General features: G+C 70.9%; 51 protein-coding genes and 1 pseudogene (1 of these 52 cut by a window edge). 27 read left to right on the plus strand and 25 right to left on the minus strand.

The features are described 5' to 3' along the window. Positions 1 to 101: 101 nt before the first annotated feature. Positions 102 to 1679 carry a caspase family protein gene (locus tag ACGF12_RS23245; protein WP_393033204.1) on the minus strand — a complete coding sequence of 526 codons (1578 nt, stop codon included), beginning with the start codon at positions 1677 to 1679 and terminating at the stop codon, positions 102 to 104. Continuing rightward, positions 1676 to 2053 carry a hypothetical protein gene (locus ACGF12_RS23250; RefSeq protein ID WP_393033207.1) on the minus strand — a complete coding sequence of 126 codons (378 nt, stop codon included), beginning with the start codon at positions 2051 to 2053 and terminating at the stop codon, positions 1676 to 1678. Before ACGF12_RS23250 ends, ACGF12_RS23245 begins: the two co-directional genes overlap by 4 nt. Positions 2054 to 2246: 193 nt before the next feature. On the opposite strand from ACGF12_RS23250, the gene ACGF12_RS23255 reads away from it, so the two are divergent. Together ACGF12_RS23255 and ACGF12_RS23260 are read left to right on the plus strand one after the other, a co-directional pair. Beyond that, positions 2247 to 3059, plus strand: a complete 813-nt coding sequence (locus tag ACGF12_RS23255) for a tyrosine-type recombinase/integrase (RefSeq protein ID WP_393033209.1) — start codon at positions 2247 to 2249, stop codon at positions 3057 to 3059. A gap of 2804 nt (positions 3060 to 5863) precedes the next feature. Beyond that, on the plus strand, positions 5864 to 7030 hold the full coding sequence (locus ACGF12_RS23260; protein WP_393033212.1) for a phage major capsid protein: 1167 nt from the start codon (positions 5864 to 5866) through the stop codon (positions 7028 to 7030). A gap of 974 nt (positions 7031 to 8004) precedes the next feature. Here the strand turns inward: ACGF12_RS23260 and ACGF12_RS23265 are convergent. The 4 genes from ACGF12_RS23265 to ACGF12_RS23280 all read right to left on the minus strand — a co-directional run bounded on the left by ACGF12_RS23265 (position 8005) and on the right by ACGF12_RS23280 (position 9131). Beyond that, positions 8005 to 8214 carry a DUF397 domain-containing protein gene (locus tag ACGF12_RS23265; RefSeq protein ID WP_393033215.1) on the minus strand — a complete coding sequence of 70 codons (210 nt, stop codon included), beginning with the start codon at positions 8212 to 8214 and terminating at the stop codon, positions 8005 to 8007. 121 nt (positions 8215 to 8335) lie between these two features. Next, positions 8336 to 8458, minus strand: a complete 123-nt coding sequence (locus ACGF12_RS23270) for a hypothetical protein (protein ID WP_393033218.1) — start codon at positions 8456 to 8458, stop codon at positions 8336 to 8338. Next, positions 8455 to 8817, minus strand: a complete 363-nt coding sequence (locus ACGF12_RS23275; RefSeq protein WP_393033221.1) for a hypothetical protein — start codon at positions 8815 to 8817, stop codon at positions 8455 to 8457. Before ACGF12_RS23275 ends, ACGF12_RS23270 begins: the two co-directional genes overlap by 4 nt. A gap of 140 nt (positions 8818 to 8957) precedes the next feature. Next, positions 8958 to 9131 (minus strand): hypothetical protein, encoded by a 174-nt coding sequence (locus ACGF12_RS23280; RefSeq protein WP_393033224.1) that lies wholly within the window; start codon positions 9129 to 9131, stop codon positions 8958 to 8960. A gap of 102 nt (positions 9132 to 9233) precedes the next feature. Here ACGF12_RS23280 and ACGF12_RS23285 point away from each other — a divergent pair, with 102 nt between their 5' ends. Beyond that, positions 9234 to 10061 carry a helix-turn-helix domain-containing protein gene (locus ACGF12_RS23285; RefSeq protein ID WP_393033227.1) on the plus strand — a complete coding sequence of 276 codons (828 nt, stop codon included), beginning with the start codon at positions 9234 to 9236 and terminating at the stop codon, positions 10059 to 10061. Beyond that, positions 10058 to 10252 (plus strand): DUF397 domain-containing protein, encoded by a 195-nt coding sequence (locus ACGF12_RS23290; protein ID WP_393033230.1) that lies wholly within the window; start codon positions 10058 to 10060, stop codon positions 10250 to 10252. Before ACGF12_RS23285 ends, ACGF12_RS23290 begins: the two co-directional genes overlap by 4 nt. A gap of 291 nt (positions 10253 to 10543) precedes the next feature. Here the strand turns inward: ACGF12_RS23290 and ychF are convergent, their stop codons facing one another. Both ychF and ACGF12_RS23300 read right to left on the minus strand, forming a co-directional pair. Beyond that, complete coding sequence (gene ychF, locus ACGF12_RS23295) at positions 10544 to 11617, minus strand: redox-regulated ATPase YchF (protein ID WP_380612195.1); 1074 nt, start codon at positions 11615 to 11617, stop codon at positions 10544 to 10546. Between the two features lie 84 nt (positions 11618 to 11701). After that, positions 11702 to 12094, minus strand: a complete 393-nt coding sequence (locus tag ACGF12_RS23300; RefSeq protein WP_393033234.1) for a VOC family protein — start codon at positions 12092 to 12094, stop codon at positions 11702 to 11704. A gap of 138 nt (positions 12095 to 12232) precedes the next feature. On the opposite strand from ACGF12_RS23300, the gene ACGF12_RS23305 reads away from it, so the two are divergent. After that, positions 12233 to 12859, plus strand: coding sequence for a DUF6542 domain-containing protein (locus tag ACGF12_RS23305; protein WP_393033237.1), 627 nt, complete (start codon positions 12233 to 12235; stop codon positions 12857 to 12859). 37 nt (positions 12860 to 12896) lie between these two features. Here ACGF12_RS23305 and ppgK read toward each other — a convergent pair whose 3' ends face one another. Continuing rightward, positions 12897 to 13643, minus strand: a complete 747-nt coding sequence (ppgK, locus tag ACGF12_RS23310) for a polyphosphate--glucose phosphotransferase (RefSeq protein ID WP_393033240.1) — start codon at positions 13641 to 13643, stop codon at positions 12897 to 12899. Positions 13644 to 13774: 131 nt separating this feature from the next. Continuing rightward, positions 13775 to 14749: a 4-hydroxy-3-methylbut-2-enyl diphosphate reductase gene (locus tag ACGF12_RS23315; protein ID WP_393033243.1), complete on the minus strand. Its 975-nt coding sequence runs from the start codon at positions 14747 to 14749 to the stop codon at positions 13775 to 13777. Between the two features lie 109 nt (positions 14750 to 14858). Between ACGF12_RS23315 and ACGF12_RS23320 the strand changes: the two are divergent. From ACGF12_RS23320 to ACGF12_RS23335, 4 genes and pseudogenes are all read left to right on the plus strand, one after another. Further along, a pseudogene (locus ACGF12_RS23320) lies at positions 14859 to 16114 on the plus strand (amino acid permease). 38 nt (positions 16115 to 16152) lie between these two features. Next, positions 16153 to 17382 carry an exodeoxyribonuclease VII large subunit gene (xseA, locus tag ACGF12_RS23325; protein WP_393033246.1) on the plus strand — a complete coding sequence of 410 codons (1230 nt, stop codon included), beginning with the start codon at positions 16153 to 16155 and terminating at the stop codon, positions 17380 to 17382. Positions 17383 to 17557: 175 nt separating this feature from the next. Beyond that, on the plus strand, positions 17558 to 17815 hold the full coding sequence (locus ACGF12_RS23330) for an exodeoxyribonuclease VII small subunit (RefSeq protein WP_393033249.1): 258 nt from the start codon (positions 17558 to 17560) through the stop codon (positions 17813 to 17815). A 109-nt stretch (positions 17816 to 17924) separates the two neighbouring features. After that, positions 17925 to 18527: a malonic semialdehyde reductase gene (locus ACGF12_RS23335; RefSeq protein ID WP_393033252.1), complete on the plus strand. Its 603-nt coding sequence runs from the start codon at positions 17925 to 17927 to the stop codon at positions 18525 to 18527. Between the two features lie 76 nt (positions 18528 to 18603). Here the strand turns inward: ACGF12_RS23335 and ACGF12_RS23340 are convergent, their stop codons facing one another. Then, positions 18604 to 19140 (minus strand): DUF4245 domain-containing protein, encoded by a 537-nt coding sequence (locus ACGF12_RS23340; protein ID WP_393033255.1) that lies wholly within the window; start codon positions 19138 to 19140, stop codon positions 18604 to 18606. 215 nt (positions 19141 to 19355) lie between these two features. Here ACGF12_RS23340 and glpX point away from each other — a divergent pair, with 215 nt between their 5' ends. Then, positions 19356 to 20396 carry a class II fructose-bisphosphatase gene (glpX, locus tag ACGF12_RS23345; RefSeq protein ID WP_393033258.1) on the plus strand — a complete coding sequence of 347 codons (1041 nt, stop codon included), beginning with the start codon at positions 19356 to 19358 and terminating at the stop codon, positions 20394 to 20396. Between the two features lie 132 nt (positions 20397 to 20528). Here the strand turns inward: glpX and ACGF12_RS23350 are convergent, their stop codons facing one another. Further along, on the minus strand, positions 20529 to 20918 hold the full coding sequence (locus ACGF12_RS23350) for a WhiB family transcriptional regulator (RefSeq protein WP_393033371.1): 390 nt from the start codon (positions 20916 to 20918) through the stop codon (positions 20529 to 20531). 316 nt (positions 20919 to 21234) lie between these two features. After that, entirely contained in the window at positions 21235 to 21942 is a 708-nt protein-coding gene (locus ACGF12_RS23355) for a DUF1707 domain-containing protein (protein ID WP_393033374.1), read from the minus strand. 206 nt (positions 21943 to 22148) lie between these two features. On the opposite strand from ACGF12_RS23355, the gene ACGF12_RS23360 reads away from it, so the two are divergent. Both ACGF12_RS23360 and ACGF12_RS23365 read left to right on the plus strand, forming a co-directional pair. After that, a complete protein-coding gene (locus ACGF12_RS23360) occupies positions 22149 to 23816 on the plus strand; it encodes a fumarate hydratase (protein ID WP_393033261.1) in 1668 nt (555 codons plus the stop codon). Positions 23817 to 23958: 142 nt separating this feature from the next. Continuing rightward, on the plus strand, positions 23959 to 24144 hold the full coding sequence (locus tag ACGF12_RS23365; RefSeq protein ID WP_393033264.1) for a hypothetical protein: 186 nt from the start codon (positions 23959 to 23961) through the stop codon (positions 24142 to 24144). 19 nt (positions 24145 to 24163) lie between these two features. Here ACGF12_RS23365 and ACGF12_RS23370 read toward each other — a convergent pair whose 3' ends face one another. Then, positions 24164 to 24922 carry a GntR family transcriptional regulator gene (locus ACGF12_RS23370; RefSeq protein ID WP_393033267.1) on the minus strand — a complete coding sequence of 253 codons (759 nt, stop codon included), beginning with the start codon at positions 24920 to 24922 and terminating at the stop codon, positions 24164 to 24166. A gap of 137 nt (positions 24923 to 25059) precedes the next feature. Between ACGF12_RS23370 and ACGF12_RS23375 the strand changes: the two genes are divergently transcribed. Further along, the gene (locus ACGF12_RS23375; protein ID WP_393033269.1) at positions 25060 to 25263 is read left to right on the plus strand and encodes a hypothetical protein; all 204 of its coding nucleotides are present in this window, start codon (positions 25060 to 25062) and stop codon (positions 25261 to 25263) included. 256 nt (positions 25264 to 25519) lie between these two features. On the opposite strand, the gene ACGF12_RS23380 is transcribed toward ACGF12_RS23375, so the two are convergent. After that, positions 25520 to 25801 (minus strand): hypothetical protein, encoded by a 282-nt coding sequence (locus ACGF12_RS23380; protein WP_393033272.1) that lies wholly within the window; start codon positions 25799 to 25801, stop codon positions 25520 to 25522. Between the two features lie 214 nt (positions 25802 to 26015). Here ACGF12_RS23380 and ACGF12_RS23385 point away from each other — a divergent pair, with 214 nt between their 5' ends. The 3 genes from ACGF12_RS23385 (at position 26016) to ACGF12_RS23395 (ending at position 32186) form a co-directional block, all read left to right on the plus strand. Beyond that, positions 26016 to 28979 (plus strand): BTAD domain-containing putative transcriptional regulator, encoded by a 2964-nt coding sequence (locus tag ACGF12_RS23385; protein ID WP_393033275.1) that lies wholly within the window; start codon positions 26016 to 26018, stop codon positions 28977 to 28979. A gap of 483 nt (positions 28980 to 29462) precedes the next feature. Further along, entirely contained in the window at positions 29463 to 30227 is a 765-nt protein-coding gene (locus tag ACGF12_RS23390) for a class I SAM-dependent methyltransferase (RefSeq protein WP_393033278.1), read from the plus strand. Positions 30228 to 30332: 105 nt separating this feature from the next. Continuing rightward, a complete protein-coding gene (locus ACGF12_RS23395; protein WP_393033281.1) occupies positions 30333 to 32186 on the plus strand; it encodes a SpoIIE family protein phosphatase in 1854 nt (617 codons plus the stop codon). Positions 32187 to 32276: 90 nt separating this feature from the next. On the opposite strand, the gene ACGF12_RS23400 is transcribed toward ACGF12_RS23395, so the two are convergent. After that, entirely contained in the window at positions 32277 to 34460 is a 2184-nt protein-coding gene (locus ACGF12_RS23400; protein ID WP_393033284.1) for an MMPL family transporter, read from the minus strand. A 139-nt stretch (positions 34461 to 34599) separates the two neighbouring features. On the opposite strand from ACGF12_RS23400, the gene ACGF12_RS23405 reads away from it, so the two are divergent. Beyond that, positions 34600 to 35235, plus strand: a complete 636-nt coding sequence (locus ACGF12_RS23405; RefSeq protein ID WP_393033287.1) for a TetR/AcrR family transcriptional regulator — start codon at positions 34600 to 34602, stop codon at positions 35233 to 35235. A 57-nt stretch (positions 35236 to 35292) separates the two neighbouring features. Here ACGF12_RS23405 and ACGF12_RS23410 read toward each other — a convergent pair whose 3' ends face one another. Next, positions 35293 to 36243, minus strand: coding sequence for a LysR substrate-binding domain-containing protein (locus ACGF12_RS23410; protein ID WP_393033290.1), 951 nt, complete (start codon positions 36241 to 36243; stop codon positions 35293 to 35295). Positions 36244 to 36435: 192 nt separating this feature from the next. Between ACGF12_RS23410 and ACGF12_RS23415 the strand changes: the two genes are divergently transcribed. From ACGF12_RS23415 to ACGF12_RS23430, 4 genes are all read left to right on the plus strand, one after another. After that, positions 36436 to 36987: a peroxiredoxin gene (locus ACGF12_RS23415; RefSeq protein WP_393033293.1), complete on the plus strand. Its 552-nt coding sequence runs from the start codon at positions 36436 to 36438 to the stop codon at positions 36985 to 36987. Between the two features lie 3 nt (positions 36988 to 36990). Then, positions 36991 to 37533 carry an alkyl hydroperoxide reductase gene (locus ACGF12_RS23420; RefSeq protein WP_393033296.1) on the plus strand — a complete coding sequence of 181 codons (543 nt, stop codon included), beginning with the start codon at positions 36991 to 36993 and terminating at the stop codon, positions 37531 to 37533. A gap of 133 nt (positions 37534 to 37666) precedes the next feature. After that, the gene (locus tag ACGF12_RS23425) at positions 37667 to 38020 is read left to right on the plus strand and encodes a hypothetical protein (protein WP_393033299.1); all 354 of its coding nucleotides are present in this window, start codon (positions 37667 to 37669) and stop codon (positions 38018 to 38020) included. Positions 38021 to 38032: 12 nt separating this feature from the next. After that, positions 38033 to 39640 carry an alpha/beta hydrolase gene (locus ACGF12_RS23430; RefSeq protein ID WP_393033302.1) on the plus strand — a complete coding sequence of 536 codons (1608 nt, stop codon included), beginning with the start codon at positions 38033 to 38035 and terminating at the stop codon, positions 39638 to 39640. A 78-nt stretch (positions 39641 to 39718) separates the two neighbouring features. On the opposite strand, the gene ACGF12_RS23435 is transcribed toward ACGF12_RS23430, so the two are convergent. The 4 genes from ACGF12_RS23435 to ACGF12_RS23450 form a co-directional block, all read right to left on the minus strand. Next, positions 39719 to 41218 carry an AI-2E family transporter gene (locus ACGF12_RS23435; protein ID WP_393033305.1) on the minus strand — a complete coding sequence of 500 codons (1500 nt, stop codon included), beginning with the start codon at positions 41216 to 41218 and terminating at the stop codon, positions 39719 to 39721. Between the two features lie 526 nt (positions 41219 to 41744). Continuing rightward, entirely contained in the window at positions 41745 to 42488 is a 744-nt protein-coding gene (locus tag ACGF12_RS23440) for a transglycosylase SLT domain-containing protein (protein WP_393033308.1), read from the minus strand. A 451-nt stretch (positions 42489 to 42939) separates the two neighbouring features. Further along, positions 42940 to 44274, minus strand: coding sequence for a PhoH family protein (locus ACGF12_RS23445; RefSeq protein ID WP_393033311.1), 1335 nt, complete (start codon positions 44272 to 44274; stop codon positions 42940 to 42942). A 262-nt stretch (positions 44275 to 44536) separates the two neighbouring features. Further along, positions 44537 to 45331, minus strand: coding sequence for an isoprenyl transferase (locus tag ACGF12_RS23450; protein WP_380612162.1), 795 nt, complete (start codon positions 45329 to 45331; stop codon positions 44537 to 44539). A 374-nt stretch (positions 45332 to 45705) separates the two neighbouring features. On the opposite strand from ACGF12_RS23450, the gene ACGF12_RS23455 reads away from it, so the two are divergent. Next, positions 45706 to 47307, plus strand: a complete 1602-nt coding sequence (locus ACGF12_RS23455; protein WP_393033315.1) for a chitinase — start codon at positions 45706 to 45708, stop codon at positions 47305 to 47307. Positions 47308 to 47421: 114 nt separating this feature from the next. Here the strand turns inward: ACGF12_RS23455 and ACGF12_RS23460 are convergent, their stop codons facing one another. Next, entirely contained in the window at positions 47422 to 48141 is a 720-nt protein-coding gene (locus tag ACGF12_RS23460; protein ID WP_393033318.1) for a prepilin peptidase, read from the minus strand. Between the two features lie 243 nt (positions 48142 to 48384). On the opposite strand from ACGF12_RS23460, the gene ACGF12_RS23465 reads away from it, so the two are divergent. Then, positions 48385 to 49599: a pyridoxal phosphate-dependent aminotransferase gene (locus ACGF12_RS23465; protein ID WP_393033321.1), complete on the plus strand. Its 1215-nt coding sequence runs from the start codon at positions 48385 to 48387 to the stop codon at positions 49597 to 49599. A 198-nt stretch (positions 49600 to 49797) separates the two neighbouring features. Next, on the plus strand, positions 49798 to 50364 hold the full coding sequence (locus ACGF12_RS23470) for an RICIN domain-containing protein (protein WP_393033324.1): 567 nt from the start codon (positions 49798 to 49800) through the stop codon (positions 50362 to 50364). Positions 50365 to 50576: 212 nt separating this feature from the next. Here the strand turns inward: ACGF12_RS23470 and ACGF12_RS23475 are convergent, their stop codons facing one another. Beyond that, positions 50577 to 52418, minus strand: a complete 1842-nt coding sequence (locus ACGF12_RS23475) for a phosphoenolpyruvate carboxykinase (GTP) (protein ID WP_393033327.1) — start codon at positions 52416 to 52418, stop codon at positions 50577 to 50579. Positions 52419 to 52703: 285 nt separating this feature from the next. Here ACGF12_RS23475 and ACGF12_RS23480 point away from each other — a divergent pair, with 285 nt between their 5' ends. After that, positions 52704 to 53396 (plus strand): hemolysin III family protein, encoded by a 693-nt coding sequence (locus ACGF12_RS23480; protein ID WP_393033330.1) that lies wholly within the window; start codon positions 52704 to 52706, stop codon positions 53394 to 53396. On the opposite strand, the gene ACGF12_RS23485 is transcribed toward ACGF12_RS23480, so the two are convergent. After that, positions 53367 to 53927 (minus strand): hypothetical protein, encoded by a 561-nt coding sequence (locus ACGF12_RS23485; RefSeq protein WP_393033333.1) that lies wholly within the window; start codon positions 53925 to 53927, stop codon positions 53367 to 53369. The two genes, ACGF12_RS23480 and ACGF12_RS23485, sit on opposite strands and share 30 nt — an antisense overlap. Before the next feature lie 303 nt (positions 53928 to 54230). Here ACGF12_RS23485 and ACGF12_RS23490 point away from each other — a divergent pair, with 303 nt between their 5' ends. Next, positions 54231 to 55838: an MFS transporter gene (locus ACGF12_RS23490; RefSeq protein WP_393033336.1), complete on the plus strand. Its 1608-nt coding sequence runs from the start codon at positions 54231 to 54233 to the stop codon at positions 55836 to 55838. An 8-nt stretch (positions 55839 to 55846) separates the two neighbouring features. Further along, entirely contained in the window at positions 55847 to 56503 is a 657-nt protein-coding gene (locus ACGF12_RS23495) for a TetR family transcriptional regulator (protein ID WP_393033339.1), read from the plus strand. 76 nt (positions 56504 to 56579) lie between these two features. Here the strand turns inward: ACGF12_RS23495 and ACGF12_RS23500 are convergent, their stop codons facing one another. Then, a protein-coding gene (locus ACGF12_RS23500) for a hypothetical protein (protein ID WP_393033342.1) crosses the window boundary here: on the minus strand, positions 56580 to 57073 show its 3' portion. The gene runs 355 nt beyond the window's last position; only the last 494 of its 849 coding nucleotides appear in the window; the start codon falls outside the window, past its right edge; its stop codon occupies positions 56580 to 56582.

Here is a 57073-nt window from a genome sequence, read left to right on the forward strand (position 1 = left end):
GATCTTGGCCGACACGGTTCTAGCAGGAGCTCCGTCCCATTTCAGGCGACTTGACGCAACCGCCCAAGGCTCTATCTACACGGCGTTGGGGCTAGCCGGGCTCAGCCGCGCTGGATGCCGGTGGAGTCGAACAGCAGCCATCGGGCGCCGTCCGGGAGTTGGACCGTCAGGACGTCCGCCTGCTGCCCCACCGCCAGGTACCACTCACCCGGCACCAGCTCTCCCGCCGACACCGGCGAACCGTCCGCATCGAAGAGCCGGCGCACCGCCGGCACCGCGAACCAGAACGGCGCGAAGTCGTCCCGGCCCTCCGGAGGCAGGTACGGCCGATCCGCGACGCCCTTCTGGATCCCGCTGACGTCCAGCAGCAACCCCCTGGCACCGTCCGGGAGTTGGACCAGCAGGGTGTTCTCGGCGGCTGCCAGCGCCAGGTACCAGGCGCCCGGCACCAGCTCCCCCACCGGCTCCAGCGAACCGTCCGCGTCGAAGACCTCGCGCACGGCCGGCACCGCGAACCAGTACAGCTCGAACTCGTCGTCCTCCGAACCGTTCTGGATCCCGACGCAGTCGAGCAGGATCCCCCGCGCCCCGTCCGCGTGTTGGACCAGCAGGGCCTCCCCGCGGGCCGCCAGCGCCAGGTACCAGGTGCCCGGCACCAACTCCCCCACCGGCTCCAGCGAACCGTCCGTACCGAAGACCTCGCGCACGGCCGGGACGGCGAGCCAGAACAGGCGGAAGTCCGGGTCCGGTTCGGCCGCCAGCGCCACCGCCAGGCGGGTGGCCCGGTGCAGCAGCTCCCGCGCGCCCTCCTCGGCGGCGGCCCGCAGCCGCTCGACCTCCCGCTCCCGCCTCGCGAGCAGCTCCTCGGCGGCGGCCCGGGCCTCGGCGGCGTCCCGAACTGCGGCGCCCCGGACCGCGGTGTCCTCCTCCGCATCCGTCCCCGCCGCCCGATTGCGGGCTATCGCGATCAGCCCGCCGGTGTTGCGGTTGCGCTGCTGCGGCAGTGGGCGGGACTTCGCGGCGAGCCGTGCGTACAGCCGCCGGTAGAGGGTGTCCATGTCCAGCAGTTCGGGACCGCCCGGGATGCCCCGCTCCAGCAGGTCGATGAGCTCCCCGGTGAAGGCGGTGTACGGCTCCCCGGGCGGTGAGAGGGCGGGCCGGGTGGCGGCCGAGGCGGTGAGCACCACCGTCCCGTTCACCGCCGTCCGGTCGGCGAGGGACTTGCCCGCGCCCATCGAGCCGACCAGCGCCCGGCCGCTGTAGCAGCAGTCCAGCACCACCACCGTGCGCTGCGCCCGGGACTGCGAGTCGAGCAGCGCACGGCGCAGCGACTCGAACCGCAGCGCGGTGTACTCACGCTCGCGGTCGGTGTCCGGCAGCGCGAGGTACAGCTCCTCCGAGTAGTCGTCGGTCACGCCGTGCCCGGCGTAGTAGACCAGCAGGGTGTCGGTGGCCTGGCGCGCCTTCTCCCGTACGGTGTCCAGCACTTCCCGCACGCTCGCGGGCTGGGCGATCACCGCGCAGGCCTCGGCGGGCAGCCCCCAGACGTCGGGGTCGGTGAGCACCCGGCGCAGCCCCTCCAGGTTCTGCTCGACGGCCGGCAGTCCGTCCAGGTGGACGTAGTCGTGCACCCCGACGAGCACGGCCGCCGACCGGCCCGGGTCCGCCAGCACGGTCACGACTGCTCGGCGGCTCCGGTCGGCGGCTCCAGCTGCGCCACGATCCGGCGCACCTCGTCCGCCGACCCGTCCTCGATCACCACCGACGTGCCGCCGCGCTCGATCCGCACCCGCATCCCGCCGCGCCGCGAGTCCCGCCAGGTGGCGACGGCGGTCACCAGGCTCCCCAGCGCGATCCCGTTCGCCAGGACCACGTTGAGGATCTCCAGCACCTCCCCCATCCGCCCGGCCGCCGGATCCGCCGCTCCGGGCCGCACCTCGATGCCCCGCAGCTCCGGCTCGGCCAGCAGCCACCGGGTCAACGACCGCGCCGCCTCGACCTCCGCCCCCTCCGAGGCATCCTCCGCCACCTCGAACCCGAGCTCGACCTCCACACCCAACCCCTCTCCCACGACCCCCAGTTGGCCGACCCCACCCTAGAGGAACCACCACCCCCACAAGGCCGGAGGGGCCGAACTCCGTTCACGGGAGTCGGCCCCTCCGGGGGTGTCAGCTGTCGCCGGGTCAGACGTTGAAGCGGAACTCCACGACGTCGCCGTCGTGCATGACTGACGGTCTGGGGTTGCAGTGGAACTGCGGAACAACGACACGACCGGCCACGCTGAGGCGCAGCCGGAGCACGCCAAGACGTGCTTGGAAGTCGCTACGGAGCGACTGGCCCAGAGGGCCATCAAGGAGACGACCCACAGGGAGTACCTGGGGACTCTTAGGAACCTTGAGCTGGAAGACGTGCCCTTTGAGAAGGTCACGTTGCCCTTCCTGATGAGTCGCCTCAACGGCGTGTTGTCGCCTGGCACGCGCCGGAAGCACGCGATCAACCTTCGGGCCTGCCTCGGGCTGAAGGTGCCGTGCCCTCGTCCACAACAAAAGCAGTACGACCTTCCCTCGGTGGAGGAGATACACAACGCTTTCGAGGGCAACACGTACCGCATGTGGGCCCTGGCGATGCTCTACGCGGGCCTACGCCTGGGCGAGAGCTGCACGACTCAGCCCAGCAAGGGCAACGTGATCACGGTGGACCGTCAGCGGCTCCCTGACGGAACTTTGGCCGTCCCGAAGACGGCCGGGCCTGTCATCGTGCCGGACTGGTTCGCTGAGGAGTACCGAGCGCACGACTTCAACCGGTCTCACAACACGGTCTACGTCGGCATTCGCCGGGCGGGCAAGAAGGCCGGACTGAGCCTGAACCCCCACCAACTCCGTCACGCTTTTGGAACCAACCTCGTTCAGGCCGGGGCACATCCGGAAGTCCTCCGACGGCAGATGCGCCACCACGACGTATCGATCAGCCTCCGCTTCTACGTGCAGACCACGACGCAGGACATAGAGGCAGTCATGGGCCGTTTCGGCGGCACGGCGGGGACGGGGGACCAGTCGTGATGTTCCTGGCCCCCGAGACGCTGACGGACGGCCAGCGAGACGGCTTTGACTGCGTGCACTGTGGGGCGGTCATGCCGCCCGTGATGCGCCCGGTTGCGGTCCTGCCGGGCGTGGGACAGGTTTTCGCCTGTTGCGAGGACGGGACGGCCCCGGACGGGCCGTAATAGCGCGGCTCCACAACGTAGAAGAGGCCCCGGTTTTCCGGGGCCTCTTTTTATGTTCATGTGGCCCTATATCCATAATGACTCATGTAAATGGGGGCGGTAACGCATCCATTAGGCGTAAGCACTGAGAGTTTAGGCATTCCGGGTGAACCGGACATCGCGAGCTGTCGCCGGAAATCTGTTGACCCTCCTACACGTCATGTGTACGGTCCTTCTCGTTGCAGCCGACCGGCCGTGACACCACCGGCCGATGACCGTACGCGGCCCTCCTGACGGGCCGTGGAATGCCCGCACACGGGCGCAGAGAGCCTGCGTGTAGTGTGTTGCACCGCTCCCCTTTCAGGGGCGCAGAATGCCCGTGCTGGCCATCCATGGGCGATGATCCACTTAAGGTCCCCATACTCTTCGGAGTAGTGTCGGGACCTTTTTTGTTCCCGAAAACAGGAGAGACTAGATACTTGACCCGAGGGCTTCACTTCCCTGCCGGTACCTCGTGGCTTGCCCTTTCACAGGTCGAGCTGCACCGTATGGCCAACGAGAACATCTCTGCTCCGTTTTGGCTCCGCGTCTGGCTTCTCGCGCTTGCTGATGCTAACCGTATTGGCCACGCCGAATTTGGACCCGGGGAACTAAGGGCACGTCTCGGAGCGAAGGTAAATGAGGAGACGGGAGCAGTTGAGCCGGTCAAACCTTCGGCCGTGAGCAACGCCATAACGACATGTAAGGAACTTGGGCTAATAACGCCAGAGTCAAAGGCGAGGTGCCTTGTCCTATCGCATCACTTGGCCCAGAAGGCCGGGCTAGGTACAAGCTCGTGCCGTATTCACCGAATCAATGTGAAGCGCTCCCATGAGCTGAGCGAGGAGGGAAATTTCACCGCGCCGTGAAGTTACTTCACTTCCTCGTGAACCTCCGTGGCTCTATCACTGGGCCGTACGGCACGGCCCTCTCTATCTTTATAGGTCCCGCTGGGCAAAGGAAGCGGGGTCAGGACAAGATAGGGCAGGCTTCCGGGCCTGCCCTCATTAGGGGCGCGCTGATGCGCCCGACGGGTTACTTAATGGCGACCCCGGCTCTCAAGGCCGGGGCACATAATGCGCTGGCCGATCAGAGGCCAGCCACGTAAATCATTAACGCGCTTCCCTGCGCGCATATGGTTAATTATCGCTGGCCAACTAGGCCAGCGAAACTAGAAAGGATTTCTTATCCCCAAGAATATATGCCGGTCCCGCAACCGGCCTACTGACTCGCTGCGGGCATACCGGTGCCCGCCATGAAACCGGGCCTACGAGGCCCGTAGAACCGCCCGTAGTGGCGGGCGAGAGGGGAAAAGCAGGCCAGCGCCGCCATGCTGGCTTACAGCAGCGCCTGCGGGCGCGCTCGGCTTGGCCGTTCCGGCGACCCAGCCTCGGCACTCAGAGTGTCGCCCTGTTGGCGACATCACGCGACACCAATCCGATCGACCCGACGCCGATCGTCAATGCATAAATCCGCATACTCATGCGGCATATCCTGGCGCATAAATATGCGTCCCTGATGTCCATTTTGGGGTAATAGGGGGTCGAAAAGTCCAACCGTTCCTTAGGAACCCCCCCGTTCCTTCCCCCCGCGTGATGCGTGCGGAAAAAAGAAAAATGGGCCTCGGGGGCCCTTCCGGATTTTTATTCATCTCGCGATGCATGCTCCGCATATTCATTCGTCGGTTATGCAGGCTGGCTTTGCATCGTTATGCGGCTGCCGCCGGGGGATTAACTTATCCAGCGCAGTCTAGCGCCTCCGGGGCGCCTGTCAATGATTGGAGAGCATTTGGCTAAGGGAATTATGGGTGAGGTTTTCGAGTGCCGAGTATGCGGGGCACAGTGGTGCCACCTGCTGACCCGTGGTCGCCCGTCGGCCTACTGCGGAGAGGCTTGCCGCCGGGCAGGCCGGACCGGCCAAAGGCGTGTGCAGCGCTCTCGCAGCCCGCAGGAACGTGCTGCGTGCTCTCAGCATCGAATTCCCTACGGGCCTCTTCCTCGGCGCCCTACGCGGGCTTCTGTGGCCTCTGTGGCCGGGCTTATTGAGACGCTTGAGAGCGGCTTTCAGGTGGAGGCAGAGCCGCCCGCCTACCGGCCGGAAAGCCTTCCGGAGCGATTGCGCTTCTCGGGCCTTAAGGCTGGCCCATATGAGGGCCGTACGACTCGCAGGCACCTGCGGGTGATCGGTTCGGATCGCCCGTGGCACGAGTGCTGAAGTCGTGTCGCCGGAAACCTAATGAGTGAGACCGGTTCCCTTCGCTGGCTCGATGAAAGACACTCACTCCACATTCAGGGCAGGTCGCCCGGCAAGCGGCCTGCCCTTTCTCGTACCTACTCACAGAACGGATAGCCATCATGGATGACCTTACGTACGCCCTTGTGGGCCTGCCTGTAGCCCAGATCAAGGAGATTCACTATCAGGCCCTTATGAAGTTCAACGAGGTCTGCGACTCGGCCCCAGGATCTCTTGAGCATGCTTGGGCGGGTATTTGGGCCGTTCTCGTTCATGCCGCCGATGATGCCAAGAGCTTTAAGACTCACGCAGCGAGCTAAGCCTAAACGGCTATTCCTTTATCCCCATGCCGGCGACTTGGCATCCCCTATTTCGAAACGAGGTTAAGCATTGAGTTTTATTGATCTGGCTAAGAGGTCGCTTGAGGCGCGACAGCGGCTCTTCAAGGAGTACAAGAGCGTTGACGCGGATACGTCCCTGAGCGCTTCGGAGAAGCGCGCCAAGCTTGAGGCCCTTAAGGCCGTCATTGACGAGAAGGGTGAGGAGGTTAAGGACTATACGGCTAAGGCCGAGATGGAGGCGGAGAACCGCCGATTGGGCAACCCGCTCGCGGCACTCTTCAAGGATGGCAACACGGGCCCGTATGAGGCCGAGGAGCGCGGTTGGGCCACCGGAAAGGGCTTCATGCTGCCCAGCGAAGCCGAGTACCGCAGCATTTCGACGCTTCCGGCGTCCGCCGGTGCTGCTGTCCCGCCCGGTGTCTTTCAGGACTTTGTGGTTTCGATGCGACAGAAGGCCACATTCCTTAAGGGCAAGATTAACTTGCTGCCCATGAATGAAGGCTTCATGCACGTGCCGGTTATTTCGGGTGATGGCTCCTCGTCTGTGGTGCCCGAGGGCGCACAGATTCCTGTTTCTGATCTCAGCTTTGGAGACGCAGGGTTCGCCTCCTACAAGGTGGCTCAGCTTGCGGCCATCACGTCCGAGGTGCTTGAGGACGCAGCCGTAGACGTGCGCAAGGCCGTATCCGAGGCCATGATGCGCAATGTTGCCGCCACCGTGGACAGCCTGTTCTACAACGGCACAGGCACTAATCAGCCCATGGGCATTCTCAAGGTCCCTGGCCTGACCAGTACCGCGCTAACGGCGGCTGTCACGCTGGATAACCTGGCTGACGAGATGGCACAGATTGAGGCTTACGGCGGTAAGGTCACCGAGATTCACACCGACCCAGCCACCTATAACGTTATTCGCAAGCTTAAGGCTAATACTGCCGGTCTCTATTTCTCGTCTCCGTTTGCCGGCACGGATGGCCCTCAGCAGGTTTGGGGCGCTGATCTAATCCCTGCTCCGCATCTTCCGGCGGGCACCATAATAATCATGGATGGAAACCAGGTATACACCGGTCTTCGCCGACAGATTGAGCTGCAATACTCGTTCGAGTTCTTCTTCGATACGGACCGGCTTGGAGCCCGTGTTACGTCCCGATGGGCCGGTGTCGGCGTGGCCGACACGCGCGCCGTCCGAATCCTCACCAAGGCCGTCAACGGCACCTGATAGAAGCTCTGCGCGCCCCTCTGGCGGGCACAAAAAGGCCCCCGCTCACGCGGGGGCCTTCTCGTCGTTTCAGGCCCTCGCAGGGCCTCTCGGATGGATGGGTGACCTACCCGGCGAGCAAATGAGCGCCCGGGTAGGTGTAGCCGGTATCCGGCAGTCCAGCCGACGCGGCTTCAAGCGCCCGACGGCGCTCCGCCTGCTGCTGCTCCTCCCAACGGGCCACCCACAGGGGCACTACCCGGACGGTGGCCGGGCGGGGTAGAGCGGTCCGGCAGTCTTCCGGCTGTCGCTCCGGCTGTTGCTCCTGGACCAGGTGGCGGACATGGCCGCGAACAAGCTCGTGATCCTCGCCAGCCAGCGGGCGGTTTCGCTCAACCACGTGAGGCGGAGTGGGCCACCCCTTCCACGATCCGGGCTGAAGTGCCCGAATCTCCACGGCAATTGGAGGGAGGCTTTCGGCGCGGTGGCGCCCACGGGGGCGCTCGGGCGCACATGTGATGGCCCAGGCCAGTGCCCCGGCCAGGATGAGGCAGATAGCCCAGGCAAACGCCCAGGCGCTAAAGTGGGTCATGTCGTAGCTCCTCGAAAGCTCCGGCCATGCCCCGGGGGTGTTACCAGCACCCGCCGGGGTCTCTTGTTTTGTTGTGGATCGAACGTTAAGCCCGCCGTTGTTGATCTGTCTACCCGTCAGGAATTCGGGGACAGCGAAGCCCTCGCCCGTGCACCACTGAGGCAATGCACGGACGGGGGCGATCTTGAGTCACACGGGTGTGGACTGTCCGCCGTGATCGCTGGGCCCGGTGTCCGGCCGGTGCTTCCGTGGCCGGTAGGGTCGGCCCTTCGCCGTGTACCGGTATGGCTCCGGCTGGTCCGGATAGCGGGTCACCCACTCGTTGCACCGGAAGCAGAAGCCTTCGCCAACCTCCGGGTCGAACGCGATGGGCTGATCACACAGCGGACAGTCCACGGCTCTCCTACGCGCTCAGGTCGAACTCCCCACCCTTGATGGCGCTAGTGAACTCCGCCCACGCCTCGCGGGTCATGGTGACCACCTCACCGGGCCGCTCGCTGTCGCGCAAGGCGACGATGCCGGGCACGTTGAGGGCCACCTCGGGGCACGCCTTGCGGACGGTGTTCTGGCAGGCCGCCATGGCGACGAACTCGAAGTCGGGACGCTTGGTCATTTGCCGTTCCCTTCGTTTGAGCCAGCGCGAGGAACTTCCGCGCGCCGTCGTGCACTTGCGGGACCCGCCCCGCCAGGATCGTTGCCATGCCACGTGGCCGGGGCGGGGGTCCGTGGGGCCGCTAGGCGGCCGTCTGCGAGTTCTCCGGCGCTGCGGGGGCCGGTTTCCCAATCGGGGTGTCGTCGGCAGCCTCCGGAGCCTTCTCGGCCCCGCTGTGGGCGGGCAGGTGCTCCGGCGTACTCATTCGAGCTCCTTGCGCACGACGTGCACGCCGTCCCCGGAGATCGCGGGGGCCCGGAACCTGGCCAGCACCTGGGCCGTCAAGCTGCGCGACTCGTCGTCCATCACGTATCCGCACGCCCGTGCGTGCAGGTGGAGTTCCTCGATCCACCGTTGTGCCTCGAACAGGCTCAGGGTGCCCAGAAATAGCCGGGGACCGTGTCCCGCGTCGATGACCCCGTAAGCCGCACTCAGGCTGGGCGGGACGGGCATCCTGGCGGCCCTCAGTGCCGCCTCAAGGGCGTCCGCCGCATCTTCGGACTGCCTGCGGTGGAACCGGACTTCGTCGCGCGTCGGCGAGGACGGCTTGTCAGGCAGAGACACGGGCCACCGCCTTACACGCCTGCCGGTGCTGCACACGAAGCGCCTGAATCTCCCGTGCCACGGCGGGGCGGCGCAGTTCGGGGTACCTCTTCGTCAGCTCCGCCCGCATGATCCGGCGGAACGCCTCGCAGACGGCGCAGTCAGGCTGCGTCACGGGGCGCCTCCCAATCCAGCGGCGCGTACTTGAACGGCTCCGACGGCTTCCGGGCGGCTTCGTCCTGGCTCTGCCGGTAGTCGGCGCGACAGGCGGCGATGAGGGCCGCGCTCGCCCGCTTGCTGGGGGGCCGCTTCGGATCCGGTCTGGGCGTGGGCATGGCTGCCGCTCCTCTCCGTAACGGTTTCGCTACCAGGGAGACACACTGTCCTCTACGCTCAAAGAGCCTTCAACCTTGCGAATCGGAAAGAAAGGGGGCCACTTGAACATCAAGCCGCTCACGCCGGATAGCTCACCGCAAGCTTCCTTCGGCGCCCAACTCCGAAGCCAGCGCGAAGAGTTGGGACTGACGCAGGACCAGGTAGCCGCGCGCACCGGGTACTCGCCGGGGCATATCTCATCCGTGGAAACCGGCCGGAAGCCGCCAACTTTGCGCTTTGCGCGACAAGTTGATCGTACGTTCGGCACGGGAACCAAGTTCGCAAACCTGTTCCTAGACGTGCGGGCAAGCTCGCTGCTGCAAGGCTTCGGTCAGTATGTCGTGGAAGAGGCCAAGGCCGTTGAGATCAGGTGCTTTGAAGTCGGCATCATCCCTGGCTTGCTCCAGACGCCGGAGTACGCGGCGGAACTTGCTGCCGCCGCGCTGAATCGGGGCGCGATTGCCCAGACGCAGGCCGACGAACGTTTGAGGATCCTGGCGAGCCGTCAGCGGCTGTTCACCCGCACCCCGCCGCCCCGGCTGTTTGCGATCTTGGATGAGAGCTGCGTCCGGCGCCCCATTGGCACCCCTGCCACGATGGGTGCCCAGCTTGAGCATCTAATGTCCGTCGCGGCACTCCCCCACGTAACGGTTCAAGTGGCGCCGTACTCCATGGGCGCGATCCGCAGTCTCGATCTGCCGGTCTACCTTCTGGGGCTCCCGGATCACTCGGTTACTGCCTACTCGGAGTCTGCCCAGCAAGGCTCGTATGAGCGTGATCCCGAAGCGGTGCGGCCCCTGCTCACGGCCTACCATCATCTACAGGTAGAGGCGCTATCGCAGGCCGCATCTGTGGCGCTGATCAGCAAGGTGCGAGAGGAAATCCAGTGACCGAACCCACATGGTTCAAGTCCAGCTACAGCAACAACGGCGGCGCCTGCGTAGAAGTGGCCGCCAACATCCCCGGCGTTGTCCCCGTCCGTGACTCGAAGGACCCCCAGGGCCCCGCTCTAGCCTTCTCCCCCGACGGCTTCGCGGCCTTCGTGGCGGGCGTGAAGGCCGGGGAGTTCGGCGACGTGTGACCCACCGGTCTATGACGCGTATGTCGGCCAGGCCGACTCTGTTGCGCCCGGCTACGGCCGGGCGGGCAGGTTGCTTGGGCGCGGGGCCGGACAAGCCTTTGATGGCTTCGTCGTGGGCCTTCAAATGGCCCAACGTGACTATGAAACAAGGAAGTTGCTGCACGAGAAGGAGCCCCCAGGCATCAGGCCCAGGGGCTCCTTGTCTTGTCCAGTCCGTCAGCATCGTGCTAGCTTGCCGCCGTCCGAGGCGGCAAGGAGTTCAACGCCAACTACTGACAATGAAGCTACTTGTCACACGTTGAAGCGGAACTCCACGACGTCGCCGTCGTGCATGACGTATTCCTTGCCCTCGATGCGGGCCTTGCCCTTGGCGCGGGCCTCGGCGATGGAACCGGTCTCGACCAGGTCGTCGAAGGAGATCACCTCGGCCTTGATGAAGCCCTTCTGGAAGTCGGTGTGGATGACTCCGGCGGCCTCGGGGGCGGTGGCGCCCTTCTTGATGGTCCAGGCGCGGGTTTCCTTGGGGCCGGCCGTCAGGTAGGTCTGCAGGCCGAGGGTGTTGAAGCCGACGCGCGCGAGGGTGGCGAGGCCGGGCTCGTCCTGGCCCATGGACTGGAGGAGTTCGAGGGCCTCGGCGTCGTCCAGCTCGATCAGCTCGGACTCGATCTTGGCGTTGAGGAAGATCGCCTCGGCGGGGGCGACCAACTCGCGCTGGGCGTTCTTGAAGTCCTCGTCGGCCAGCTCGGCCTCGTCCACGTTGAAGACGTAGAGGAAGGGCTTGGCGGTCAGCAGGTGCAGGTCGCGGATCGGGGCGGTGTCGAAGCCGGCCTCGAAGAGGGTCTTGCCGGTCTCCAGGATCGCCTGCGCGGCCTCGGCGGCGGCCAGCACGGGGGCGGTGTCCTTCTTGAGGCGCGCCTCCTTCTGCAGGCGCGGCAGGACCTTCTCGATGGTCTGGAGGTCGGCCAGGATCAGCTCGGTGTGGATGGTCTCGATGTCGTCCTTGGGTGACACCTTGCCGTCCACGTGCACCACGTCCGGGTCGGTGAAGGCGCGCACGACCTGGCAGATCGCGTCCGACTCGCGGATGTTGGCGAGGAACTTGTTGCCCAGGCCCTCGCCCTCGCTGGCGCCGCGCACGATGCCCGCGATGTCCACGAAGTCGACGGTGGCCGGGAGGATGCGCTGGGAGCCGAAGATCTCGGCGAGCTTGGCCAGCCGCTGGTCGGGGACGCCGACGACGCCGACGTTCGGCTCGATGGTGGCGAACGGGTAGTTGGCCGCCAGCACGTCGTTCTTGGTCAGGGCGTTGAACAGGGTCGACTTGCCGACGTTCGGCAGGCCGACGATTCCGATCGTGAGCGACATGAAGCGCAGTCCCGTGGGCTTGGAGGAGTTGGGTCGGCACCGTACGGGCCGACCCCCAAGTCTACGGGCAGCGTCTGCGCTGCCCTACGCCTCGGTCGCCGCCGGTCGTGGCTCCAGGAACTCCAGCCGGTTGCCCAGCTGGTCGGCCGCGTAGAAGCGCCGGTGGCCGGGCAGGTTGTCGTCCCAGACCACCTCGTGGCCGTGCGCGGTGAGCCGCTCGGCCAGGGCGTCCAGCGAGCGCACCAGGATGCCCGGGTGTCCCTTCACGGACGGCCGGAAGTCCGGGGCCACGCCGAGGTGCACCTCGACCCCGCCGCCACGGAACCAGCAGCCGCCGCGGGCCGCCAGCACCGGCGGCTTCTCCAGCTCCGTCATGCCGAGCACGCCGGACCAGAAGGTCCGGCAGGCGTCCTCGGCGCCGGCCGGGATGTCGAGCTGGAAGTGGTCGAGGCGTTCGAAGGTGAAGTCCGTGGCCACGAGGCCCCCCGTACGGTGATCCGATGATCTTGGTTCGTCGACCCGTCCGAGCCGGTCGGGTCACTGAACGACGATCACAGGACTACTCCATCCGGAGACACGGGACAAGACCTGAACGGTCCATTACACAGTGTGGCGATGATCGGACCGTACGTTGGGCGGGTGGAGCAGAGCACCCGTACCCAGCCGCCAGGGCCCAGACGCCGTCCGCCGAACGGCGCGGCCGCGGCCGCCGTCCCCGGTCCCGGCCGGGCGCCCGAGAGCACCCGAGCCCCTGCCGCCCCCGAGACTCCCCCTGCCCGGCTGCGTCCGGTGGCCGGCCGGCCCACCGCGGCGCGCCCGTCCCCCGGGCGCCGACTGCGGGTGTACGGGCGCCGCCGCACCGGCCGGCCGACCCGACTGACCGCCATCGGCACCGGCGTGGTCGCCGTGCTGGCGACGCTCGCGGTGGCGGGCGTGGACCGGCTGCTCTTCGACGGCCTCGGCTGGCTGTTCGGCCTCGGCTACCTGGTGGTCTGCTTCCAGCTGGCCGTCCGGGTCCGGTACGCCGACCTGCTGGCCGCGCCGATCAGCGGGCCGATCGCCTTCGCCCTGGCGCTGCTGGTGCTCGCGCCGGTCAGCTCCTCGGGCGTGACCGCCCAGGTGGTGGCGCTGGCGACCGGGCTGGCGCTGCGGGCCGGCTGGCTGTTCTCCGGCACCGGCCTGGCCACGCTGATCGTGCTCGCCCGTTTCGTCGCCCAGCGCCGGATCCACCGCTCCCGCTGAGCTCCACCCCCCGTCGGAGCCCGGCACCGGCAGGCCCTCAGCCCGCCGCCCGGGCCGCCGCCATGGCGGCCCCGACGATGCCCGCGTCGTTGCGCAGTTCCGCCGGCACCACCCTCGCCTCGCGGTCCTTCAGCAGCGGCAGGAACTTCTCGTGCTTGCGGCTCACCCCGCCGCCGATCACGATCAGCTGCGGCGAGAACAGCATCTCCACCAGGTCCAGGTACTCGTTGACCCGCCCGGCCCACTGCTCCCAGTCCAGCCCGTGCCGCTCCTTGGCGGCCGAGGAGGCCCGACGCTCGGCGTCCTTGCCGCGCAGCTCCAGGTGGCCCAGCTCGGTGTTGGGCACCAGCGTGCCGTCCACGAAGAGCGCGCTGCCTATGCCGGTGCCGAAGGTGAGCACCAGCACCACGCCCGACTCGCCACGCCCGGCACCGTGGGTGAACTCCGCCAGGCCGGCCGCGTCCGCGTCGTTGAGGACGGTCGCCGGCAGGTCCAGTGCCTCGCGGAACAGGCCCGCGGCGTCCAGGCCGACCCAGCCCTTGTCCACGTTGGCGGCGGTCCTGGTACGGCCGCCGACCACCACGCCGGGGAAGGTCAGCCCGACCGGCCCCTGGTGGTCGAAGTGCCGGACCACCTCGCACACGGCGGCGACCACAGCCTCGGGCTCGGACGGATGCGGGGTGAGCACCTTGTGGCGCTCCTGGGCGAGCACTCCCCGGGCGAGGTCGACCGGGGCTCCCTTGATGCCCGAACCGCCGATGTCCACGCCGAATACCGCCGTCATCGCTCCGCCCTCCGCCGTTCGGCCGCGGACCGGCTTGTCCACAGCCTGTGCACAAAGCTACGAGAGCCCCGGCGGCGACGCACAGCGAAAAACCCGGCACCCCACCGGGGCGCCGGGTTCTCCACAACGGTCTACAGCTTGCCCGCCGCCTCGGCGCGCAGGTCGCGGCGCAGTTCCTTGGGCAGCGAGAAGGTCAGGTGCTCCTCGGCGGTCTTGACCGTCTCGACCGTGTCGTAACCGCGCGCGGCCAGGAACTCCAGCACGCCGTCCACCAGGATCTCCGGCACCGAGGCGCCGCTGGTCAGGCCGACCGTGGTGACGCCCTCCAGCCAGGACTCCTGGATCTCCTCGGCGAAGTCCACCAGGTGGGCGGCCTTGGCGCCGTACTCCAGGCCGACCTCGACCAGGCGGACCGAGTTGGAGGAGTTCTTGGAGCCGACCACGATCAGCAGGTCGGTCTCGGGGGCCAGCTGCTTGACCGCGACCTGGCGGTTCTGGGTCGCGTAGCAGATGTCGTCGCTGGGCGGGCTGACCAGCGCCGGGAAGCGCTTCTTCAGCTCGCCGACGGTGGCCATGGTCTCGTCCACCGACAGGGTGGTCTGGGACAGCCAGACGATCTTGGACTCGTCCCGCACCTGGACGTTGGCGACGTCCTCGGCACCGTCCACCAGGTGGATCCGGTCCGGGGCCTCGCCCATGGTGCCGATGACCTCCTCGTGGCCCTCGTGACCCACCAGCAGGATGTCGAAGCCCTCGTCGGCGAAGCGGACGGCCTCCTTGTGCACCTTGGTGACCAGGGGGCAGGTGGCGTCGATGGTGGCCAGCTTGCCGGCCCGCGCCTCGTCGTGGACGGACGGGGCGACGCCGTGCGCCGAGAAGACGACGATCGAGCCCTCGGGCACCTCCTCCGTCTCGTCGACGAAGATCGCGCCCTTCTTCTCCAGGGTCTGCACCACGTACTTGTTGTGGACGATCTGCTTGCGGACGTAGATGGGCGCCCCGTACTGCTCCAGGGCCTTCTCCACGGCGATCACGGCGCGGTCGACACCCGCGCAGTAGCCCCGGGGGGCGGCGAGCAGGACACGGCGCTGCGCGGTGTTGGACATGGCTCCATCGTACGGGCGACCGCGAGTCGCACTGTCCCCGGCGGGCAGCCGCGCCGACGGCGGGCGGTTTCCGGTCAGATCCGATCAGAAATGCTCAAATGTGGGGTCTATGAGCGCTGTGAGCGAGCAGGCGACACCGAGCGGCCTGCGCCGCAGTCTGGGCGTCCGCGATCTGATGGTCTACGGACTGCTGTTCATCGCCCCGATGGCCCCGGTCGGCGTGTTCGGCGTGCTGGACGCCAGGAGCCACGGCGCCGTCGCCTCGGTCTACCTGGTGGCCACGGTGGCGATGGGCCTCACCGCTTTCTCGTACGCCCAGATGGTGCGCGCCGTGCCGCAGACCGGCTCGGTGTTCGCCTACGCCCGGGCCGGGCTGGGCGAAGGACCGGGGTTCTGGGCTGCTCGTGCTGAAGTGCGCAGGGGTTTGCGTTAGCTCGTTTGAGTGACATCTGGTTGGCGGCCCGCATGGTGGCGGTGTCGTCGCGTAGCGTCTGTTGGGCGATCTGGGACGCCGGGTTCGGGTGCCAGCGTGCGGGGCTCCCTTGCCACCAGTGAGATGGTCTGGGACCTCCCCGTCGCCTCTGACCGAACCCATGTGGCCAGATCGTGAGGGAACCGGCCTCCCGGGACGGACCACGCACGGGATGCGTGTCGCCCAGCGGGGTTGAGTACGCCGGGGACCAGTGCGCCCAAGACCGTTCGGGGCGTGCGGCTGATCGGAAGTCACTCCCGATCAGTCCACAGGAACGGTTCATCGCCGGGTGGATGGCGATGCTGGAGCCGATGACCCCGCAGCAGCTGGCTGCCGACCCGGCCGCGCGGGGCTCGGCCTTCTACGACACCGTGGAGAGCGGCATCGGGCACTGGCTGCACGTGCTGGTGGCGGCCGGCAAGGCGATCGGCGCGGCCTTCGCGGCGCTGGCCGGCCAGGCCGCGGCCGGGCGGCTGGTCTTCGCGATGGGCCGGGACGGGCGGCTGCCGCGGGTGCTCGGCTCGGTCGACCCGGGCAGCGCGGTGCCGCGCCGGGCACTGCTGGCGGCCGCGGCCATCGCCATGGCGGCGGCGGTCTGGGCGGCCAACCGGGACGACGGGCTGGACCAGCTGACCTCGGTGGTGAACGTGGGCGCGCTGACCGCCTTCGCGCTGCTGCACGCCTCGGTGGTCGGCTGGTACACCGTCCGGCACGGCTCGCGGGACCGGCTGCGGCACCTGGTCGTCCCGGCGCTGGGGATCGCGGTGATCGCGGCGGTGGTCCGCGAGGCCTCGACGACGGCGCAGCTCGTCGGGCTGGCCTGGCTGGCGGCCGGGCTGGTGGTGCTCGGGGTGCAGGGCAGTACCGCTTCGGGCGCCGGCGGGCACCGTTAGCGCCCGAGCTGTCGGCGCGCGCCGCTAGCCTCGTACGCATGGCCAACACCAGCTCCCCCGAAGCCCCGCTCCCGGTCGGCAAGGTCTCCGCGCTGATCGGCGGCTGGATCGACCGGCTCGGCGCGGTGTGGGTCGAGGGGCAGATCACCCAGCTCAGCCGTCGGCCCGGGGCGGGCGTGGTGTTCCTGACCCTGCGCGACCCGCAGGCCGACGTCTCGCTCACGGTGACCTGCTTCCGCTCGGTCTTCGACCAGGTCGCGGACGTGGTGCAGGAGGGCGCGCGGGTCGTCGTGCACGCCAAGCCGGAGTGGTACGCGGCGCGCGGGCAGCTGTCGATGCGGGCCTCGGAGATCCGGCCGGTGGGCCTGGGCGAGCTGCTGGCCCGACTAGAGCAACTGAAGCGGCAGCTGGCCGGGGAGGGCCTGTTCGCACCCGAGCGCAAGCGCCCGCTGCCGTTCCTGCCGCAGTGCGTCGGACTGGTCACCGGGCGCGACTCGGCGGCCGAGCGGGACGTGCTGGAGAACGCCCGGCGGCGCTGGCCGGCCGTGCGCTTCGAGGTGCGCAACGTCCCGGTGCAGGGGGTCAGCGCGGTGGAGCGGGTGAGCGCGGCCGTCCGGGAGCTGGACGAGCACCCCGAGGTGGACGTGATCATCGTGGCCCGGGGCGGCGGCAGCGTGGAGGACCTGCTGCCGTTCTCGGACGAGGGGCTGGTGCGGCTGGTGGCGGCCGCCCGTACACCGGTGGTCAGCGCGATCGGGCACGAGCCGGACCAGCCGCTGCTGGACTTCGTCGCGGACCTGCGCGCCTCCACTCCGACCGATGCCGCCAAACGGGTGGTCCCGGACGTCGGCGAGGAGCTGGCCAAGGTCCGCCAGCTGCGCGACCGGGCCCGTCGGCACGTGCTGGCCCGGGTCGAGCGCGAGCAGCACGGGCTGGACGGGCTGCGCAGCCGCCCGTCGCTGGCCGCCCCGCACCGGATGCTGGACGGGCGCGGCCAGGAGGTGGACGGCCTGCTGGAGCGGGCCCGGCGCACCCTGCGGCACCGGCTGGACCACGCGCAGAGCGACCTCGGGCACACCCTGGCCCGGGTGGTCGCGCTGTCCCCGGCGGCCACCCTGGAGCGCGGCTACGCGGTGCTGCAGCGGGCGGACGGCACGGTGGTGACGGACCCGGCGCAGGTCGCGGCCGGGGAGGGGTTGCACGCCCGGGTGGCGGGCGGCGGCTTCGACGTCACGGTGACCGAGACCGAGACCGAGGCTCGGAACTAGGACCAGGCTCGGGGCCAGGACGAGCGCTGCCGGGACGGCGCGGGCGCGTCGGCCGGGACGGCGGGTCGTACCTGGATCGTGCGGCGGAGGCCGGCGCCGCGGGTCGACCGGGCGCACCCGGGTTTCCGCCCCGCCGGAGCCGTCCCTGTCGGCGCCAACCCCTACGCTGGCACGCATGGCAGAGCAGCAGGAGCAGCAGAACGCGGCGGCGCCGACCCCGGACGACGCGCTGGGCTACGAGCACGCCCGGGACGCGCTGCTGGACGTGGTCCGGCAGCTGGAGAACGGCGGCACCTCCCTGGAGGAGTCGCTGGCCCTGTGGGAGCGCGGCGAGCAGCTGGCGAAGGTCTGCCAGCGCTGGCTGGACGGCGCCCGGGCCCGACTGGACGCCGCGCTGGCCGCCGAGGAGGGCGGAACCCCGACCGGGGAGTGACGCGGGTCACAGCCCCTTGGGGAATCGTTGAAACTTCACCTATGTTGGAGGAAGTGATCGGCCACGCCGGTCACACCGACGAACCCCCTCCCGCATGAGGTGCAGAAGCATGACCACCGACGCCCTGGTACTCGACGCCGCCGCTCAGGACCTGCTGTTCCGCGAGGCCCGCACCGCGAACACCTTCACCGACGAGCCGGTCACCGAGGAGCAGGTCCAGGCCATCTACGACCTGGTCAAGTACGGCCCGACCGCCTTCAACCAGCAGCCGCTGCGCGTCGTCCTGGTCCGCTCCGCCGAGGCCCGCGAGCGCCTCGTCCAGCACATGGCGGACGGCAACAAGGCCAAGACCTCCACCGCGCCGCTGGTCGCCATCCTGGCCGCGGACAACGAGTTCCACGAGGAGCTGCCGACCCAGCTCCCGCACTTCCCGCAGGCCAAGGACATGTTCTTCTCGGAGCGCTCCGTCCGTGAGCAGTCCGCCACGCTGAACGGCGCCCTGCAGGCCGCCTACTTCATCATCGGCGTGCGCGCCGCCGGCCTGGCCGCCGGCCCGATGACCGGCTACGACGCCGCGGGCCTCAACAAGGAGTTCTTCGGCGACGGCGAGCACTCGGTGCTGGCCGTGGTCAACATCGGCAAGCCGGCCGAGGACGCCTGGTTCCCGCGCTCCCCGCGCCTGGCCTACGACGAGGTCGTCACCACCGTCTGATCCGCGACGGAACGGCGAAGGGCCCGCACCGGTTCGTCCGGTGCGGGCCCTTCCGCGTGCCCGTGGAGCCCTGGCGCTACTTGAGCGCCTGGGCCAGCTCGGCCAGCTCCTCGTAGGAGGCGGTGCCGGTGATCAAGGTGGTCGCCGAGCCGGTCTGCGCGGCCAGCGCGCGGCCCTTCTCGCCCTGCACCCGGTCCCAGGCGTGCCCGGCGGCGTCCGAGGTGCCGTCCGGCTGGCCGTCCGCGACCTTGTCGGCCAGCAGCTTGTCGCGCGGCACGTCGGCCTGCTCGACGGCCGCGTACTGGCCGGAGGGCGTCACGAAGCCCAGGTGCCAGGCGTTGCCCTTGCCGGAGTTCAGGTCGGCCGGGGTGTAGCTGACCGAGGTGGCCCGCCACTTGTCGGACAGCCCCTCCGGGGAGAGCAGCGGATAGGGCGCGGCGCGCTTGGCGCTGGCCGCGGCCGCCCTGTACTCGACCACGTGCACCGGGTCGCTGTTGGCGTCGTGCGGGAGGAACAGGTACCCGATCCAGACGACGAAACCGACCGCCAGCATCGACAGGACCATGTCCCGTACGGTCTGCCGACCTCTCATACCCTTGCTCTCTGCAGCCACCCCCACATGGTGACTCATCCACATCCGGGCGGGGCCACCCGGGGTGTCCACGTACGGGTGAAGCCGGGCGAACCGGTGCTTTTCGCCACGGGGTGGCGACCCGCGCCACAGACAGTCATCTCGTGGGCAGATACGATCGCAGGACCCTCACCACGGCGTTCGACCAGGCAGTAGTCGGGCGCTCACTGGCCGTCGCGTACAGAGAGGTAACGACGATGACCACGCAGTACCCGCACCACCTCCCCCGTGCCCTGGAGGTCGCGCCCGAGGCTCCCGACCGGAACCTCGCGCTCGAACTCGTCCGGGTCACCGAGGCGGCCGCCATGGCCGCCGGCCGATGGGTCGGCCGCGGCGACAAGAACGGCGCGGACGGTGCCGCCGTGAAGGCGATGCGCACCCTCGTCTCGACCGTCTCGATGAACGGCGTGGTCGTCATCGGCGAGGGCGAGAAGGACGAAGCCCCGATGCTCTACAACGGCGAGCGGATCGGCGACGGCACCGGCGCCGAGTGCGACGTCGCGGTCGACCCGGTGGACGGCACCACGCTGACCGCCAAGGGCATGAACAACGCGGTGGCCGTGCTGGCCGTCGCCGACCGCGGCACCATGTTCGACCCCAGCGCCGTGTTCTACATGGACAAGCTGGTGGCCGGCCCCGAGGCCGCCGAGTTCGTCGACATCACCGCCCCGGCGGCCGTCAACATCCGCCGGGTCGCCAAGGCCAAGGGCAGCGCCGTCGAGGACGTCACCGTGGTCGTGCTCGACCGCCCGCGCCACGACGGCCTGGTCCGGGAGATCCGCGAGGCGGGCGCCCGGATCAAGTTCATCTCCGACGGCGACGTGGCCGGCGCCATCATGGCCGCCCGCGAGGGCACCGGCGTCGACCTGCTGATGGGCGTCGGCGGCACCCCGGAGGGCATCATCGCGGCCTGCGCGATGAAGTGCATGGGCGGCGTGATCCAGGGCCGGCTGTGGCCCAAGGACGACGCCGAGCGGCAGAAGGCCCTGGACGCCGGGCACGACCTGGACCGGGTGCTCACCACCAACGACCTGGTCAGCGGCGAGAACGTGTTCTTCGTCGCCACCGGCATCACCGACGGCGAGCTGCTGCGCGGCGTGCACTACCGCTCGGAGACCGCCACCACCAGCTCGCTGGTGATGCGCTCCAAGAGCGGCACGATCCGCGAGATCAACTCCGTCCACAAGCTGGCGAAGCTGCGGGCCTACAGCGCGATCGACTTCGACCGCGCCAACTGACCCACGCGAAACGGCCTCGAAGACAGGACGTTCGGGCGCGGCCTCGGCGGAATCCCCCTCCGCCGGGGCCGCGCCGCGTTTCCGACCGCCTTTCGGGGGATCCGCCTCCCGGCTCCCGTCTCCGGCCCGCTGTCAACCGGCTATCCGGCTCCGGGCCGTGGTCACCCGGGCGGCCTCGCGCAGCTCCGCGTCCCGACGGCGGCGCCGGGCCAGCACCACCCGCCGCTCGGCGGCCGTCAGCCCGCCCCAGACCCCGTACGGCTCCGGTTGCGCCAGCGCGTGCTCGCGGCACTCCAGCAGCACCGGGCAGCGGGCGCACACCTGCTTGGCCTGCTCCTCGCGCGACAGCCGGGCCGCCGTCGGCTCCTTCGAGGGCGCGAAGAACAGCCCCACCTCGTCCCGCCGACAGGCCGCACCGGTGTGCCAGGGGCTGTCCTCGCCGGCGGCGGTGCCCGCAGCGGTGCCCGCCGGGCCGCCCGGGGGCTGCGGCTGCGGGCGGACGGCCGAACGACGCTCCAGCATGTGGGCGGCGACGACTGGCGAGGTGGGGCGGGACTCGATCGGATGCAGCACGGCCGTACTCCTGACGAGGCTCTCGGACACGGGGAACCTCGCTCCGCTGCCCGGCTGCGAGCCCCCGCTGGTCCAACCCTCCGGACCGGCCGCTTGGCCGCCTCCGGTGCGCAGCCGTACAAGAAGCGATGTGCGGAATGACCTACCCCGCCCCGCCGGGATTCATGCACACTGCACGCAATCGACTACGGAGTGCACCCGCCGCAACGCCGAGTGCCCGGCCGGGAGTTGATCCCCGGCCGGGCACTCGACAGGCCAATTCAAGTCAGTCGGCGCCGAGTTGCTTGCGCACCCACTCCTTGAGCTTCTTGCCCCGGCGCGGCTTGGCGTTGCAACCGCCGAACAGGGCAACGCCCTTGACCCGCACGACCGGAGCGTACGGGTCCGCGGCGGTCTGCTCGCGGACGTCGAACCCGCCGAAGATGCCGACCCCGGAGCCGTGCAGGCTGACGTTCTCCGGCACCCGGACCTCGACCCCGCCGAAGATCGCCGTCACGGTGATCTCCACCTCGGGGGACTCGAACACGGCGTCGCTCAGGTCGATCTCCACCCCGCCGAACATGGTGAAGGCGGTCAGGTGCGAACCGACCCGCCAGCGGCCCTTGCGGGCGGCGCCGCCGAAGATCGCCACCACCGACGGCGACTCCTGGCGCGCGGGCGGCAGTTGCGTCCGGGTGGGAGCCGGCGCCGGGGCGTCCAGCGGCGGCTTCTCGAAGGAGAGCGGCCGGTGGGCGGGCAGGTCCCGGGTCAGCGGCACCAGGTCGCCGAAGGTCTTGGCGGCGTACGCGGCCCCGATCCGCTCGGCGTGCTCGTCCGCGTCCAGGCGCCCCTCGGCGTAGGCGTCCCGCAGCAGCTCCGCGACCCGCTCGCGGTCGGCGTCCGAGACGCGCAGCTCCGCCTCCGCCACCGGGGCGTGCGAGGGCTGCGGCGTGGCCACGGGCGTGGTCTCGGGCTTGAGTTCGGGTTTGGTCATCGGTACGGGAGCCGGCACCGGCGGCTGCCCCGGGTCGTCCTGCGACGGCGAGTTGTCCACGGCGCAAGCGTAGTCGCTCGCACTGCTGCCCGAGTGAGCCCCGTCACGCAAGGCCCACCTGTCCGCATGCGTGTGATCGGCGGGTCCTACCCTGGATGGTGCTTCGCCGACGCAGCCGGATCACTGGACACCTAAGGACCGCCCCCATGGCTCCCACGCCAGACTTCGAGTACAGCGACCTGCTCCCCCTGGGCGCTGACCCGACCCCGTACCGCAAGCTGACCTCCGAGGGTGTCTCCACCATCGAGGCCGGCGGTCGCAGCTTCCTCCAGGTCGAGCCCGAGGCGCTGCGGCTGCTCACGGCCGAGGCGATGCACGACATCTCGCACTACCTGCGCCCCGCGCACCTCGCCCAGCTGCGCCGCATCCTGGACGACCCGGAGGCCAGCCCGAACGACCGCTTCGTGGCGCTCGACCTGCTGAAGAACGTCAACATCTCGGCCGGCGGCATCCTCCCGATGTGCCAGGACACCGGCACCGCGATCGTCATGGGCAAGCGCGGCCAGAACGTGCTGACCCAGGGCGGCGACGAGTCCGCCATCGCGCGCGGCGTGTTCGACGCGTACACCAAGCTCAACCTGCGCTACTCCCAGATGGCCCCGGTGACCATGTGGGACGAGAAGAACACCGGCAACAACCTGCCGGCCCAGATCGAGCTGTACGCCACCGACGGCGACGCGTACAAGTTCCTGTTCATGGCCAAGGGCGGCGGCTCCGCCAACAAGTCGTACCTGTACCAGGAGACCAAGGCCATCCTGAACGAGGCGAGCATGCTCTCGTTCCTGGAGCAGAAGATCCGCTCGCTCGGCACCGCCGCCTGCCCGCCGTACCACCTGGCCATCGTGATCGGCGGCACCAGCGCCGAGTTCGCGCTCAAGACCGCCAAGTACGCCTCGGCGCACTACCTGGACAACCTGCCGACCTCGGGCAACGCCAAGACCGGCCACGGCTTCCGGGACCTGGAGCTTGAGGCCAAGGTCACCGAGCTGACCCAGAAGATCGGCATCGGCGCCCAGTTCGGCGGCAAGTACTTCTGCCACGACGTGCGCGTGGTCCGACTGCCGCGCCACGGCGCCTCGCTGCCGGTCGCGATGGCCGTATCCTGCTCCGCCGACCGCCAGGCGCTCGGCAAGATCACCGCCGAGGGCGTGTTCCTGGAGCAGCTGGAGACCGACCCGGCCAAGTACCTGCCGGACACCACCGACGAGCACCTGGACGACGACGTGGTGCGCGTCGACCTCAACCAGCCGATGTCCGCGATCCGCGCCGAGCTGTCCAAGTACCCGGTCAAGACCCGGCTCTCGCTCACCGGCACCCTGGTGGTCGCCCGCGACATCGCCCACGCCAAGATCAAGGAGCGCCTGGACGCCGGCGAGGGCATGCCCAAGTACCTCCAGGACCACCCGGTCTACTACGCCGGCCCGGCCAAGACCCCCGAGGGCTACGCCTCCGGCTCCTTCGGCCCGACCACGGCCGGCCGGATGGACTCCTACGTCGACCAGTTCCAGGCCGCCGGCGGCTCGATGGTCATGCTCGCCAAGGGCAACCGCAGCAAGCAGGTCACCGACGCCTGCGCCACGCACGGCGGCTTCTACCTCGGCTCGATCGGCGGCCCGGCCGCGCGCCTCGCCCAGGACTGCATCAAGAAGGTCGAGGTGCTGGAGTACGCCGAGCTCGGCATGGAGGCCGTCTGGCGCATCGAGGTCGAGGACTTCCCGGCCTTCATCGTGGTCGACGACAAGGGCAACGACTTCTTCCGCGAGACGACGGAAGGTCCGCTGATCACCAGCCTGCGGATCCGCTCCAAGGAGTAGCCCGGGGGCGTGACTCCACGCGCCCCCTCACCGCCCCGGCCGCCCCTGCGGCCGGGGCGGTTTCGTGCCGGTGTGGCCTCTGATACTGGCGGTTCGATCTCGGTTCTACCTCCTGCGCTCCCCTGCCGGCGCCCAGCGGCTCATGGAGGCCGTCGCCTGCGACAAGTCCGACAACCCCGAGATCACTCCCGCGAGGCGGCTGGAAGCGCTGGAGAACCTCTCTCGTCGTGCCGCTCGCGGCGACTTCGAGCCGACGGCCCGGGTGTACGCCGCCTGCAAGCAGGCGATGAGGGCGGAAGCCGAATCGATGAGGGCCGAACCCGAATGATGCGCGGCTTCAGCGGCGCTCAGGCGTCGAAGTCGTACTCCAGGACGTAGGAGGCGGCGTCCAGGATCATCTCGTTGAGCTCGACGACCTGGCCCTCGTCGGCGAAGGCGGTGCGGCAGATCAGGATGACCGGGGTGCCGGCGGAGAGTTCGAGGCGGGTGGACTCCTCGGCGCTGGGCATGCGGGAGCGGACCTCCTCGCGGAAGTGCACGGGCTTGGCGCCGATCTCGGCCAGCCGGGCGTAGGTGCCGCCGGGGCCGGTGTCCTCGCGGGTTATGGCGGTACCGGCGACCAGGACGGCGGGCAGGTAGGAGGTCGAGAGCAGCACCGGCTTGCCGTCCAGGACGAAGCGGCGGTGCCGTACGCACATCGACGCGCCCGGGTCGACCCCGAGCACCCGGGCCACGTGCTCGGGCGCGCCCCGCTCGGCGACGGAGACCTGGTCGACCACCAGGCTGCGGTTGTCTATGTCCGCGGACCATATCGACCGGCCGGAGCCCCACTGCCCCTGCGCCAGCCGCTGGATGCCGCGCCGGCGCAGCGGCCGGAAGTCCCGGACGAACACCCCGGCGCCCCGGCGGGCCTCCGCGATGCCCTCGCTCTGCAGCACGCCGAGCGCCTGGCGGGCGGTCATCCGGGCCACGCCGTACTCGTCCATGAGGTCGTTCTCGCCGGGCAGCCGGTCGCCGGCGCGGTAGCGGCCGTCGTCGATGGCCGCCTTCAAGGAGTCCGCGATCCGCTGGTACTTGGGCTGTCTGTCGCCACTGCTGCCGGTCATCGCCGCTCCCTCTCCCTCGGACAAATCCTAGGCGCGCCCGCGGTCGCTGATAAGGAGATACGACCGTTGACATCTCTAGAGATATTAGCTTCTCTAGAGATGCTGGCCAGTCGCCTACCAAAGCGAGGAGCAGCACGGTGAGCACCCGACAGCACGACTCCCGGGCCTACCGCCCACAGGTGGGCGAACTCGTCCTCGACCGGAGAACCGGACGCATCGGCATCTACATGGGCACCATCGGCGGCGAGCACTACCTGCGCCCCGAGGGCGGCGGCCGCGAATGGACCGCCGAACCGCACCACGTCTCACCCGTCCCGAAGCCCCGCGATTCAGCTGATTGAGATCGATGCCGGGAATTGCGGCAAAACCCACGCAAACCATGGCATTCAGGGCCCGGTAATCCCCCCGGTGAATCCGGAATTCCGGAACGCTGCAGGCCCGCCGCCGGGCACGTTACGGATGACTCCGGTCACCATGCGTGCACCGCGGACGGGAATCGGCCACCGCGATGCACCCGCACACGAATTGGCGCGCACATAACCAACAGCGCCCCCGCGCCCGGACGGGGGCGCGGGGGCACTCAAGGCCGGCAACTGCTTACGGGTGGCCGCCGACGATGCTCTCGGGCTGGCGCGGGCCCGGCTCGCCGGTGGTCGGCTGGTCGGGCTCCGCGATGTACTGCCCCTCGTCACCGAAGGAGCCGTTCTCGAACGCGCTCTTGTCGGCGTCGGTAGGCGCGGCGTACTCGGTCGGGTTCGAGGACGCGGTCACCGCGCCCTCGACAGCCTTGCCCGCCTCCACAGCGGCGGCCGGGGCACCGGTCTGCGCCGCATTCTCGGGCGTCGACGGCACCGGGGTCTCGCTCTGGTCGTTGGCCATTGGGCGGCCGCCTTTCGGTCATCAATTGTGTCCAGCCCGACCTCCGTGGCACGGGCGCGGGGACAGTATCGTAGGGTTGATTAAATGTCCGATAAACATCGTGCGGCTTGCGGCGCCGTCCGGCAGAGTCAGGCGCCCGCCTAAGCTGAAGCACCACGGCAGACCGCCGAGCGCCCTTTCACGGAATCGACACCACAGGCCATCGGGGGACTTCATGGAGTTTCTGGAGACGCCGCAGGCCCCTGCGCTGCGCTTCCAAGTCCTCGGTCCGGTCCAGGCCTGGCTCGACGGCAAGCCCCTCTCCCTCGGCTCCCCCCAGCAGCAGGCCGTTCTGACCACCCTTCTGCTGCACTCCGGCCGCCTGGTCACCACCCAGGACCTGGTCGACGCGCTCTGGGGCGACCGTCCGCCGACCCAGGCCGTGGCCGCGCTGCGCACCTACATCTCCCGTCTGCGCTCCGTCATCGAGCCCCGACGCGAGGTCCGCCGGCCCGCCGAGTTGCTGATCTCGGTCGCCGACGGCTACGCCCTGCGCATCCCGGGCGAGGCCCTCGACCTGACGGCCTTCGAACGACTCTCCGCCGAAGCCACGGCCGCACGCGCCTCCGGCGACCGGCACGAGGCACACCGGCTGCTCGTTGAGGCGCTGGACCTGTTCAGCGGCCGTCCGCTCACCGGCATTCCCGGCCCCTACGCCGAGGCCCAGCGACTGCGGCTGGCCGAACGCCAGGTGGCCGCCGCCGAGGAGCTGTGCGCCGCCGCCCTCGACATCGGCCTGCACGCCGAGATCGTCGGCGAGCTCAACAACCTGACCGCCGAACACCCGCTGCGCGAGCGGCTGCGCGAACTGTTGATGCTGGCGCTGTACCGCTGCGGACGCCAGGCCGAGGCGCTCGGCGTCTACACCGACACCCGCAAGCTGCTGATCGAGGAGCTCGGAGTCGAACCGGGCGCGGGCCTGTCCGCGATGCACACGCGTATCCTCGCCGCCGATCCCGATCTGGTCCTCCCCGCCGCACCCACCCCCGGGGCCCGCGAGGACGGTCCGGCCGCATCCCCGGCTCCGGCCCAACTCCCGGCCGATGTCTCGGACTTCAGCGGCCGCTCGAAGCTGGTCGGCGAGCTCTCGACAATCTTGATGAACGCCACCGGCCAGGCCGTGGTGGTCACTTCGCTGGCCGGCATCGGCGGGGTCGGCAAGACCACCCTCGCAGTGCACGTCGCCCATCGCGTCCGCACCGAGTTCCCCGACGGGCAGCTGTACGTCGACCTGCGTGGAGCTGGTGTCTCGCCTGCCGACCCGGTGGTCGTGCTGGGTGACTTCCTCCACGCGCTCGGCGTCACCGAGAGTCCCGACTCGCTGGAACAGCGCGCCGCCCTCTACCGCTCACTGCTCGCCAACCGCCGGATGCTGATCCTGCTCGACAACGCGCGCGACGCGGACCAGATCCAGCCGCTCATCCCCGGAGTCTCCGGCTGCGCCGTGCTCGCCACCAGCCGCTCCCGGCTGGCCGGCATCCCCGGTGCCCAACTGTTCGACGTGGAGGAGCTGACCCCGAACGAGGCCCTGGCGCTGTTCTCGGCCATCGTCGGCGAGCAGCGGGTCGCCGACGAGCCGGAGGCGGCCATGAAGGTGGTCACCGCCTGCGGTTTCCTGCCGCTGGCCGTCCGCATCGCCGCCGCCCGGCTGGCCAGCCGTCCGCGCTGGAGCGTTTCCGACCTGGCCAGTCGGTTAGCCGACCAGCGCCGACGGCTGGACGAACTCCAGCTCGGCAACCTCGCCGTGGAGACCACCATCGGGCTCGGCTACGGACAGCTGTCCGTGGACGAGGCCCGCGCCTTTCGGCTGCTCGCTTTGATCGACTCTCCCGACATCCCGCTGGCAGCCGCTGCGGCGCTGCTCGGCGTGGACGAGTACACCGCCGAGGACCTCGCCGAGGCGCTGGTCGAGGCGAACATGCTGGAGTGCTTTACCCCCGGCCGCTACCGGTACCACGACCTGCTCCGGCTCTACGCTCAGCGGCAGAACGAGCGGATCGGGGACACCGGAGAACAGGAGCGAGCGGTCATGCGGCTACTCGACCTGCTGATCCCGACCGTCCGCAACGCGGCCCAGGTCATCGAGCCGGACGACCCGCTGCCCGAACTGCTGACCACGCTCACCTCGTCAGGGCTCAGCCTACCGACGGGTCCCGCCGCGCAGGACTGGCTCCGGACCGAGGGAGCGTTGCTGCTCAGCGCCATGGCCGCAGCGTCGAACGGATCCCGCACCTCGCAGCACGCGGCGATCGACCTGCTGATCCTGCTGTACGGCCTCGGTCCGGACCCCACCCACAGCCCGCAGGTGCGACCCGTCCTGGAGATCGTCGGGCGCGAGGCAGAGCACCGCGGCGACCGCGAGGCGCTCGCCCGGGTCCACTTCGCCCTGGGCACCTTGCAGTCCGTCACCAGTGACTTCCAGGGGGCCGAGCAGTCATTCCGCCGCAGCCTGGACCACCAGGCGCCGGACGAGCCGACCGTCCTGTTGCTGGCCACGGCCAACATGCTGGGCGTGATCCTGAACGTCGGCAACCGGCCGGCCGAGGCCCTGCTGTTCCTCGAACAGGCCCGTGCCACCAGCCAGGCCGTCGGCGCGCCGATCCTTGAAGCGCGGGTCGTCAGCAACATGGCCCGAGTACAGCATCGGCTCGGCATGACCGAGACGGCGGTCAAGTCCGCCAGCGACGGTGTCGCCGCCGCCCGGGCGTCCAAAAACGGACCGCTGCTCGCCCAGACGCTCTATCAGCTCGGTGTGGTGCTCTCCGGCGACGAGGCCGTCCCGCACCTGCGCGAGGCGCACCGGCTCTACCAGTCCCAGCAGAATCCTTTGTGGGAGGGCTACACCCTCGCCCGCCTCGCCTCCGCCCTGCTCGCCGCCGAGCAGCACACCGAGGCGGCCGAAGCGGCCGGCGAGTCACTCGCGATCGGACAGGAGCTGGACTCCGCCTACTGCCAGGGCCTCGCCAACGCCGCCCTGGGCGAGGCGCTGCTCGCCCTGGCCCAGCCGGCCCGCGGGCTCGCCTGCCTCCAGGAGGCGCACGCGATCTTCACGCGGCTCGGTGTGCCGGAGGCCTCCCCCGTGGCGGACCTCATTTCCCGTCAGCACACCGAGCCCATCTCTTCTCCCCCCGCGCCGTAAGGCCTCCGCCCCCCAGCGGAGCGCCTTCCCCGTTCCGCGCGTTGGCGCTCCCGCAGCCCCCCGGCTGCGGGAGCGCCCTCAACGCTTCCCCGGCGCTGGACTCAACTGTGCACCTGGCCGATTGACGTTCGATAAACGTCCGATTGTCAGCCTGCGGACTGGTGAAACCGCAGGTCAGCGCCGTCACCCCGGCGTGCCGTCCGGCGTGCGGGGCCCGGCGCACCACCCCCGCCCACACCGTAGTGCTTCCGCGAACCCGGGCCACATCGGCCCAAGCACGACGAGTTGGCTGGAAAGGGACCCCATGGGGCAGTGATCACGCATATTCTCAGATGCCAGTACGCACACGAGTGTCTGCCGGCAACGCGTCGGGGTGCGGTCCGTCGGTGTGACGCGGGGCGCGTGACGTACCGCCGCCGGCAACGGCCCGCGAGGCTGCGCAGGAGCCGACCGGAGGCCACGGGTGGAAGGGTGCCTCTGAACGTGACGACCGGCCAGATATCCGATTCGTTCCCGGTCGGCGAGGAAGCCGACGACGACGGACCCGACGTGCGGCGACGCCGTGCGGCGCGGGCCCTGCAGGCAGTCGCCTTCGACACCATCGGTGCCGGGTACGGCGAGGCCTTCCCCGCCAAGGACGGGCAGTTGGAGTGCGGGAAGCAGCTGCTCACGGCGCTCGAACCCGGGGCCCGGGTGCTGGACGTGGGCTGCGGCACCGGCGAGCCGACCGTCCGCCAGCTGACCGCCGGCGGGCTGCGGGTGACCGGGGTGGACCTCTCGGACGTGATGCTCGCGCTGGGCCGTCAGGCGAACCACCCCGGCCCGTTCCCGCCCGATTTCCATCGGATCGACCTGTACGATCTGGCCACCGAGCGCGCCGACCGGGTCTGGGGCGTCCCCGGGCTCGGCCCGGAGGGCCACGGCACCTTCGCCGCCGTCACCGCGTTCTTCTCCCTGATCCTGCTGCCGCAGGACGAGATCCCGACCGCGCTCGGGCGGCTGCGCGAACTCCTGCGGCCGGACGGACTGCTGGCGCTCGGTATGGTCGAGGCAGACCTGGATCACGTTCCGCTTCCGTTCCTTGGCAGAGAGCTGCGGATCAGTGGGTATCTGCGGGAGGATCTGGAACGGGTTCTGGTCGCGGCCGGTTTCGCCGTCGAGGAGTGCTCGGGGCATCCGTACGCGCCGGCCAGTACCACGCTGCCGCCGGAGGAACAGCTGTTCCTGTGCTGTCGACGCGTCGGCTGATCGACCACCCGACCGCCCGACCAGCGCCCGACCAGCACACCCACCGACCAGTACACCCACCGCCCAGCCCAACCACCGACCACACCGAATCCAGGACAGGCAGCCGTGCGCGACCAGCTCAAGACCGAGGCGGAGCAGCCGCCCGCCGTCCCGGGCCAGCGCCGCCGGGTCCCGGCCCGGGCACAGGCCCCGGCGAAGCCGCCGACGGCACGGCCGGACCGCGCCGGGGCGGCGGACGGGCTGGCCGACCGCCTCGCCTACCTCGACGCGGCGACCCGACGGATCAACAGCGCCCTCGACCTGTCCGCGACCCTGCGCAACATCGGCCGGGTGCTGGTCCCGACCCTCGCCGACGCGGCCGTCGTCCACCTGCGTGACCCGCTGCCCAACGTCGAGCGCGAGCCCGGCTTCCCGGACGAGCTGCGGATCCACCACAGCACTGGCACCCGGATCGGTCGGCGCGGCCGCAAGGGCGGCGTGGACGACCGGCACCGCTCCCGGTTCGGCTCCCGCTCCACCGCCGACCCGGGCCCGGCCGTCCCGGTCACCCGCGGCGGCGCGCTGGCGCACGTCCTCCTGAGCCGCCGCCCGGCCGAGTCGGCCGTCCTGGGCACGCCCGCGGCCGATCGCACCGAGACGCTGCTGCGCGAGCTGTACGGCCCCCGCGGGCTGGCCCGGCTGGCCGCCGGCACCTCCGTCCTCGCTCTGCCGCTGCGCGGCCGCAAGGCCGTCCTCGGGCTGCTGGTGCTGATCCGGCGGCCCCCTGAACGCACCGGCCGCCCGGCCTTCGACCCGGCCGACACCGCGACCGCCGCGCACCTGGCCACCCAGGCCGGGCTGGCGGTGGACACCGCGCTGCGGTACGCCCGCGAGTGGGAGATAGCCAACGAACTCCAGCGCAGCATGCTGCCGTTGCGGCTGCCGCAGCCGCACGGCGTCCGGCTCGCCCAGCGCTACCTGCCCGGCGAGCGCGGCGCCCAGGTCGGCGGTGACTGGTACGACGCGGTGCCGCTGCCCGGCAACCGGGTCGCCCTGATCGTCGGCGACGTGATGGGCCACTCGCTCACCTCGGCCGCCATCATGGGTCAACTGCGCACCAGCGCCCAGACCTTGGCCGCTCTCGACCTGCCGCCGCACGAGGTTCTCTACCACCTGGACGAGCAGGCCCAGCGGCTCGGCCGCGAACAGCACCTGGCCACCTGCGTGTACGCGGTGTACGACCCGATCGCCAACCGGGTGGTGCTGGCCAACGCCGGGCACGTCCCGCCGGTGCTGGTCCGCCCGGACGGCACCGCCGAGCTGGTGGAGCTTGACTCCGGGGCGCCGATCGGAGTCGGCGGGGTGGACTTCAACTCCGTCGAACTGCCCGCGCCGCCCGGCTCGGCGCTGCTGCTGTTCACCGACGGCCTGGTGGAGACCCGCAGCCGTCCGATCAGCGACGGCCTGGAGGTGCTCCGCGCCAGGATCGCCGCCGCCCGCTGGCAGTCCCCCGAGCAGTTGTGCCAGGAGGCACTGCGGATCCTGCCGCCCGGGGACCGCGGTGACGACATCGCCCTGCTCGGCGCCTGCTTCGACGGCATCCCGGCCGGGGACGTCGCGCACTGGTACCTGCAGCCGCGCAACGAGACGCCGGGCCGGGCGCGCCGGCTGGCCGCGCACACCCTGCGCCGCTGGGGGCTGGACGAGCTGAGCGAGGCGACCGAGCTGATGGTCAGCGAGCTGGTGACCAACGCCGTCCAGCACGCGACCCGGCCGGTCACCCTGAGCCTGGTGCGCACCACCCGGCTGCGCTGCGAGGTCGGCGACGACAGCCCGCTGCTGCCGCGGCCGCGCCGTACCGGCCCGGATGACGAACGCGGGCGCGGGCTGCAGATAGTGGCCCGGTGCGCGGACCGCTGGGGCGCCACCCGGCTGGGCGCCGGCAAGGTGGTCTGGTTCGAACAGCGGCTGCCCCAGTAGCCGCCGGCTCCGTCACAGCCCCGGATCTGCCGGGCGCCCGGCGGGAAACCGCTCCCACCGGGCGCGTCGAAGGGCGCGTCGAAGGGGTCGTCACACCCCGGCGGGCTCCTTCACCGGCTTCTCCTCCAGCCGGGCGATCAGCTGCTCGCCCTCCATGTCGACCTTCGGCACGACCTTCTCCAGTCGCTTCGGGAACCACCAGGCCGCCTTGCCGAACAGCGCCATCGCGGCCGGCACCAGCGCCATCCGCACCACGAAGGCGTCCACCAGCACGCCCACCGCGAGGGCGAAGCCGATCGGCTGGACGATCGGGTCGTGGCCGAAGACGAAGGCCCCGAACACCGAGATCATGATCAGCGCGGCCGCGGTCACCACCCGGGCGCCGCCCTTCACCCCGCCGACGACCGCCTCGCGCGGCTCCTTGCCGTGGACGTACTGCTCCTTCATCCCGGAGACCAGGAACAGCTCGTAGTCCATCGCCAGCCCGAACAGCACGCCGATCAGCAGGATCGGCACGAAGCTGACCACCGGGCCGACCTTGGGCACGTCGATCAGGCCGTCCAGCCAGCCCCACTGGTAGACCGCGACCACCGCGCCGAGCGAGGCCACGATGCTGAGCAGGAAGCCGAGCACCGCCTTGAGCGGCACCAGCACCGAGCGGAAGGCCAGCGCCAGCAGCAGCAGGGCGATGCCGACGATCACCGCGACGAACGGCGGCAGGGCCTGGCCGAGCTTGGTGGAGACGTCGATGTTGGCGGCCGTGGTGCCGGTGACGGCGATGCTCGCGCCGGTCGCGGACTTGAGTGAGGCGCGCTGGTCGCGGATCTCGTTGACCAGCGCCTTGGTGTCCGCGTGGTCCGGTCCGGTCTGCGGGATGACGGGCACCAGGGCGGTCCGGCTGGCCTGGTCGACGGTCGGCGGCAGCAGCGTCCTGACGCCCTTCAGGGTCTGCAGCTCGCCCGCCACGGCCTGCACCGCCTGCTCGGGCCGCGGCGCGTCGTGGGCGTCCACGACGACCACCAGCGGCGCGTTGAAGCCGGGCCCGAAGCTCTCGCTGACCAGGTCGTACGCCTTGCGGCCGTCCGTCCCGACGGCCTGCGATCCGCCGCCCGGCAGGCCGAGCTCGAGGCTCGCGGCGGGCACCGCGAGGGCGCCCAGCCCGGCCAGGCCGACCAGCAGCACCGGCAGCGGGCGGCGGACCACGAAGCGGGCCCAGCGCTCTCCCACGGTGGTCCGGCCGTGCGTGGTCAGCGCCCGCTTCCAGACCGGCAGCCGGTCGATCGCGCGGCCGGCGAAGCCGAGCACCGCGGGCAGCAGGGTGATCGCGACCAGGACTGCGACCACGACGGCGCCGGAGGCGGCCAGCCCCATCACGGTGAGGAACGGGACGTCGGCCACGGCCAGCCCGGCGAGCGCGACCACGACGGTCAGGCCGGCGAAGACCACCGCGCTGCCGGCGGTCGCGGTGGCCCGGGCGGCGGCCTCCTCGGGCTCCAGGCCCTCGTCCAGGTTGCGGCGGTGCCGGAAGAGGATGAACAGCGCGTAGTCGATGCCGACGGCGAGGCCGACCATCAGCGCCAGCACCGGCGCGGTGGTGATGATCTCGAACGAGCCGGTGAGCGCCAGCAGGGCGCCCATGGCCACGCCGACGCCGATCAGGGCGGTCAGCAGCGGGAGCCCGGCGGCGACCAGGGTGCCCAGGGTGACCACCAGCACCACCCCGGCCACCACCAGGCCGATCGACTCGGTGCCGCCCTCGATCTGGGCGAACCGGTTGTACGCGTCGCCGCCGAAGGCGACGTCCAGCCCGGCCGCGCGGGCCGGTTCGGCGGCGGCCTTCACGGCCTCGCGCTGCTGGTCGGTGACCTCGGCGAGCTTGTGGTCGAAGGAGACCAGCGCGATCGCGACCTTCCCGTCCGGGGAGACGGCACCGGTGGCGTACGGGTCGGGCACCGCGGCCACGCCGGGGACGTGGGCGATCCGGTCGACGGCCTCGCCGACCGCCTTGCCCGCCCCGGGCGCCTTGATGCCGCCGGAGTCCTTGGCGGCGAAGACGATCTGAGCGGAGCCGTGGCCCTGTGCCGGGAAGGTGCCCTTGATCTTGTCCAGGGTGCTCTGGGCCTCGGTGCCGGGGACCTTGAACTCGTCGCTGGTCTTGCCGGCGAAGGCCCCGGCGGCGCCGCCGATCGCGATCAGCAGGGCGATCCAGACGGCCAGCACGGCCCGCCTTCTCCGGAAGCAGTAGCGGCCCAGCCGATACAGGTACGTGGCCATGGGTTCCCTCGGTCGGATCGTCGGACAGGCGGCTGCCCGGGCGGACCCGTCTCACGGTAGACCCAAGTTTGTCGGGTGACAAAGTTGGGCGACAAAATCATCCGACACGGTTGCCCGACCATGGCGCTACCCTGGCTGAATGGCTCATGTCCCCGCCTCCGAACGCCGACCGCAACTGGTCCGGGCCGCGATCGACCTGATGACCCGGGAAGGGGTCGCCGCCGGCAGCACCCGCGCGATCGCGGCCGAGCTGGGCGTGGCACAGGCGACGGTGCACTACACCTTCGGCACCAAGAAGGACCTCTACCGGTCCGTCGTCGAGGAGGTGGCCGCCCAGTTCATCGACCAGGTGCGCGCCGCGTCCCCGGGCGACGGCCCGTTCGGCGAGCAGGTCCGCACCCTGGTGCACGCGCTCTGGGCCGCCGCCACCGGCGAGGAGGGGCGCTGCGTGCTGCTGAGCGAGTTCTCGGCGCTGGCGATGCGCGATCCCGACGTGCGGGAGATCATGCTCGGACTGGACCGCGCGATCGAGGGCACCGCCACCGAGATGCTCACCGCCCTCGCGGCCGACCACCGACTGACCCTGGCCGTGCCCGCCCGCGAGATCGCCGTCCACTTCCTCAGCGGCTTCGACGGCCTGACGGCCCGACACCTCACCGGGCACTCCCCCGGCGAGCCCGCCGACCCGGACACCCTGCGGGCGCTGGACCTGCTGGTGGCCACGACGGTCGGGCTCTGCCTGGGCACCCCCGCCGCGGTCGGCCGGGGCGCCTGAAGCCGCCTGCCGAGGGCGGGTCCGCAGGCCCGCCCGGCGGGAACCGTCAGACCGGCCTCAGGAGACGATCCGGACCGGCAGTTCGGCCAGCACCTCGCGCAGCGCGGCCGCGAAGCGCTCGTACTCCGCGCTGCGGGCCGAGCCCGGGCGGGTGGCCAGCCCGATCCGGCGGCCGGGCGCCGGATCGGCGAAGCGGACGGCGGCCAGCCGGTCGGCGCGGCCGGCCTCGACGTCCAGCGCGGTGGCGGGCAGCAGGGTCACCCCGAGACCCCCGGCGACCAACTGGACCAGGGTGGACAGCCCGGCCGCTCGGGTGGTGGAGCCGGCCGGGTCGGCGCCGACCTCGCGGCAGATGTCCAGCGCCTGGTCGCGCAGGCAGTGCCCCTCCTCCAGCAGCAGCACGTCCAGGTCGAGCAGCACGTCGCGCGGGACGTCGATCCGCCCGGCGAGCGGGTGCCCGGGCGGGGTGACCAGGACGAAGTCCTCGTCGAACAGCGGGATGTCCCGGGTCGGCGAGGACCCGCCGGCTGGCAGCGCGAGCAGCAGCACGTCCAGGCGCCCGGCGGCCAGACCCTCCAGCAGCGAGGGGGTGCGCTCCTCGTGGACGTGCAGTTCCAACTCCGGGAACCGGTCGCGGACCAGCTTCAGCACCAGGGGCAGGAGATACGGCGCGACGGTCGGGATCACACCCAGGTGCAGCGGCCCGGTGAACGGCCGGCGGGCGGCCTCGACCTCCTCGGTCAGCGCCTGCAGCGAGGCCAGCACCCGACGGGCGTGCTGGTGCACCCGCTCCCCCAGCGGCGTGACGATCACCTTGCGCGTCGTACGCTCGACCAGCTGGGCGCCCAGCGACTCCTCCAGCGCCGCGACCGCCCCGGACAGCGCCGGCTGGCTGGTCCCGGTCGCGGCGGCGGCCTCCCGGAAGTGCCGGTGCTCGGCCACCGCGACGAAGGCCCTGAGCTGGGCGACCGTCGGCGTCCGGGGGCTGCGGGCCGTGGCGCTCGTCACAGCCGGACCGGCCTTGGCGGCGGCGGACCTGCGGGCGGCGGGTCGGGGTGCGGGCGGTTGGGTACTGATAACAATCTCCGATCAGACACATCCAGTGTAGCTATTTCCCTGATCAGTCCACGATGTGGAATCGTGGGTCGTGTTCGGAATCCGGACAAAGCTCCCCACAGTCTCACTTCAGGAGAAGCGAACGTGCTCACGATCGGTGACAAGTTCCCCGAGTTCGACCTCAAGGCCTGTGTCGACCTCGACGCCGCGAACGCCTTCGCCGACATCAACCACAAGTCCTACGAGGGCAAGTGGAAGATCGTCTTCTTCTGGCCGATGGACTTCACCTTCGTCTGCCCCACCGAGATCGCCGCGTTCGGCAAGCTGAACGACGAGTTCGCCGACCGCGACGCCCAGATCCTCGGCGTCTCCGGCGACTCCGAGTTCGTGCACCACGCCTGGCGCAAGGACCACAAGGACCTGCGCGACCTGCCCTTCCCGATGCTGGCCGACGTCAAGCACGACCTGATGCGCGCCTGCGGCGTCGAGGCCGAGGACGGCACCGCCCAGCGCGCCGTGTTCATCGTCGACCCGAACAACGAGATCCAGTTCGTCATGGTGACCGCCGGCTCCGTCGGCCGTAACCCCAAGGAGGTCCTGCGGGTGCTGGACGCCCTGCAGACCGACGAGCTGTGCCCGTGCAACTGGAACAAGGGCGAGGACACCCTCGACGCCCAGGCCCTCCTGGCGGGCTGACCCATGGCCCTCGACGACCTGAAGGCCGCCCTCCCGGACTACGCCAAGGACCTCAAGCTCAACCTGGGCTCGGTCATCGGCAACTCCGACCTCCCGGCCCAGCAGCTCTGGGGCACCGTGCTCTCCTGCGCGATGGCCACCCGCAGCCCCGGCCTGCTGCGCGAGCTGGAGCCCGAGGCCAAGGCCAACCTCTCCCCGGAGGCGTACACCGCCGCCAAGGGCGCGGCCGCGATCATGGGGATGAACAACGTCTACTACCGGACGCTGCATCTGCTCTCCGACAAGGAGTACAGCACGATGCGCGCCGGCCTGCGGATGAACATCATCGGCACCCCCGGCGTCGAGAAGATCGACTTCGAGCTCTGGTGCTTCGCGGTCTCCGCCATCAACGGCTGCGGCCAGTGCCTCGACTCGCACGAGGCCGTCCTGCGCAAGGCCGGCGTCGAGCGTGAGGTCATCCAGGCCTCGATGAAGATCGCCGCCGTCCTGCAGGCCGTGGCCGGCGTCCTCGACTCCGAGGCCGCCCTCGCCGCCGTCGGCTCCTGACGCACCCGGCACGACGCCGACGGGCCCCTCCGCTCCAGGAGGGGCCCGTCGGCGTTTCCGCGTCCCGGACCCTCCCAACTCCGCTACAGTGCAGGGCGATCCGTACACGACATTCGGTCCGAGGGGGCCCGCGGTGTCCGACCACCCTTCGCATTGCGGCGGCTTCCGGATCGACGCCGACGCGCTCCACGAGGCAGCCGGAACGGCGAGCACGACCGCGGCCCGGATCCCCGGCCGGACCAAGGCCGTCCTCGACTCCTCCCACCAGGCCGTCGCCGCTCTGTCGGGACTCCGGTGCGCCGCCGCGCTCGACACCTGCACCGACGCCTGGCACACGCTCCTGGACGGCCTCCGCACCTCGATGAGCCGACACGGCCAGCAGCTCGAAGAGGCCGCCCGCCGGTACCGGGGCACCGACCACCAGGTCACCATCCGGTTCGGCCCGACGGCGGAGCAACAGCAGAACTTCGTCCGGCACTTCGGCTAGGGGCCGACGACCGTGGATCTCGCGACGCTGCGCGACACCGACTTCGCCGCCCTCCACGCCGCCGCCGACGCGTACGACAAACTGCACGGCGCCTTCGGACAGCACCTGGAGAGCTGGCACAGCGGGGTCGAGCAGCGGCTCGCCGCCTCCGGCTGGACCGGACCGGCGGCCGACGCGGCGACGCCCTCCTTACAGCTCACCACCGGCGAGTTGAGGGCCGCCCACTCCGAGGTCGGCCAGATCGGCAAGGTCCTCCGGACCGGCGCGGACGCCCTGGTCCTCGTCCAGTCCGCCCTGCGCAAGGCCCTGGAGGACGTGAGGACCGCCGGCATGTCGGTCAACGAGCACGGCGCCGTCACCTGGGGGCCCGCCCCCTACGCCGACCAGCACGACCCCGAGTACCGGAAGAGCCGCGAGCGCACCGCCACGGCACTCGCCGCCCGCATCGGCAGCGCCCTCACCGAGGCCGGCACCATCGACCAGGCCGTCGCCGCCCGGCTCCAGCACTACACCACCCGCGCCCACGACGGCACCGGCCTCGACCCGGACGCGGCCGTCCAGGACCAGCTCGACCCGAACCTCGCCGTACGGACCCTGCTCCGCGTCGCCGTGCCGCGGGACGGCGCCCCACCGACCGAGGTGAACGCCTGGTGGAACGGACTCCCCGCCGACGAACAACAACGGCTGATCAAGGACCACCCGGACCTCGTCGGCAACCGCGACGGCATCCCCGCCCTCGCCCGGGACCGGGCCAACCGGGCCCTCCTGGCGCAGCTCCTCGCCACGTACGAGGGCCACCCGCCGCCGCTCTCCGACAAGGACGAGCTCAGACTCGCGGGCTTCCGCAAGATCAACGAGCGGTTGGAGGAGGCCGAGGGACAGGACCCGCCGGTCCTCCTGCTCGGCATCGGCGAGGAGGGCCAGGGCCGCGCCATCCTCGCCTTCGGCAATCCCGACACCGCCCGGAACGTCACGTCCCTCGTCGGCGGCATGGGCACCGAACTCCAACGCATCGGCGGCGGCGACGCCGACCGGGCCAAGGCGGTGTACGACGCGGCCAGGCGCGCCGACCCCACCCGCAGCACGGCGTCGATCGCGTGGCTGGGCTACGACGCGCCGCTCTCCCCTCAGCGGACCCTCGACTTCGGCCGCGCCCGGAACGGAGTCGACGCCTACCGCACCTTCCTCGAAGGGCAGCGCGTCACGCACCGGGGACCGCCGGCCCACGTCACGGCACAGGGACACAGCTTCGGCTCGCTCCTGGTCGGCCTCGCCGCGAGGAAGCCGGCCGGACTGGCGGCCGACGACATCATCCTGGTCGGCAGCCCCGGCACCGACGCCTTCCACGCCTCCGAGTTCTCGGTGGGAGCCGCCCACACCTACGTCGGCGCCGCCGGCTGGGACTACGTCTCGCACGCCGGCTGGTACACCCGGGACCCGGCGAGCGCCGACTTCGGCGCCCAGCGCTTCGCCGTGGACGTCGGGTCGGCCGACGGCACCGCGCACTCGTCCTACTGGGACGACGGCCCCCATGACGACCACACCTCGATCGACAACATCGGAGAGATCGTCAGCGGTCACGGGAACCGGATCACGAAGGCGGTCGGCCGCCGTGACTGACAGCACGCCGGAACCCCGTCCGCCCCGACCGTCGCTCGCCGAGGCGGCTCGGCGGCGCCGGCCACGTCCGACCCCGTCCTAGTCCACCGCCGGAGCCGGCTCCGCCGCCTGGGTCGGTTGCGCCGGTTGGGCCGCCGCCTTGTGCTCGGCGGCTTCGCGGGCGGCTTCGAGGGCGGTGAAGACGGCCTGGCCGGCCTCGTTGCGCTGGCGCAGGTGGGCGATCACGGTGTTGGTGACGGCGATCAGTGGGACGGCGACCACCGCACCGCCGATGCCACCGATGATGCCGCCGGCCGCGACACCGAGGACCACACCGAGCGGGTGGACCCGGACGGCGCGGCCGAGGATCAGCGGCTGGAGGATGTGGCTCTCGACCTGCATCACCACGATCAGGATCACCAGCACCATCAGCGCCGTCCACGGCCCCTGGGTGACCAGGGCGATCAGGACCGCGACGGTGCCGGTGACCAGGGCGCCGACCAGCGGGACGAAGGCGCCCAGGAAGATGATCACGGCGAGCGGCACGGCCAGCGGCACGCCCAGCAGCTCGATGCCGGTGCCGATGCAGACCGCGTCGATGAAGGCCACGCCTACCGTGCCGCGCACGTACGCGGTGAGGGTGATCCAGGCCTTGGGGCCGGCGCCGGCCATCGCGAAGCGGGAGTGCCGGGGCAGGCCGCGCAGGGCCCAGTTCCAGATCTTCGCCCCGTCGTACAGGAAGAAGAAGGTGGTGAAGAAGGTCATCAGCAGCGCGGTCAGGGTCTCGACGGCGATCTGCGCGCCGGTGATCGAGGCCGAGGTGAGCTGGTCCGTGTTGGTGGTGATGGCCTTGGTGATCTGGTTGGCGAAGTCGGTGATCTGCTGCTGGGTCAGGTGCAGCGGTCCGGTGACCAGCCAGTCCCGCAGCTGGTTGACGCCGGTCTTCACCTGGGTGGTGACGTCGGACAGATTGGTGGTCACCTGCCACACCACGAACCAGCCGACCAGCCCGATCCCGGCCAGGCCGCTCAGGAACACCCCGCCCGCCGCGAGCGAGCGCGGCACCCCGTGCCTGCGCAGCCAGGAGACGGAGGGTTCCAGCAGCGCGGAGATCAGCAGCGAGGCCAGCACCGAGAAGGCCACCAGCCGCAGCATGTCGACGACGTAGAAGACGACGTACAGCGCGGCGCCGAGCAGCAGCAGCCGCCAGGTCGATTCGGCCGCCACCCGCAGTCCCCAGGGCACCGCCTCGGCGGGGGTGGCGGGCCGGCCCGGGTGGTACTCCCGCCCGAGCCCGGCGTTCGCGGCCGGGGCGGCCTGGGCGGCCTGGGCGGCAGGGGCCGCCGCGGACACCGGGGCCGTAGCCGTGGCCGTCGTCACGGCCGCCGCCGGTGCGGCGGGCTCGACGGCTTCGGCTGCCGAGTCGACGCGCGGCACCGGGACGGGCCCGGGCGCCTCGGTGGGGGCCGGAACGACCGGAAGCTCGTGCGGGTCGGCCGCAATCGCGGCGCGTCGGCGCCGTTCGATCACGGCGGCCGCGCTCGCCACCACGGCCATGCCCTTGGCCACGGCCTTGAAGGCCTTTCCGCCCCGCGCCATCCTCGCTACCCACCGCTTCCCCGCTGTACCCGCCGAGCCGGCGGTACGCCGTGGGTCCTGCCACGGCCGTCAGGGATGACGCTACCCGGCGGGGGCCGGGCGAGTCCGCCCACCGGTGGGTTCGCCTCGATCGCCTCATTCCACAAATTCGGACAAATCACCGGATTGCAGATGGTTTCGTCCACACGCCGCTGGGGAGGACTTCGAACGAGACCTCAGGGTCATCCCACTCAAGCCAACCTTCGGCGGACCGGCCGGTGCGGGGAGCAACCAGGACCCCTTCCCGCGCCCCACGTCCGCACCCAGGACCGCACCGCCCGCGGGCGCACTGGTCAGCGCAGCCCGGGCGGCGCGGCCCGCCCCTTCTCAGCCGATGCAGGCCGATGAAGGGGGCCCGCCCGGTCGGAGCACGCCACCGGTGGGAGAACGCGACGGCCCCCGGCCGCTCGTCGAACGGGACGAGCGGCCGGGGGCCGTGCGGAGTGCGCCGCCCGGGGGCGGCGGCCACCTTCGGAGCAAGGGCGGCCTAGTACCAGCTGTGCGCCTGCCAGAACGACCAGGCACCACACGGGCTGCCGTAGCGGTCGTTCATGTAGCCCAGGCCCCACTTGATCTGGGTGGCCGGGTTGGTGCGCCAGTCGGCACCGGCCGAGGCCATCTTGGAGCCGGGCAGCGCCTGGACCAGGCCGTACGCACCGGAGCCGCTGTTGGTCGCGGTGTAGTCCCAGCCGCTCTCGCGCTTCACGATGTTGCTGAAGCACTGGAACTGGGCGTCGTTGCCGACGATCTGCCGGGCCATGTCCTGGACGGAGCCGGGAGTGACCGAGACGGGGGGCGTGCTGCTGTCCACCGCGGTCATCGCCGAACGCGCCTTGGAGCGGTTGGCGGCGGCGGCGTCGGCGGCGGCGCGCTGGTCGGCGGCGGCCTTGGCGGCCTTGTCCGCGTCGGCCTTGGCCTGGGCGTCGGCCTTCGCCTGGGCGTCCGCGGCGGCCTTCTGGCGCGCGGCCTCGTCGGCGGCCTTCTGCTCGGCGGCGGCCTTGGCGGCAGCGTCGGCGGAGGCCTGCTGGGCGGACGCCTGCTGGCTGATGTTGTCACTGATGCTCTGCGCCTGGGCGCCAGAGGGGACTTCGGCAAGCAGGGTCGCGCCGGCGACGTCGACCGTCTGCGTCGTCTTGCCCTCGCTGCCCGAGGCCATGCCCACGACGGCACCGACAGCGGTGACGGCGGTGGCGGAGACCACAGCAACTCCCCGGACCGAGATCCGAGTCACATGGATTCCTTCCAGCATCGCCCATGCGTGACCGTACGGGCGCAACATGCCCCTTGGCGCGGACCTCCGTTGGGTGCTCTGGTCACGGGAGGTGCTGGCCCGGCGTCCGGCCGAGGTGAGGCGACCGGGCGTTGGAATCGGGCGGCGTACGGCTCGTCGGTCTTCAATTGTGCGCCCACCGACCGAAGTTGGTGGACCTTCCGGGGCCTGACTTCCGGGGTCCGGAAGCCCTGCCGCGCCGTACGCGGGGCCTGACAGAACCCTCACCATGCCGCACCGGGCACTGTCGACGCAATTCCCTCCTGCGTGGCGCATGTCACATTCACCGCATGGGAGTTCCCCGGACAGAAAGCACTCGATGTGATGAAACGGGCGGGGCCCGCTCCGTCAGGAACGGGCCCGGCATCACGAGTTGACCTTTTTGTCCAACTATGTCCCGATCAGGGATGACTCACGGGTGGATGTCCTCCAGCATCTCCGTGACCAGCGCCGCGATCGGCGAACGCTCCGAGCGCGTGAGCGTGATGTGGGCGAAGAGTGGATGACCCTTCAGCTTCTCCACCACCGCCACCACACCGTCGTACCGGCCGACCCGGAGGTTGTCCCGCTGGGCCACGTCGTGGGTGAGCACCACCCGCGAGCCCTGGCCGATCCGGGACAGCACCGTCAGCAGGACGTTCCGCTCCAGCGACTGGGCCTCGTCCACGATCACGAAGGCGTCGTGCAGCGAGCGGCCCCGGATGTGGGTCAGCGGCAGGACCTCCAGCATCCCCCGGGCGATGACCTCCTCGATCACGTCCGGGGTGGTGACGGCGGAGAGGGTGTCGAAGACCGCCTGCGCCCAGGGGCCCATCTTCTCCGCCTCGGTGCCCGGCAGGTAGCCGAGCTCCTGTCCGCCGACCGCGTACAGCGGCCGGAAGACCATCACCTTGCGGTGCTGCCCCCGCTCCAGCACCGCCTCCAGCCCCGCGCACAGCGCCAGCGCCGACTTGCCGGTGCCGGCCCGGCCGCCCATCGAGACGATGCCGATGTCCGGGTCGAGCAGCAGGTCCAGCGCCACCCGCTGCTCGGCGCTGCGACCGCGCAGCCCGAACGCCTCGCGCTCGCCGCGCACCAGCCGGACCCGCCCGTCGCCGGTGACCCGGCCGAGCGCCCGGCCGCGCTCCGAGGTGAGCACCAGTCCGGTGTGGACCGGCAGTTCGGCGGCGCCCTCGACGTCCACCGCGGCGTCGTGGCCGGCCGCGAACAGCGCGTCCACCTGGTCGGCCGCGACGTGCAGCTCGGACATCCCGGTCCAGCCGGAGGTGACCGCGAGCTCGGCCCGGTACTCCTCGGCGAGCAGGCCCACCGAGCTGGCCTTGATCCGCAGCGGGAGGTCCTTGGAGACGACGGTGACGTCGTAACCCTCGGCCTGCAGGTTGCGGGCTACCGCCAGGATCCGGGTGTCGGCCTCGCCGCCGCCGGCCCGGTAGCCGACCGGCAGTATCGAGACGTCCGAGTGGTTGAGCTCCACCCGGATCGTCCCGCCGAGTTCGCCGACCGGGATCGGCTCGTCGAGCCTCCCGTAGCGGATGCGGTAGTCGTCGAGCAGTCGCAGCGCCTGGCGGGCGAAGTAGCCCAGCTCCGGGTGGTGCCGTTTGGCCTCCAACTCGGTGACGACCACCACCGGAAGGACGACCTCGTGCTCCTCGAAGCGGGTCATGGCGAGCGGGTCCGCCAGGAGCACGCTGGTGTCGAGAACGTACGTGCGCCGGTCTGGTGTCCGGCGGCTCTTGGAACTGACCACTAGGCCTCCAGAGCGGATGACCCTGCGTCATCCGCGGCATGCCGGCCCCCGCTGCCCCGGTGGCCTCGGGGCCGGACTGACTGGAGTATTCCCAGGCGAGGAGCGGTGCATTCGCGTCCCCGGCGAACTGACGGATCATTGCCGGTGAACGTTTGGCCTCACGCGGAGCCCGGGTAGGCAAGCCCTACGGCGGTCACTTCACCGCGCCGGGGCCTGCCTCTTGGAGCTCGGCGGACCCGGCGAGGATCCGAGAGACAGGCCCTTACAGCCCCAGCCGCCGGTGCCGCTGCTCGAACGCGCGCAGGGCGCGCAGGAAGTCGACCTTGCGGAAGGCCGGCCAGTAGGCCTCGCAGAAGTAGAACTCGCTGTGGGCGCTCTGCCAGAGCAGGAAGCCGGACAGGCGCTGCTCGCCCGAGGTGCGGATGATCAGGTCCGGGTCGGGCTGGTTGCGGGTGTAGAGGTGCTCGGCGATGTGCTCGACAGTCAGGATCTCGGCCAATTCCTCGATCGAGGTGCCGCGTCCGGCGTGCTCCTGGAGCAGCGAGCGGACGGCGTCGGCGATCTCGTGCCGGCCGCCGTAGCCGACCGCGACGTTGACGGTGATGCCGTCGATCGCGGCGGTCTGCTCGGCGGCGCGCTTGAGCACGTCGGCGGTGTGCTGCGGGAGCAGGTCCAGCGCGCCGACCGGGTTGACCCGCCAGCGGCGGGCAGCGGCCAGGCCGGTGACGGCGTCCTCGATGATGCCGAGCAGCGGGACCAGTTCGTCGGCCGGGCGGTCCAGGTTGTCGGTGGAGAGCATCCACAGGGTGACGACCTTGACGTGGGTCTCGTCGCACCAGCCGAGGAACTCGCTGATCTTGTCGGCGCCGCGCTGGTGGCCGTACGCGGTGGAGCCGCCGGCGGCCTTGGCCCAGCGGCGGTTGCCGTCCAGGATCACGCCGATGTGGTGCGGGGTGCGACCGAGGTGGACCTCGACCCGGCGGCCGTAGAGCCGGTACATCCCGCCCAGCAGGGTGCGCAGCCCCGGCGTCCGTTCGGCGACATCGCGCAGACCCATGTTTCCCGGCCCCTCCGTGCTCGTTCAGCTGGTGCGTCACCGCACCGGCGCAGCCTACTCCCGCGCGCTGGCGCGCGGGAAAGCCCCAGGTAGCGGTCTGGTCACGGTCCTGTACGAAGTCTGTCGCGACGGGTGTGTCCCGGGCTCCGCCGCGCCCGACCCGGCGCGGACACGGAACGGTCTCCGAATCCTTAAAGAATCCGTAAGCCGACGGTCGGATGCTTGACGACCGGCAATGGTCTAGTCCAGCTTTTGACCCGGGACGACAGCGAACTCCCGCGTCCCGCAAGGCTCACACCGGACCTCCCCTCCCCCACACGCGGCCGCCGCGCCCCCCACCGCGGCGGCCGCTCCTCCCCCAGGAGCGTCACCCCATGGCCCGTACGCTGAACCAGCCTGCCCACAAGCGCCGGCGCAGCCCCCTCCCGGCCGTCGCGGCCGGTGCCACCGCCCTCGCCCTGGCCGGCGGGGGGCTCGCCCTCTTCGCCGGGGGCGCCGGCGCGGCGGTCGGCAACCTGGTCACCAACGGCGGCTTCGAGAGCGGGCTGGGCGGCTGGTCCTGCGCCGGCGCCGCGACCGCCGTGTCCTCGCCGGTCCACTCCGGCACCGGCGCGCTGCAGGCCACCCCGGGCGCGGGCGACACGGCCGAGTGCACCCAGACCATCAGCGTGCTGCCCAACACCAGCTACACGCTGAGCGCCTGGGTGCAGGGCCCGTACGTCTACCTCGGCGCGCGCGGCACCGGCGGCACCGACCCGTCCACCTGGTCGAACCAGAACGGCTGGAACCAGCTGTCCACCACCTTCACCACCGGGGCGAACGCCACCAGCGTCACGGTCTACCTGCACGGCTGGTACGGACAGGGCGCCTACCTCGCGGACGACGTCGCGCTGGTCGGCCCGGGCGGCACCTCCACCCCGTCGCCGACGGCCACCCCCACCCAGACGCCGACCCCGACCCCGACCCCGACGGCGACCCCGACCGCCACCCCCACCGCGACGCCCACCCAGACCGCCACGCCGACCCCCACGGCCACCCCGACCGCCACCGCCACGCCGACCACCCCGCCGGCCACCGGCCTGCCCGCCCACGTGGTCACCGGCTACTGGCAGAACTTCGACAACGGCTCGACCCCGCAGCGGCTGAGCGACGTGCAGAACGCGTACGACATCATCGCGGTCTCCTTCGCCGACGCCGTGCCGACCCAGACCGGCGCGATCAGCTTCACCCTGGACCCGGGCCTGTCCAAGGCGCTCGGCGGCTACACCGACGCCCAGTTCCGCGCCGACATCAAGGCCAAGCAGGCGGCGGGCAAGAAGGTCGTCCTCTCCATCGGCGGCCAGAACGGCGCGATCACCGTCGGCGACGCCACCGCCGGGGCCAACTTCGCCAACAGCGCCTACGCGATCATCAAGGACTACGGCTTCGACGGCATCGACGTCGACCTGGAGAACGGCGTCCAGGCCGGCCCGCTCGGCGACGCGCTGCACGCCCTGCAGGCCAAGGCCGGCCCCGGCTTCGTGCTGACCATGGCCCCCGAGACCATCGGGATGTACAGCACCTCCGGCGCCTACTTCCAGCTGGCGCTGAACACCAAGGACATCCTGACCGTCGTCAACACCCAGTTCTACAACTCGGGCGGCATGAACGGCTGCGACGGCAAGGTCTACAACCAGGGCACGATCGACTTCATCACCTCGCAGGTCTGCACTCACATCCAGGGCGGTCTGCGGCCCGACCAGGTCGGCATCGGCGTCCCCGCCTCCGGCAAGGCGGCCGGCGGCGGCTACGTCGACCCGTCGGTGGTGAACAACGCGATCAACTGCCTGGCCACCGGCAACAACTGCGGCAGCTTCGTGCCGCCGGCCAAGTGGCCCACCATCCGGGGCGCGATGACCTGGTCCACCAACTGGGACGCCAACAACGGGAACGCCTTCTCCAACACGGTCGGCCCGTTCGTCCACAAGATGCCGTGAGTGGATCCGGATCCAACTCCCTCCGGCGCGCCGCTCCTTGAGGGTGGGGCTCGCGCGCCGACGGCGGGGCCCGTCGTACCGACTCCGGTACGACGGGCCCCGTCCGTCACCTGCTCACCTGGCCAACACCGCGGTGAGCGCGCCGAGCAGCAGGAACGGGCCCACCGGGACGTCGAGTCCGCGCCACGGGCGCCGGCGGATCAGCAGGGCTGCGGCCCGCAGGGTGGCCCAGAGTCCGGCGAGCACCACCGCGGCGACCAGCCCGCCGATCGCGACCCACCAGCCGTACCACCCGAGCAGCCCGCCCAGGGCGAGCCCGAGCGGGGAGTCACCGGGTCCCAACGCGCCGATCTGAACGGCCACTTCGAGCAACGCCCCGACCGTCAGCGCGACCAGCAGGCAGCGCAGCAGCACCCCCGGGCGCCCCTCGGCCAGCGCCGCCGCCGTCAGCAGCACGGCCACTCCGGCCAGCAGCGCCAGGTTCAGCCGGTGCGGCAGCCGGTGCACCCGCCCGTCCACGAAACCGAGCGCCACGCCGAGCGCGCCCGCCCAGCCCAGGGCCATCGTCTGCGGCCCGTCCGCCGCGCACGCCACCGCGACCGCGACCGCCGCCGTGACCGCCTCCACCGCTCCGGCACCGGCGCCCAGCCGCCCCCGGCAGCCCGGGCAGCGCCCGGTCGGCGGCAGCAGCCGCACCACTCGCCCGCACAAGGGGCAGGCCCCGCACCAGGGTTCACCCTCCGGTACGGCGAAGTAGGCGATCAGCCCGCGCAGCGGCGGGGCCACCAGGAGACCGACCAGCACCGCCGCGACCACGACCGGTACCACCGGCACACCCCCTCCTCGATCCGACGCACCGGCCACATCCTCCCCCGCCCGGGGTGTGCCGTCCGTCTCGTTCCGAACAGGATCGCGCCCGCGTTCCTCGCGTACGGGAGCATTCCGGACATCCGGCCACCGGTTTGGAAGGCGACCGGACACCCCCGCCTGTCGATCCAAGGGGGCCACTCCGAACGCTTTCACCCGTCCCCGGGATACCCGGTACGGGGCCCCGGCGTACCCCTAAAGTAAGCAGGCATGCAGGTCATCCAGTCCACGAAGCTCGCCAATGTCTGTTACGACATCCGCGGTCCGGTGCTCGACGAGGCGATGCGACTGGAGGAGCAGGGCCACCGCATCCTCAAGCTCAACACCGGCAACCCGGCCACCTTCGGCTTCGAGGCACCCCCGGAGATCCTCCAGGACATCCTGCGCAACCTCTCCAACGCGCACGGGTACGGCGACTCCAAGGGCCTGCTCTCGGCCCGCCGCGCGGTGGTCATGCACTACGAGGACCGCGGCCTGCACGGGCTCTCGGTGGACGACGTCTTCCTCGGCAACGGCGTCTCCGAACTGATCCAGCTGGCCATGACCGCGCTGCTGGACGACGGCGACGAGGTGCTCGTCCCGGCGCCGGACTACCCGCTGTGGACCGCCTCGGTCTCGCTGGCCGGCGGCACCGCCGTGCACTACCGCTGCGACGAGCAGGCCGAGTGGTACCCGGACCTCGCCGACATCGAGGCCAAGGTCACCGACCGGACCCGGGCCATCGTGGTGATCAACCCGAACAACCCGACCGGCGCGGTCTACCCTCGCGAGGTGCTGGAGGGCATCGTCGAGATCGCCCGCCGGCACCAGCTGGTGGTCTACGCGGACGAGATCTACGACAAGATCCTCTACGACGACGCCGAGCACGTCCCGCTGGCCACCCTGGCCCCGGACCTCTTCTGCGTCACCTTCAACGGACTGTCCAAGGCCTACCGGGTGGCGGGCTTCCGCTCCGGCTGGATGGTGCTCTCCGGCGACCGCAACCGCGCCCACAGCTACGTCGAGGGCCTGACCGTACTGGCCTCGATGCGGCTGTGCGCCAACATGCCCGCCCAACACGCGGTGGCCGCCGCGCTCGGCGGCCGGCAGTCGATCCGCGACCTGGTGCTCCCCGGCGGACGCCTGCTCGCCTCGCGCGACGCCGCGTACCGGCTGCTCAACGACATCCCGGGCGTCAGCTGCGTCAAGCCCAAGGGCGCCCTGTACGCCTTCCCGCGGCTGGACCCGAAGGTCTACAAGATCAAGGACGACGCCCAGATGGTGCTCGACCTGCTGCGCTCCCAGCGCATCCTGCTGGTCCAGGGCACCGGCTTCAACTGGCCCGAGCCGGACCACTTCCGGCTGGTGACCCTGCCCCGCCCCGAGGAGATCACCGACGCCGTGACCCGGATCGGCGACTTCCTGGCCGGCTACGCCCAACCTTGACCTCTCCTTTAACCACGAACCACCGGCCGGACCGTAGGATTCCCGCGCGTCGGCCGCCCGGGTTCCTCTCCGGGCCGTAGGGGGACGGGCCGGTCGGCGGTGTGCCGGAGGCCCGGGCCGACGCGGACACCGGGTCGCTCGACGGCCCAGGAGGTGCCGCTCCCCTGCCCCCACTCCTCCGCAAGGGACCGGCCCGACTTGACCATCCGCATTCCGCTCACCCCTGCCCGCGCCGCCGCAGCCGTCTCCGTCGCCGCCGTCGCGCTGACCACCGCCCTGCCGGCCACGCCCGCCACCGCGTACAGCGGCGGCTTCCGCACGCCGACGTCGAGCACCCTCGTGAACGCCAACTCCGGCAAGTGCCTGGAGATCGCGGACTGGCGCACCGACGACGGCGCCCCCGCCCGCCAGTGGGACTGCACCGGCGGCGCCAACCAGCGCTGGGACTACCGGCTGGCCAACGGCATCATGATGCTGGTCAACCACAACTCCGGGAAGTGCCTGGAGATCGCGGACTGGCGCACCGACAACGGCGCCCCCGCCCGCCAGTGGGAGTGCACCGGCGGCTGGAACCAGGGCTGGAACTACTCCGGCGCCATCGGCCCGAACAATGAGCTCGGTCTGACCAACCTCAACTCGGCCTTCCTGCTGGAGATCGCCGACTGGCGCACCGACAACGGCGCCCCGGCCCGCCAGTGGCAGGGGTCCACCGCGGGCGTCTGCCAGGGCAACCAGGCCTGGATCACCGCGATCACCCGCCTCTGACCGCGCTGCGGCGGCGCCGGACGAGGCGCCGAAGAGCGGCGCTGAAACACGGTGCTGGAGAACGGTCCTGAAAAACACTACGGCCGGAGTCCCGGCCCGGGCGGTCTCCTTGGTCGGGGAAAGACCGCCCGGCGGAACTCCGGCCGTCCTGTCACTCGGCGGGCGCGCGGTTCGTGCCGCGCGCCCACCTCTCGCTCGGTTGAGGCTCAGGCTCAGCCGAGGCGCGCGACCAGGCTCCGGTACTCGTCCCACAGCTCCTTCGGGGTGTGGTCGCCGAACAGCTCCAGGTGGGCCGGCACCAGCGCGGCCTCCTGGCGCCAGATGTCGGCGTCCACGGTGAAGAGCAGGTCGAGGTCCTCCTCGGACAGCTTCAGGTCACCGAGGTCGAAGCCGTCGACCGTCGGCAGCACGCCGATCGGGGTCTCGACGCCCTCGGCCTTGCCCTCCAGCCGCTCGACGATCCACTTGAGCACGCGGCTGTTCTCGCCGTAGCCGGGCCAGACGAACTTGCCCTCGGCGTTCTTGCGGAACCAGTTGACGTAGTAGATCTTCGGCAGCTTGGCGGCGTCCGCCTGGGCGCCGACCTTCAGCCAGTGGGCGAAGTAGTCGCCCATGTTGTAGCCGCAGAACGGCAGCATCGCGAACGGGTCGCGGCGCAGCTCGCCGACGGTGCCCTCGGCGGCGGCGGTCTTCTCGGAGGCGATGTTGGCGCCGAGGAAGACGCCGTGCTGCCAGTCGAAGGACTCGGTCACCAGCGGGACGGCGGTGGCGCGGCGGCCGCCGAACAGGATCGCCGAGATCGGCACGCCCGCCTGGTCCTCCCACTCCGGGGCGATGGTCGGGCACTGCGCGGCCGGGACGGCGAAGCGGGCGTTCGGGTGGGCGGCGGGGGTGCCGGACTCGGGGGTCCAGTCGTTGCCGCGCCAGTCGATCAGGTGCGCCGGGGGCTCCTCGGTCAGGCCCTCCCACCACACGTCGCCGTCGTCGGTGAGGGCGACGTTGGTGAAGACGGTGTTGCCCCAGAGGGTTTCGATGGCGTTGGCGTTGGTGTCCACGCCGGTGCCGGGGGCGACGCCGAAGAAGCCGGCCTCGGGGTTGATGGCGTACAGGCGGCCGTCCTCGCCGAAGCGCATCCAGGCGATGTCGTCGCCGATCGTCTCGACCTTCCAGCCCGGGACGGTCGGCTGGAGCATGGCCAGGTTGGTCTTGCCACAGGCCGACGGGAAGGCGGCCGCGACGTACTTCGGCTCCGCCTCGCCCGCGGAGCCGGCCGGCGGGGTGAGCTTCAGGATCAGCATGTGCTCGGCCAGCCAGCCCTCGTCGCGGGCCATGGTCGAGGCGATGCGCAGCGCGTAGCACTTCTTGCCGAGCAGGGCGTTGCCGCCGTAGCCGGAGCCGAAGGACCAGATCTCCTTGGTCTCCGGGAAGTGCGAGATGTACTTGGTGCTGTTGCACGGCCACGGCACGTCCGCCTGGCCCTCGGCCAGCGGGGCGCCGACGGTGTGCACGGCCTTGACGAAGTCCCCGTCCTCGCCGAGCTGGTCGAGCACGGCCTGGCCCATGCGGGTCATCACGCGCATCGACACCGCGACGTAGGCGGAGTCGGTGATCTCGACGCCGTACGCGGCCAGCGGGGAGCCGACCGGGCCCATCGAGAAGGGCACGACGTACATCGTGCGGCCCTTCATCGCGCCGCGGAACAGGCCCTGCTCGCCCTGGAAGATCTCCCGCATCTCGGCGGGGGCCTTCCAGTGGTTGGTCGGGCCGGCGTCCTTCTCCTGCTCGGAGCAGATGAAGGTGCGGTCCTCCACGCGCGCCACGTCGGACGGGTCCGAGGCGGCGTAGTAGGAGTTGGGGCGCTTCTCCTCGTTCAGCTTCTTGAAGGTGCCCTGAGCCACCAGCAGGTCCGCGAGGCGCTGGTACTCCTCGTCGGAGCCGTCGCACCACTCGATGTGGGCCGGCTGGGTGAGCTCGGCGATCTCGCTCACCCAAGCGAGCAGCTGCTTGTGGCGGGTGGGCGCGGATGCGCTGAGAGCAGAGATCTCGTACGACACGATCGCTCCGTTTCACGCCGACTCGGCGAGGAGACGGCGTTGCGGGGGTCTGAGGGTGCTTGCAGCGTAGCCCCGGCCTCCGGGCCTGAATGCGGCGCATCGGCGAAATTGACGCATCTTTTACTACAGTAAGTACGATTACCGGCCAGTAGCAGGTCGCTCACGGAGGGGCCGGAGTGCGCGGCGCCACACTCCAAATGCTCCAAAACGTCTAAGAGTGATGATCACCACTTCACTACGCGCCAGTAACCTACGGATGCGTAGGTAGCGGGTAGCATGCTGCGCATGACTGCTGCCGCGCTCGCCGAGCGCCTCCCGGAGGGCCCTGCCGAGAACAGGGAGGGCAAGCCGAAGTGGCGCGGCTGGCTGCACGCCGGGATGTTCCCCGCCACGGTCGCCGCCGGGATCGTGCTGATCTGCCTGGCCGGCTCCACACCCGCCAAGATCGCCTGCGCGATCTACTCGGTCAGCGCCTGGATGCTGTTCGGGGTCAGCGCGGTCTACCACCGCTTCAACTGGGGCCCGCGCGGGGACGCCGTCCTGCGCCGGCTGGACCACTCGAACATCTTCCTGATCATCGCGGGCACCTACACGCCGTTCACGATCCTGCTGCTCAAGGGCAACAGCCAGCAGGTGCTGCTCTGGGCGGTCTGGGGCGGGGCGCTCGCCGGGATCGCCTTCCGGGTGTTCTGGGTCGGCGCGCCGCGCTGGCTGTACACGCCGGTGTACATAGCGCTGGGCTGGGCCGCCGCGTTCTTCCTGCCGGACTTCCTGCGCACCGGCGGGGTCGCCGTCCTGGTGCTGATGATCGTCGGCGGGGTGCTCTACAGCATCGGCGGCGTGGTGTACGGGCTCAAGCGGCCCGACCCCTCACCGCGCTGGTTCGGCTTCCACGAGGTGTTCCACGCCTTCACCCTCGGAGCCTTCATCGTGCAGTACGTCGGCGTCTCACTGGTGGCGTACAGCACGGCCGGCTGAACCCGGCGCGTTCCGACGGGCGGTCGAACGGTCCACGGACCGGGCGGCCGCCCGTTCCGCCGTCCAGGGGCGCTCGTACGGGGCCCGGCCCTGCGAGCGGTGCGGGTACGACGGGTGGTCGGCGGCGCCGGACTCCGGCTGCCGGACCTGCGCGGGCTCGACCGACGGCGGCGCGAACTCCGGCGCGAACTCCGACCCGGACTCCCGGCCCGCGGCGCGGGCGGCCTTCGCGCCCCGCCCACGCGTCTCCCGCGCGTCCAGCGCCTCGCGCGCCCGGCGACAGCGCTCGCAGTGTGCCGCGTGCGGGGTGCCGCGCCGCGGACGGTGCCCGGCCGGGGAGGCCTGCTGGTGCAGGGCGCGCCAGCGGCGCGCGACGTACACCATGAGCAGCAGCACCTCGGCCCCGGCGACCCCGAGGACCAGCGCGGCGCCGTTGATCAGATAGGCCGCGACCACGGCCAGCGCGGAACCCACCACCACGGCCGCGCCCCACACCTGGGCACTCGCCTGCCTGTCGTCACTGTCGGCCACTTCGGCTTCCCCTTTCCCGGCGCCGGGCTCGTGGTCGGCTCCTGCCGCCCCACCCCTTCTCCGCTCTCGGCGTGCGTCGGCCGGCACTGACCGATTGCCACATGGTATCTACCGACAGTCACTCGGGACTGCCTCCGGGCGGCGAACGACAGATCAACGTTGCGTCAATTCCGCGTGCGGAAGCAGCACTTCCAGGACACATCACGGACCGTGTCGATACAACTACGCGCCTACGGTGCGGAGTCATGTTGACGGTTGCCATCTTTTGAGAGTTACTGTCATTTGAAAGTGACTCCCTTTCGAATGGCTCTGGAGGTCACCGTGCCCACCGCTCCGCCCGCTTCCGCCACCACCGCCGGGGTCGCCGACCCCCGCCGCCGGCTCGCCCTGGTCGCCGTCGCCCTCAGCGTCCTGGTGATCAGCTTCGACATGACGATCCTCAACGTCGCCCTGCCCACCCTGGCCTCGCAGTTACAGGCCGACACCGGGCAGCAGCAGTGGATCGTCGATGCCTACACCGTGGTGTTCGCCGCCGCGATGCTCCCGGCCGGACTGCTCGGCGACAGGTACGGCCGCCGCCGCACCCTCACCACCGGCCTCGCCCTGTTCGCACTCGCCTCCGTCGTCGGCATGCTCGCCGACTCCCCCGGCACCCTGATCGCCGCCCGCACCGGAATGGGACTGGCCGGCGCACTCGTCATGCCGATGTCGATGGCGGTCATCCCCGGGCTCTTCCCCGCCGCCGAACAGCGCCGGGCCACCGCCGTCCTGGCCGCCTCGCTCGCCGCCGGCGCCCCGCTCGGGCCGCTCATCGGCGGCTTCCTGCTGCAGCACTTCTGGTGGGGCGCGGTCTTCGCGATCAACGTCCCGCTGACCGCGATCGGCATCGTCGCCTGCGTCCTGCTGCTGCCAGAGAGCCGCAACCCCGCCGCACCCCGGATGGACCTGCCCGGCACCGCGCTCGCCGCCGCCGGGCTGAGCGCGCTCACCTACGGCATCATCGAGGGCGCCGACGCCGGCTGGGGGGACCCGGCGGTGGTCACCACCCTGGTCGGCTCGGTGCCCCTGCTCACCGCGCTGGTGCTGCGCAGCCGCCGCCGGCGCGACCCGATGCTCGACCTCGCCCTGCTCGCCGACCGGGCCTTCCGCTGGTCCGCCGTCGCGGCCACGCTGATCTCGCTCGTCCTGTTCGGCGCCTTCTTCGTGCTGCCCCTCTACTTCCAGAGCGTGCTCGGCACGGACGCCCTCGGCTCCGGACTGCGGCTGATGCCGATGATGCTCGGCCTGTTGGTCGCCGCCAAGCTCACCGACCGGCTGGTCAGCCGGATCGGCGCCCGTGCCGTGATCACCCTCGGCCTGGCCCTGCTCGGCGGCGCGCTGCTGTTCGGCAGCCGGACCGGCCCCACCGACGGGTACGGGCGGGCCGCGGTCTGGCTCACCGTCCTGGGCCTCGGCATGGGCCTGTCGCTGATCACCGCCCAGGCCTCCGCCCTGGTCACCCTGCCGCCCGCCAAGGCCGGGGTCGGCTCCGGACTGCTCCAGACCCTGCGGCAGGTCGGCGGTGCGATCGGCATCGCCGCCTTCGGCAGCCTGCTCACCGGCGCCTACCGGGGCGCGCTGGACACCGGTGGACTGCCGGCCGAGGCCGCGCACCGGGCCGGGAAGTCGGTGGTCGCCGCCGACGCCGTCGCCCGGGCCTCCGGACATCCTTCGCTCAGCGCCTCCGCGCACGCGGCGTACGTGCACGGGATGACGGTGGTGCTACTGGTCTCCGGGCTGGTCGCGGTGGTCTCAGCGGTGCTGGTCGCGGCCCGGATGCCGGCCGGCGGGGATGCCGGCATGCATGTCGGCGGGGATGCCGACGCGGCCGCGGCCGCGCCCGAACACGTCGCCGCCGGAGATCGCCGATAATCGTCGCCATGACTCCCAAGCAGCCGACCGCGGCCCTCCCGGACGCCCCGACCAACCCGGTCCAGGCGCTGTTGGAGGCGCCGCTGTCGCTGCGCGAGCGCAAGAAGCTGAAGACCCGGCAGACCATCCGCCGCGAGGCCTACCGGCTGATCTCCGAGCAGGGCTACGAGAACACCACGGTGGAGCAGATCGCCGCCGCCGCCGAGATCTCGCCGTCCACCTTCTTCCGCTACTTCGCCACCAAGGAGGATCTCGTCCTCTCCGACGAGTACGACCCGGCGATGGTCTCCGCCCTGCTGGCCCGCCCCGCCGACGAGCCCTTCCTCACCTCCTGCCGGGAGGCGATCATCGACCTGATCCGCGCCCTGCTCCAGCACGAACGCCAGGAGCTGCTGACCCGGATGCGGCTGGTCACCGAGGTCCCCGCGCTGCGCGCCGGCCTCGACCGCTCCGGCAACAGCCCGCGGGAGCTCTACCTCTTTGTCCTCACCCGGCGGGCCGGCGTCGAGGAACCCACCTACGACATGCGGGTCACGGCCGCCGCCATCGGCGCCGCCACCACCGAGGCCGTGCTGCAGTGGGCCGCAGCCGACGGCCGGGAGGACATCGCGGACCTGGTCGACCACACCTTCGCGCTGCTCGGGAGCGGCTTCGCGGGGGTGTGAGCCCTACGCCGGGGTGTGAGCCCTGGCCTGAGGAAGAGGAAGGGGCGGGGCCCGACCGGCCGGACCCCGCCCGGCGTCAGCGGCCGCTCCGCCTCCGCCGCAGCACGGCGCCCGCGCCCACCAGCGCGGTGGCGCCCAGCGCCGCGGCCGCCGTCACGGCCGGCAGCTCCGAGCCGCTGCCCGCCGCCTCCCGCTGCGGCGCGGCGTCCACCCGGTAGCCGCCGCCCTCGCCCGCCCGGTCGTACGCCGAACCGGGCAGCTTGTCCCCGTACCGCTGGTGCACCAGCTGCTGGTACGCGGCCAACGACAGCCCGCCCGCGCCCACCGAGCGCTTCGCCTCCTCGTCCAGCGGCAGCACCCGGCCGTCACGCAGCACGTACCAGGCGTTGACCTGCGGCTCGCGGAAGGCCGTGCCCCCGCCGCTGTCCGCCGCCTTCGCCGCGTAGTCGCTCTCGTCGCCGCCGGAGGCGATGTTGACCACCCGCCAGGCGTCACCCTGACGGACCGTCCAGACCGAGGCGGTCTGCCCGTCCGCCGCGACCACCTTGCTCGCCGTGAACGCGGCCTTCG

Origin of the sequence: Kitasatospora sp. NPDC048296, assembly GCF_043201815.1 — a bacterium.
Taxonomy (GTDB): Bacteria; Actinomycetota; Actinomycetes; order Streptomycetales; family Streptomycetaceae; genus Kitasatospora.

Bases quoted from the DNA above. Each gene is read 5' to 3' on its own strand.
- ACGF12_RS23265 (WP_393033215.1), bottom strand. From the start codon at position 8,214: ATGACCAAGCGTCCCGACTTCGAGTTCGTCGCCATGGCGGCCTGCCAG.
- ACGF12_RS23270 (WP_393033218.1), bottom strand. From the start codon at position 8,458: ATGAGTACGCCGGAGCACCTGCCCGCCCACAGCGGGGCCGAGAAGGCT.
- ACGF12_RS23280 (WP_393033224.1), bottom strand. From the start codon at position 9,131: ATGCCCACGCCCAGACCGGATCCGAAGCGGCCCCCCAGCAAGCGGGCG.
- ychF (WP_380612195.1), bottom strand. From the start codon at position 11,617: ATGTCGCTCACGATCGGAATCGTCGGCCTGCCGAACGTCGGCAAGTCG.
- ACGF12_RS23305 (WP_393033237.1), top strand. From the start codon at position 12,233: ATGATCGGACCGTACGTTGGGCGGGTGGAGCAGAGCACCCGTACCCAG.
- ppgK (WP_393033240.1), bottom strand. From the start codon at position 13,643: ATGACGGCGGTATTCGGCGTGGACATCGGCGGTTCGGGCATCAAGGGA.
- ACGF12_RS23315 (WP_393033243.1), bottom strand. From the start codon at position 14,749: ATGTCCAACACCGCGCAGCGCCGTGTCCTGCTCGCCGCCCCCCGGGGC.
- xseA (WP_393033246.1), top strand. From the start codon at position 16,153: ATGGCCAACACCAGCTCCCCCGAAGCCCCGCTCCCGGTCGGCAAGGTC.
- ACGF12_RS23330 (WP_393033249.1), top strand. From the start codon at position 17,558: ATGGCAGAGCAGCAGGAGCAGCAGAACGCGGCGGCGCCGACCCCGGAC.
- ACGF12_RS23335 (WP_393033252.1), top strand. From the start codon at position 17,925: ATGACCACCGACGCCCTGGTACTCGACGCCGCCGCTCAGGACCTGCTG.
- glpX (WP_393033258.1), top strand. From the start codon at position 19,356: ATGACCACGCAGTACCCGCACCACCTCCCCCGTGCCCTGGAGGTCGCG.
- ACGF12_RS23350 (WP_393033371.1), bottom strand. From the start codon at position 20,918: ATGCTGGAGCGTCGTTCGGCCGTCCGCCCGCAGCCGCAGCCCCCGGGC.
- ACGF12_RS23355 (WP_393033374.1), bottom strand. From the start codon at position 21,942: ATGACCAAACCCGAACTCAAGCCCGAGACCACGCCCGTGGCCACGCCG.
- ACGF12_RS23360 (WP_393033261.1), top strand. From the start codon at position 22,149: ATGGCTCCCACGCCAGACTTCGAGTACAGCGACCTGCTCCCCCTGGGC.
- ACGF12_RS23365 (WP_393033264.1), top strand. From the start codon at position 23,959: ATGGAGGCCGTCGCCTGCGACAAGTCCGACAACCCCGAGATCACTCCC.
- ACGF12_RS23370 (WP_393033267.1), bottom strand. From the start codon at position 24,922: ATGACCGGCAGCAGTGGCGACAGACAGCCCAAGTACCAGCGGATCGCG.
- ACGF12_RS23380 (WP_393033272.1), bottom strand. From the start codon at position 25,801: ATGGCCAACGACCAGAGCGAGACCCCGGTGCCGTCGACGCCCGAGAAT.
- ACGF12_RS23385 (WP_393033275.1), top strand. From the start codon at position 26,016: ATGGAGTTTCTGGAGACGCCGCAGGCCCCTGCGCTGCGCTTCCAAGTC.
- ACGF12_RS23400 (WP_393033284.1), bottom strand. From the start codon at position 34,460: ATGGCCACGTACCTGTATCGGCTGGGCCGCTACTGCTTCCGGAGAAGG.
- ACGF12_RS23405 (WP_393033287.1), top strand. From the start codon at position 34,600: ATGGCTCATGTCCCCGCCTCCGAACGCCGACCGCAACTGGTCCGGGCC.
- ACGF12_RS23420 (WP_393033296.1), top strand. From the start codon at position 36,991: ATGGCCCTCGACGACCTGAAGGCCGCCCTCCCGGACTACGCCAAGGAC.
- ACGF12_RS23435 (WP_393033305.1), bottom strand. From the start codon at position 41,218: ATGGCGCGGGGCGGAAAGGCCTTCAAGGCCGTGGCCAAGGGCATGGCC.
- ACGF12_RS23450 (WP_380612162.1), bottom strand. From the start codon at position 45,331: ATGGGTCTGCGCGATGTCGCCGAACGGACGCCGGGGCTGCGCACCCTG.
- ACGF12_RS23455 (WP_393033315.1), top strand. From the start codon at position 45,706: ATGGCCCGTACGCTGAACCAGCCTGCCCACAAGCGCCGGCGCAGCCCC.
- ACGF12_RS23465 (WP_393033321.1), top strand. From the start codon at position 48,385: ATGCAGGTCATCCAGTCCACGAAGCTCGCCAATGTCTGTTACGACATC.
- ACGF12_RS23480 (WP_393033330.1), top strand. From the start codon at position 52,704: ATGACTGCTGCCGCGCTCGCCGAGCGCCTCCCGGAGGGCCCTGCCGAG.
- ACGF12_RS23490 (WP_393033336.1), top strand. From the start codon at position 54,231: ATGGCTCTGGAGGTCACCGTGCCCACCGCTCCGCCCGCTTCCGCCACC.
- ACGF12_RS23495 (WP_393033339.1), top strand. From the start codon at position 55,847: ATGACTCCCAAGCAGCCGACCGCGGCCCTCCCGGACGCCCCGACCAAC.